The following is a 57,671-nucleotide window of genomic DNA, read 5'->3' as shown; positions in this document are numbered from 1 at the left end:
CATCAAGCTCAACTACGCCTTTTTCGTTCAGTCGTTGAAGCGCCATTTCAACCGTGCCTACCGCACCATCAACAATTTGCTTTCTTGCCGCAACAATAGCCGACGCCTGTTGACGTTGTAACATTGCACTTGCAATTTCTTGGGCATAAGCAAGATGGCTGATACGCGACTCTAATATGGTGATCCCTGCTTTTGCCAGTCTTGCTTGAATCTCTTGTTGTAGACGTTCAGAAATTTCGATTGGATGGCTGCGAAGTGCAACTTCTGCTTGCTCGTCGTCTCGTGGGTCGTAGGGGAAACTGCTTGCCATATTGCGAATAGCTGATTCACTCTGAATCCTTACAAAGCTTTCGTAATCGTCTACATCAAAAACGGCTTCTGCGGTGTCTGTCACTTTCCAAACAACAATTGACGCTATTTCAATAGGGTTGCCCTGATTGTCGTTCACCTTAATTTTTGCACTCTCAAAATTTCTAATTCGTAGCGAAATATTAAGTCTTCTAAATAATGGAATTGTCCATCGTAGGCCCACGTCTGAAACGGTCCCAACATAGCTTCCAAAAAATGTCATAACTTTGGCTTGATTGGGCTGCACCATAAAATAGCCCAGCCACAAACTTGCTACTAGCAGGCTTAAAATTACTCCTAGCTCTGCATTGCCTGCTACAGCATAAAAGAACGTTGCAAGCTGCGCGACTAGCAATACACAAATCATCAAATATCCGTTAACTGAAAACCCTTTCTTTTCTTTCATATCACTCACCTTTGATATCATTTTGATATCTTTATAATTCAAACGTTAAAAGTTTGCAAATTTTGATGTGTTACTACTTATGTCTAAACGCATGCTAATTTTTTTAACCCTGAGCAACATTTTTTGGTAACTCTATGAAATAGATGCCAGAATGAAGGCAGGTCATCATTTACTATGGATGTACGTTAATGCCTAAGAACTCTAATAAAGACAACACATCTTCTGCGCTACGCCGCACCTTATTAAAAGGTGGCCTTGCTTTTGGACTCACCGCCGGTGTTACACCTTTTGCTATCGGAAAAGAAAAGCCCACTCTGCGAGTGTTGGGAACTCACGTAACACTACAAGAAGCTATTCGCCAGCGTGCTATTGAAGACTTAGGTATTAAAATAGAGTTTGAGCCAGGTGGCAGCGCTACTGTTTTACAAAAAGCCTCAATGAACCCATCTTCATTTGATTTGTACGAGCAGTGGTCTAACAGCATTAACGTATTATGGCGGGCGCACGCCATTCAGCCTATTGAGAAAAAACGTCTGCAGTACTGGGGCGAGATAAATAACCTCAGCAAAACAGGCAAACTTACCGACAGTGCGCGTATGGGCGCAGGTGACGCCCCCCACAAAATAATTAATGTTCAAAGCGACGGTACTTTAGGCTCGGCGCATACCGATTCCATCAGTTTTTTACCCTACGTTCACAACGTCGACTCTTTTGGCTATAACAGCACGTTTGTTCCCAAAGAGCTCCAAGGGCAAGAAGAAAGCTGGGGGTGGTTACTAGATAGTCGTTACACAGGCAAGGTAGGCATTGTAAACGACCCTACCATTGGCCTATTCGACTTGGCACTTGCAGCGCAAGCCAAGGGCTTCATTCAGTTTCAAGATATTGGTGCCATGACTGAATATGAGCTAGATGACCTGTTTAACCTGCTAATTGAACTAACGCAATTAAATCATTTCAACGGCTTTTGGACTTCAGTCCCGGAATCCGTTGAATTTATGAAAAGCGGTCGAGTTGCCATTCAAAGCATGTTTTCACCCGCAGTTTCAGCCTTAAACGGACAAAATGTTCCCGTAACATTTGCTGCCCCGAAAGAAGGATACCGAGGCTGGCATGGTGTTATGTGCTTATCCTCTGCTACAAATGGCAGGATAAAAGATGTGGCTTACGAGTATATGAACTGGTGGCTATCGGGGTGGCCTGGCGCATTTATAGCGAGGCAGGGTTATTATATTTCCAACCCCCAACGTTCCGCTGAATACCTTTCTGAAACCGAGTGGAACTACTGGTATAAAGGCCAAGTGGCTTCTGAACCACTAAAAGGGACTGATGGAAAAATCAGCGTTAAAAAAGGTGCACAACGCACAGGCGGAAGCTATGAAGAAAGGTTCAGTAACGTTGCCGTTTGGAATACGGTTATGCCAACCTATGAATACAGCTTACAAAAATGGTACGAATTCATCACTGCATGATATTGCGTTATCTATAAAGACATCACGTAAATGAAATAGGACGTTCTAGGCTCAAATGTTATCGTCAATTCGAATACAGCTTATCACAGTGCTTCTCGCTTTTATTGCACTTATATTGGCGCAGGGTTTCATTGCACGGCAAAACCAAGCCGTTTTAAACAAAGGCGTTTCCTCTGCCGCTCGAGCCGTCGTTGATGTTGGCCTAGTGAAGGAACTTGAACGCGACGTAGTAGATTTACAGCGTAACGTACTTATATTCAAAGAGAATGCGAGTAAGTCGGCAATAACACGCTTCAGCCGACTAATGATAACCATTAACGCTAAAATCGATAAGTTAGCACTTGTCGACGAGGGTGAGGTTCAACAAAAAGACAACTATGTTCTTGTAAGAATGAAAGAACATTTAGATGCTTATCAAGAGAACTTTACGCAAGTAGTAGATGCACGCTCAGAACGCGATAACTTAATCGCACAAGGTACCCTTTCCGATATCATCGTGCTGGAAAACATGCTCAGCGAAGCGCAAGTTAATAACGAAATCTCGAAAGACACAGTAGAAAAAGCCAAGACCCTTCTTATCACTGCAGAAAACGCCATGCTCAAATACTTGATGAAACCAGATATGAGCTTTATTCAAGCGTTTAACGAAGCAGCTGATTCTTTGAGCGCGTTAACACTAACAAAAAACGCCCCGCTACAGGAAAAAATTGCGCGGTTAGCAGGAAAGATTAAAAGCGATTTCGTTAAGCTAACGCAAATAACACAAGGCAACTTGTTTCTTGTCAATGTTGTGATGGCGGGTTCTGCTAATGAATTCCTGTATTTAAGTGGCGAACTTGCCAAAAAAGTGACGACTGACTCCGAAGTTATCACACAGCGCACTTACACACTGGCAGAAAGCACCCAGCGAAGGGGCGAGTTATTTTCGTTAATTGCCATACTTCTCGCACTTTCCGCGGCTTTGTTCGCCATGTTTCGTATTCTAGGTCCAATCCGTTCTATCACTGAGGTATTCAATAAGCTGTCGCGAGGAGTGCAGATCTCGAACATTCCGGGAAGTAATCGAAAAGATGAAATTGGCAAGCTTGCAAAAGCCGCGCTGGTCTTTAGCGATAAGAACCGACAGACAGAAAAGCTGCTAGATGAATCTAGAACCATGAATACGCAGCTGGAAAGCTTGAATAAGGCTATCACTGAAGCCAAGATAAAGGCAGAGCAAGCTACTGCATCTAAGAGCATGTTCTTGGCAAATATGAGCCATGAAATTCGCACACCAATGAATGGAATAATTGGCCTCATTGAACTGGCTCAGCAGCAAGAGCTGTCTTCGACAGTTAGAGGGTATCTTGATAAAGCAGCGTATTCAGGACAAATTCTATTAAGCGTTATTAACGACATCTTAGACTTTTCGAAGATTGAAGCTGGGAAGCTGAAGATAGAAGAAGTGAGCTTTTCCCTACACTCGCTGTTTGATAATTTGATTGCGGTTATTGCGTTACGTGCGAAAGAGAAAAATTTATCTGTTCACTTTACAGTTAACCCGGCTTTACCTCCGCAAGTCATAGGCGACCCTTTGCGAATTGCGCAAATCATTATGAATATTGGCAACAACGCCGTGAAATTCACGGAACAAGGGCGCATAGAGATAGAATTTGATGGTACTGTGAGCGACAAAGGAAATGTGCTCAATCTCACTATGCGGATAACGGATTCGGGTATAGGCATGAGTGCTACTCAGCTTGATAAGATATTTAAGCCGTTCACCCAAGCCGACGGCTCTACTAATAGAAAATACGGGGGTACAGGATTGGGGCTTGCTATTGTTAGTCAGCTAACAGAACTGATGAATGGGCGTTTAGATGCAACATCAACCATGGGCAAAGGGAGCACGTTTGAAGTTGAACTACCGCTTAAAGCATTCAAAAATCAGTCAGGTGTGCTAGAACAAATACACCAACTTCCTAAAGATAGCATGTATGTGACTGAAAATGCGTTATTACCCAAGGCTTATTGTAATCAAGTACAGCTGTCGACAGAGAACTGCATGTCTATTGAAACCGCAAAGAATACACCGATTTTGCCTGAGTATATCATCGTAGATATTCATGAATTTAGTGAATTTAGGCAGCGTATAAGTTGGTTAAACTCTTTACTAGAAAGTGGAAAGTCGGTGGGATTAGTTATGGAAAGTGCAGGCAGTGCACTTCAGGCAAAATATGACGCATTGTGGAAAGGCCCACTTATTATGCACCCGTTTACGCCAGCTCAATTTCAACGGTTTATTCATCAAATTATTTCTAAAGATGAGCATGTCGACGGTATTGATTCCAATGATGGAGCAGAAGCCACATCGCTTGAAGGCCATATTCTGTTGGTGGAAGACAACAATATCAACCAACTCGTCACGGGCGAAATGCTTACCAATTTAGGGCTGACCTTTGATATAGCTGAAGATGGAAAGCAAGCGGTAAGTAAAGTAGAGAACTCTCCTCAATACGAGCTTATTTTAATGGATGTTCAAATGCCGGTTATGGATGGCTACGAAGCCACCTCGCTGCTTCGCGAAAAAGGGTTTACTGACATTCCTATTATTGGGCTTTCAGCTAACGCCATGAAAGAGGACAAAGAAAGTGCGATGAATGCGGGAATGAATAATTACCTGACCAAACCCATAAAGCAAAAATCGCTGATTGCAATGTTGAAACGATATTTGAACAATAGATAAATTCAGCTGTTAAAGATTCGCCAGTTGAAAAAAAGGGTTACCTATCGGTAACCCTTTTAATTGGTGTGAGTACATCTAGAAATGCGTTGAGATAGAGAAACTTTCTTTACCTCTACATCAACCGATTAACGGCCGCGTACACAAAACGATGCCACTCGATGTTATAGCGCCTTAATGGTCTCGAACTGTTCCTTAAGTTTGGCTAGGGCTTTTTCACCCTCTTCCAACTTAGCGCGTTCTTTCTCAATAACCGCTTCAGGTGCATTGCTTACAAACTTCTCGTTACCCAACTTGCCACGAGTACGAGAAACATCTTTCTCGATTTTCTCCATAGCTTTGGTTATACGAGCAAGCTCTGCGTCTTTGTCGATAAGCCCTGCCATTGGGATAAGAATTTCCATCTCACCCACAAGCGCTGTGGCGCTGGCTGGTGCTTCTTCACCGTCTTTCAAGATCGTAACGGTTTCAAGCTTAGATAGCTTATCAAGGAACGCTTTAGCTGCATCAAGACGACGAGCGTCTTCGTCGCTCACGTTCTTAAGTAACGCATTAAGTGGCTTATTTGGCGAGATATCCATTTCACCACGAATATTACGAATACCCACGATAAACTTCTTCACCCACTCGATATCAGCAAGCACTTTGTCGTCTTGTTTCGCTTCATCAACTTCAGGGAATGCCTGAACCATAATGCTTGCACCTTCTTCCACCTTAAGCGCACTTAATGGCACAACGCGCTGCCAGATAGTGTCGGTGATAAATGGCATTAGCGGGTGCAACAAGCGAAGCAGGCTTTCAAGCACGTTGATAAGCGTATGACGCGTACCACGCTTTTCAGCTTCGGTGCTGGCGTCATTATTAAGCACAGGCTTAGTTAGCTCTAGATACCAGTCACAGAACTGGTTCCAGGTAAACTCGTAAACGGTTTGTGCAGCAATATCGAAACGGTAGTCTTCAAGCGCTTTTTCAAACTCAACTAGCGTTTGTTGGAACTTCGCCCAAATCCAGCGATCGGCCATGCTAAGTATTATTTCGCCACCGTCACGACCTGTATCGTGCTCTTCCGTGTTCATCAATACGAAACGCGATGCGTTCCAAATTTTGTTACAGAAGTTGCGGTAGCCTTCAACACGGGCCATATCAAAGTTGATATCGCGGCTGGTTGACGCCATAGCTGCAAACGTAAAGCGCAGTGCATCTGTACCGTAGGCCTGAATACCATCAGGGAACTGTTTACGGGTACGCTTGGCAATCTTCTCAGCAAGCTGAGGCTGCATCATGCCAGCAGTGCGTTTAGTAACTAGCGACTCAATATCAATACCGTCAATCAAATCGATTGGGTCAAGCACGTTGCCCTTCGACTTTGACATTTTATCGCCGTTCTCATCGCGGATAAGACCAGTAATGTAGATGTCTTTAAACGGAATTTTGCCCGTGAACTTCTTGGTCATCATGATCATTCTGGCAACCCAGAAGAAAATGATGTCAAAGCCGGTTACTAGCACTGAAGAAGGCACGAAGGTTTCTAGATCAGGCGTTTCTTCTGGCCAGCCCATGGTGGCGAACGGCCATAGTGCACTTGAGAACCAGGTATCTAGTACATCGTCGTCTTGTGAAAGCGTTACGTCACTGCCAAGGTCGTGCTTTTCACGCACTTCTTCTTCGGTGCGGCCAACAAAAACGTTGCCGTTTTCGTCGTACCACGCTGGAATGCGGTGTCCCCACCACAGCTGACGCGAAATACACCAGTCTTGAATGTTGTGCATCCACTGGTAGTAAGTCTTGTTCCAGTTCTCTGGCACAAAGCGAATTTCGCCGCTTTCAACCGCTTCAATCGCAGGTTTAGCAAGAGACTCAACGGCTACATACCACTGGTCAGTTAGGTACGGTTCAATTACCGCACCCGTTCTGTCGCCACGTGGCACTTTAAGCTTGTGCGGCTCAATTTTAACCAATGAACCTTGCGCTTCTAAGTCGGCTACAATTTGCTTACGGGCGTCGAAGCGATCTAAACCGCGATATGCCTCTGGCGCATCATCGTTAATTTTCGCATCGTCGGTGAGAATATTGATCATAGGTAGGTTGTGACGCTTACCCATGTCGTAGTCGTTAAAGTCGTGTGCAGGCGTAATTTTAACGCAGCCTGTACCAAACTCTTGATCGACATAGTCATCGGCAATAACTGGAATTAAACGACCAGTAATAGGCAGCTTAATTTCTTTGCCTATAAAGCCTTGATAGCGCTCGTCATCTGGGTGAACCGCAACCGCTGTATCACCTAGCATGGTTTCAGGACGCGTTGTCGCAACCACTAGCTCACCGCTTCCATCTGCAAGTGGGTAGCGCATGTGCCACATGTGGCCGTCTTCTTCTTCGTTTAGTACTTCTAGGTCAGATACTGCAGTGTGAAGCACTGGATCCCAGTTAACCAAACGCTTACCACGGTAAATAAGGCCTTCTTCGTGAAGTTTAACAAACACTTCAGTTACGGCCTTAGACAGGTCTTCGTCCATGGTGAACACTTCACGAGACCAGTCAGGAGACGTACCTAAACGGCGCATTTGGCCCGTAATGGTGCCGCCGCTGTGCTCTTTCCATTCCCACACTTTTTTGATGAAGTCTTCGCGACCTAAATCGTGGCGCGTCTTGCCTTCAGCGTTAAGCTGGCGTTCTACCACCATTTGGGTAGCAATACCGGCGTGGTCAGTACCCACTTGCCATAGCGTATTGTCGCCTTTCATGCGGTGATAACGGGTTAAGGCGTCCATAATGGTTTGCTGGAAACCATGGCCCATGTGAAGACTACCGGTCACGTTTGGTGGCGGAAGCAAAATACAATAAGGGTCGCCGCTACCTGAAGCTTTAAATAAACCCGCCTCTTCCCATGACTTGTAGCACTGCTGCTCGATGGACTGCGGTTCGAAGGTTTTATCCATTACACACTCTCAAATTGAAGCTAAACGCGAATGACTTATGCAGACTTAAACTGCATGTTGCATCCAGCTTGCTGATAGTTTTTGTATCTTACCCGCGCGGCCTGTTTGGCGTTCTCGTCCACGGGTACAAAATCGATGATTTGACGATGCTGATTGGGTGAAGGCACCATGCCGGAGCCCACGTTCACCACCATTTGTCGTCTGGCTACCTGCTCTGGCCGCCAACAAATTTCCACCGGCGTTCCCGACTGCGGTCCTTCACCATAAAGGTTATGGGGCACGAAGCGGTTAGCCGGTAGCTGCCACAACAATTCATCAACGTCTTCAGCTTGCGCCTGTGTATCGCACAGCACGCTAATTTTTTGCTTGTTAGCAAACGCTGAGGCAATGACCTCACTGGCGCGGCCTGCTACGCCATTGTCACTGCTGGTAAGTTGATAAAATATCACTTGTGGCATAAATGATTAGTCCTCTAACTTGATATCAGCGCGGTTCATTAGGAACTGAGACAGCATAGGCACTGGACGGCCTGTTGCGCCTTTGTTCTTACCACTGCGCCATGCCGTACCGGCAATATCAAGGTGAGCCCAGTTGTACTTCTTCGTGAAGCGTGACAAGAAACAACCTGCTGTGATTGACCCTGCTGGGCGACCACCAAGGTTTGTCATGTCGGCAAACGGGCTTTCAAGCTGCTCTTGATAGTCGTCCCAAAGCGGTAAACGCCATGCGCGATCTGAGCTTTGCTCTGACGCATTAAGCAGCTCGTGCGCTAGCGGATTGTGCGTACTCATTACCGCAGTGGCGTGGTGACCTAATGCAATAATTGCAGCACCAGTTAGCGTAGCAACGTCGATAACCAATTCTGGCTCGTAACGTTCAACGTAAGTTAGCGCGTCACATAGAACTAAGCGACCTTCTGCATCGGTATTAAGAACTTCAACAGTTTGACCCGACATGGTCGTTAAAATATCGCCCGGACGGTATGAGTTACCATCTGGCATGTTTTCACAGCCTGCTAGTACACCAATAACGTTGATTGGAAGGTTAAGTGCCGCAATTGTGTGCATAGTACCAAGTACACCTGCTGCGCCACCCATGTCGTATTTCATTTCATCCATGGCTTCGCCAGGCTTAAGTGAAATACCGCCTGAATCGAAGGTAAGGCCTTTCCCTACAAGCACAATTGGCGCTTGGTCGGCAGGACCACCGCGGTGATGCATGATACTCATCATGCTTTCATTGTCTGAACCACGGCCAACGGCAAGGTAAGACTGCATACCAAGCTCTGCCATTTGTGTTTCATCAACTACTTCAGCTGTTACGCTGTCATACTGGCTTGCAAGTTCTTGTGCTTGCTGCCACAAATACGCAGGGTTACAGATGTTCGGGGGCATGTTTGCCACGTCTTTGGTTACTTTTGAACCGCGAGCTACCGCTAAGCCATGCTCAACTGCGCGCTCACCCACGGTAAGCTCACGACGTGTAGGTACGTTGAATACAATTTTGCGAAGTGGTCGACGCGGCTCACCTTTTTTGGTTTTAAGCTGCATGAAGGTGTAAAGCGTGTCTTCCGTTGCTTCTACCGCCTGGCGCACTTTCCAATAAGTATCGCGGCCTTTAACGTGAAGCTCGGTTAAGAAGCACACGGCTTCCATTGAACCGGTTTCATTCAACGTTTGAATAGTTTTAGCAATAATGTTTTTGTACTGGCGCTCGTCAAGCTCGCGCTCTTTACCACAACCGACTAAAAGCACGCGTTCGCTCAGTACGTTTGGCACGTTGTGTAGCAACAACATTTGGCCCGCTTTGCCTTCAAGGTCGCCACGGCGCAACAAGTTGCTGATATAACCCTCACTGATTTCGTCTAGTTGTTCAGCCACTGCCGTTAGGCGGCGCGGCTCGAAGACACCCACAACAATACATGCACTGCGTTGTTTTTCAGGACTGCCACTTTTTACACTAAACTCCACGATATCACCTCGCTTTTCGTCGTTTATGGTTTGCACGATGACTAAAATCACGTAACGTTTCGCGCTGCTTTATGTTTTAATACGCAGCATAACTTTTTAGTTCGCTGCAATTCACGCTGACACACCTATTGAATATAGGTTAAATTTGCGTCAAAACACCATGCAAACGGTTTATGATTGCAGGCAAAACTTGTAAAAACGGTAAGTTTAAACAAAATTGTGCTTTCTTTCACTAAAATTCCTAATTTTCCGGAAGGGCTGAGATGCTGATATTCCGCTATTTACTTAAGGAAACGCTGAAATCTCAGTTAGCGATTTTCTTTATCCTAATGGCAATTTTTGTCACCCTTAGGTTTGTGCGCGTTTTGGGCGACGCATCTGACGGTGATATCCCCGCTGGGCTAGTGCTTGGCTTCTTAGGTTTATATGCCCCTATTCTCTCATCATTGGTGCTTCCCATTAGCGCTTATTTAGGCATTATGCTGGCGCACGGCCGGTTATATGTAGACAGTGAAATGACCGTAATGCGGGCCTGCGGCATAAGTGAATGGTACGTAACCCGGGTCATGCTGTTTTTATCCGTTCTTATCATGCTAGTTACCGGGGCCATAACACTTTACTTCGCGCCACTGGCCGCCGAAAACGAATACCAGCTGCGGGAAAAAGCTCGTAACGAAGCTGGAATTTCTGCGCTCATGCCTGGTCGATTCCAGCAAACGGGTAACGAAAAAGCAGTTATTTTCGTACATGACGTAGACAGCAACGACAAGCTTGAGCGAGTATTTTTATCACAAAATCAAACAGGTGATAGCGAAGGCGACGTGCGCGTGGTTTACGCACAAACTGGCGAAGTTGCGAATAACCCAGACGGCACCCGTAACCTTGTTTTGAAACAAGGCGTTCAGTACGAGGGGCAACAAGCTGAGAAGGCCTACCGCAAGGTAGAGTTTGATGAATACCAAATACAAATTGCCGATAAACCCGCAGATGAAACTCGTCGCAAGGTAAGCGTATTGCCTACCAGCGAATTGTGGGAAGACGACAGCATCGAAGCCAGAGCCGAACTTCAGTGGCGTATAGCTATACCACTTTCCATCCCGTTTTTAGTACTGATTGCAGTGCCGCTTAGCGCTGTCGATCCTCGTCAGGGGCGCTTTGGTAAAATGTTTCCTGCCATATTGCTTTACTTGGGTTACTTCTTACTGTTATTGGCGAGTAGACGCGTGCTAGAAGACGGGAAAATGCCGCCCCAACTAGGCCTTTGGTGGGTACACACCATTATGCTGATCATTGGTATAATGCTTATTGTTCGGGATAGGAAAACCGGCACAGAGTTTCGTGCTTGGTTATTGAGGAAGAAATAAATGTTTAGGATCCTCGATTTATATATTGCACGAACCTTACTCGGCACCATTACCGTAACTCTTAGTGTGCTCATTGGCTTAAGCGCGCTAATAAAATTCGTTGAACAACTGCGTAAAATTGGTGAAGGCGACTATGACATGCTCGTCGCTTTTATCTACGTATTGCTAAGCTTGCCTCGCGACCTAGAGCAGTTCTTTCCTATGGCTACTCTGCTTGGAGGGCTTATTGGCATGGGTGTGCTGGCAAGCAATAGTGAGCTTGTAGTAATGCAAGCAGCAGGCATGAGCCGTTGGAATATAATCAACTCTGCCATGAAGTCTACCCTTGTCATGATTTTATTGGTAATGGCCGTTGGCGAGTGGGTAACCCCATACAGTGAAACCAAGGCTAAACAAATAAGAACTGAGGCAATTTCAGGCGGCAGTTTATTTTCTTCAGATAAGCTGGTGTGGGCAAAAGATGGCGATCGCTTCGTCAGCATTGGCCAAGTGCTTAGCCAAGATTCACTTAAAGACGTGAGCATTTTCAACTTCAATCCTGACCTTTCTTTAAACAGTATTACTTATGCTCAAAACGGTGCCTACGACGGAGATGGTTGGTGGCTAAGCGGTGTTGAGATTACCCAATTTACTGAAACGCAAGTGACGGTAGATGAAAACAGCCGCATGCGTTGGAACTCAACACTGACACCAGATAAGTTGGGCATTGTTGCGGTTAAGCCAGAAGCGTTATCCATTACTGGGCTACTGGATTACGTGAACTACCTCGACAACAATGATCAAGACCCTTCACGCTATCAGCTAGCCTTGTGGCGTAAGATCTTTCAGCCTATATCAGTGGGCGTTATGCTGCTAATGGCACTGTCTTTTATTTTCGGCCCACTGCGAAGCGTTACCATGGGTGCTAGGGTTATTATGGGCGTACTCACAGGTTTTGGTTTCTTTATATTAAACGAAGTGTTTGGTCCAGTGAGCTTGGTGTACCAGCTGCCGCCATTCCTAGGCGCTTTGCTGCCAAGCCTGCTGTTTGCGGCAATTGCAGGGATAATGCTTCGGCGCTGATGGCATTGGCGGCATTGATGGAAAGATTACCACAAGCCGAGCGGTTAACTTTTCAGTCATAGCTTTTATTGTGTTTAACAAGGGCATGAGTCTTAAAACTCATGCCCTCAAAACCCAAAGCGCTACCAACTTTTATGATCGTTCGCTTCTTTGGTTAATTTCAATACTTCTGTTTTAGCTAAACGGTCTTGTAGTGACTGTTTATTCTTAATATCAAATAGTACAAGCAACGTACCCAAGCCCCCTAGCGATGCTACCAAGCGAATGAACAAACGCGGCCAAGTCATAGGCTCTTCAACAGTGCTATAAATACGCAAGCGCCAAGCGCGCATGCCCAACGTTTGCCCGCCTCTTCTCCAAAACCACAAAAAGAATCCCGCTATCCAAACGCCTACCCAACTTTGAATAAGTAGCTTATAACCAGCAGAGGCCTGAATAAGGTCGGCTGGTTCTGCATAACCTTGCAAATCCAGCACGCCGTTTTTCAACAGAACCACCAGCGTCACTATCATCACCATTGCCGCACACATGCCAACTGCAGTCGCCACCAAGGTGTCGTAAATCATGGCCAGTAAACGTCGTACGAATCCGGCTCGTTGATTTGAATCACTTTCACTTTTATTTTTTACTATCCCTTGTTCGGCTGTCGCTTTTTGGGACTGCGAAGAATTGGCTCTTCGTTTCGCTTTATTGTCGTGCTTTGCCACACTTTTCTCTTTGATATTCTACTTAGTTACAAACAGCGTATAGTTTGACACAAGCGCGCTACTGCATAAACAAACTAAGCAATACTTAATGCCACTTAACGACTGGCCAGGCCTAACATCGTTCAATTGCACGCTCATCGCATGCTACCTAAGGTTTTTAATTATTCTTATAATCAGAGGATTGAACAATGGATGCATCAAAGCAAAGCAAAGCAAAGCAAAGCAAAGCAAAGCATCTTTGTGCAATCTTTCGGCACTTAGCAACAAAAAGCATAAAAAGTTGTTGTATAGACTCGCGGCATCGCTATAATGCCAAGCATCGACATCGCGTTGATAACCATACACAATGCCAGTGTGATGGAATTGGTAGACATGACGGATTCAAAATCCGTTGCTAGCGATAGCGTGGCGGTTCAAGTCCGCCCACTGGTACCACTCTTACTCTGTAATTCTTAAAGTTTCGGGCTCTACCCCATAAACGGGGGATCAGCATTCACCTTACACGATTGATAACACCATCCCATCCACAATGGGTCATCACTCTTATTCGATAGTTTTCAAAGTTTCTAAAACCATACGCTCTTCTCGATATCATTTCCATTTTGTTGTGGAAGCCTTCTTTAATGCCATTGCTGTGTGTAAAGCGCCGCTTGGTCAATATCGGCTACAGCCAGCTATCATTAATATTGGCTTCTCAATCAATTTCTTAATGATGCTCTTTAAATAAATAAGTACAGCATTCAAAATAATGTGACCCTAAAGTCAGCGTTTTGATTTGCCAGTTCTTTTGCTCTTTTTCTTAACTGAGATTCTTTTAATGCATTCCCCAATTATGCGTAGGCATCAGCTAAGCTATCAAACGGGTTTGCTGAATTAGGGTATAGGTGGCATCAGTATTCAAACATCTCGATTGCTTCTGCATTTCTTTCCTGCTTAAGAAGTACGTAGCCCATTCTCATTAATCTATTGCGATTGTAATATCGCTCGCCTTTTGGCACAGCTCCAAATCCATACCTTTCACTAAGTTCCAGATAATAGCCTTTTATATTTTGGATAGTTTGTCCGGGCTTTTCACTCATAAAGTCCCGATAATTGGGGTCCCAAAGTTCTGGAGGGAATATAAAGTGAAGTGCCGAAGTAACGGCTGGTAGTACCGCCGCATAACCATTATTTTCTGTTAACTCGTGCTTGTATTTAAAACTGCTACCGTCGAGAGATTTCAGTGCCAATCCAAACTTTTCGTATCCCTCCAAAATCTGAAGGTTTTGTCCCCCTCCTGATTTTGGTATTGAAATATATAGGTGCCCCGTGAGTTGCTTATTACTTTCTACGATCGCGGCGATTTTCTCAAGTACACTACTTTTTTCGTATCCAACCGCGTTGAAATCAGCGGTGTTTATCGCCATATGAACGTTAAATAATCCGGGCCTATTCCAGATACTGTGCAATGCAAATTGACCTGTTGGTGACAGTCCAACAAGAACTCTGTAGTCAGCGACGTGAAACCTCTCTTCAATGAAGGGAATAATATCATTCTGAATAAACTGAAGGTATTGCTCTTGTTTTCCTCCAAACCATAAAGGCTCGCCATTGCGATTTAAAGGAGTCGGCGTCATATCTCGCCTTTCACCCGATAAATTAGGGATGCCTACCACAAGTGAATATAAGAATCCTTGTAATAATACTTTTCAACGTATGCTCTCCTAATTCGAAAAATTGTTTTGAATAATTATTACGCTAACAGAAGTCGCTGTGTTTAACATGTGAAAATGATTCAGAGAATCAGGTATGGAAGTCTATCAACTGGGTAGCGCTATTTTTTGTTTCATTCAAAAAGAGTGGTAACACTGCTAATACAAAGCCTGAATATTGACTGTCATAGTTAACTGAAAGCAAAGAGCAAGCAATGTAAAGATTTTACAAAGCATATTTATATTTATTGAGCTTATTTATGATAATAGCAAAAAGCAGACGTAAAATTTTCAAAATTCGTCGCCTGTAAGGGTGTGCTAGTTCAAGTCCAGCCTCTGGTACCATTTTCATACTAAAACTAAGAGGTATCTGGCATAGTCGGACAATAAACCTCAAACGTATTACGGCCGTTTTTTTTTGCCTTATACATGGCTTCATCGGCATGTTTATACATGGATGTGTTACATGTTGCATCTAGGGGGCAAACACTAATGCCAATACTCAGACCAATAACATAGGCTTTTTGTCCTATTTGGTGAGGTAACTCAAAGGCACTGAGAATCTTCTTGGCTACCCGTTCACAATCGCCAAAGTCGACGATGTCAGCAAGCAAAATGGCAAATTCATCCCCTCCAACTCGACTAACAGTGTCACTGGCACGGATGCAACCTATCAGGCGCTTTGACACTGATTTTAAAAGTTGATCACCAGCGTCATGTCCCAATGAGTCATTAACGAGTTTAAAGTTGTCCAAGTCTACAAACATCAGCGCTACTTGATAGTGATGCCTCATTGCTAATTTAATGGCTCGGCTCAAACGCTCACCAAGCAAAGCGCGATTAGGCAAGTCGGTAAGCCAGTCATAGTTTGCCTGATGATACAAATCTGAATATTGATTGTCGGATTTGCGAGTAATAATAACCGCGCTATCAACCTTACCGTTGTCATCAAAAAGCAAATTAATGGAGTTAAACACGCGCTTTTTTTTACCTTTCTGACAATGAAGCGTTGAATCTAAATGAACGACATTTACAAGCCCGTCATGCGATAAAAGTTCTAAACTAAGTTCCGGCTCTTTATCATCACCGTCAAAGCTAAAAGTCATAACAGACGTCAATGACATACCCAGAGCTTTTTCCATATCTAATCCAATTAGATCTTCAGCTGCGCGATTGATATAGGTGACATTGAGATATTTATCGCAATTAAATACCGCTTCTTTCATTGATGCCAAGGCCTTTTTCTGCTGAATCATAACTTCTTTTGTATTGCGCGTTTCTTTTTCAAAAAAGGTGCTGCATAGCACTTGAAACCATTTCATTAGAATTTCATTCGGAGGTGCTTTTTCCAAGAAAGCGCTAGGAATGATTTGGACCAGAGTTTCCGGTGACGCTGCCGTCAACATATGTACACCCGAATCGGCGTCAAGGTGACACAATGGCCCGAGAACAAATAATCGTACACTAGACGTTTTTACTATTTTTAGCGCGTGGTTAAAATTTAACGCTCTCTCTAGTTTTACCGTTGGTGCGAATTGATGGAATGACTGATTAATATTAATGGCAAGGCGGTCATCTTCAATGACGATTAACACATCGATACTGCGCTTCATATTCACGTTAACCTTTTGGCAAATTAATAAATAAAAACCGATTAAATTGTGGTCGTAACATCCTTATTTTTTCATAAGCGTATTCTGGATCTTGATTCGAAAATTCAGCCAATTGAAGCAAGTTTTGATGTTCTGCAATACATTGGAATATCTGAACTAACGACCATGAAAAGTGTGAAAGTATTGAGGTGTTTTTTCTGTTCGCTAGCGCACAGTAATAAGCCCAGCTTACACTTATCTTTCTGAGACATTAAATATCAACAAAAAACCGTCGAATACATGGAAGAACCTTTCCAGTTGAGCTTGAAAAATAGCATGTTCAACAGCTTAAAGATGTCAAGATAGTTTGCTTTTACCAAACTCTATTTGCTCTTGCGCTCAGTAGTTGAGTATGTGTTTGGTTTGGAAAGATCAACATGGTAATAGTTGAATATTTCGGTCGCCCAAGTTGGATCTTCCATGTTCGGCCAACTTTTCGCATCAAAGTATGGGGCCTGCTCCAATCTCTCCTCTGGCATCGGTAAAACAAAACATTTTTTCTCGCGCTCCAGAGTTAATGCCTGCCATGGCACGGCCAATAACTTCTCGCCAATACCACAAAATCCTCCCTTTGCGATGATTACAAAGGATACCTCGCCATTTGGGAGCTTAAGCATCAGACTATGTAGCTTTCCGAGCTTTTGTTCTTTGTGGTTGTAAATGTCATTGTTAGCTAGGGTATTAGCACTTAAATAGCACGGCTTTCCCTCTGCCATATTTTGTTGGTTAGGAACTCGTTCTACTTCATGGGCGAGTACGTTCATTTTTTACTCCTATCATGAGAATTGCCGTGATAACGAATAGTAGCCAGCATCGAAATACGCTAAAAAATTCATTATCAGGCCTAATGAAATAAACCTGACAAATTATTGTGCCATCGAACAAACCTATGTTCTGTTCGCTAGCACACTGATGCGTGTCGATATAATTATTATTGGTTGAGTGTGTGCTAGCGAACGGAAAGGTGCGACCAAAGCTATTAAGCTCTATTTCAACTGATAGCAATCTAGCTCTCGGTGAAAAAAATAGAGGCAATTATGCAAAACCCTAAAAAAGACGTAAAAACCGACCAAGAAAAGAAACTTGCACCAGGGAATGAGCCACAAAAGCAACAGTCCCAGCAAGAAAGAAAGCAAGATCAAAAGCGAGAAGAAAAGAAGTAACCTATAGGTTATTGCTCTTGTGATATTAAGCGCATTGGCGGATTAATTCATATCTATATTAAATTCCATAGCGTACTTACTTCACATCTACTTCACCCCAGGAGCCCCTGGGGTTTTCTGTAGGATGAAACAGATTCAATTCTGCTGCACCTTAGGGCTACCTGAGTTTTTTTATCGTATGGAAAAGATTCATAAAGAAACAGATGAATGACTCTCGGTTGAACTAACCAATGTTGAGTATTTTCGGTCTTAGAATGCATCGATAATTTGTGTGCAGTCTATTGGTTGCTATTTGGGGCCCCTCTAGTACTTATATCATCTCCAAAAGCTGACTAACAAATTGTAAATTGCCTGTCGAATATCCAACTAGATAGCTTAGTTGAGTAATCACGTCGATAAGTCAAGTCACTGTTGATGAGTGCTCGAAAAATGTTCTTGGTTAGCAGTTGAAACAAGGGTGTTATAAAACTCCTAATTTCAACTCGCTTATGTTTGCTAGCGAACATACTACAGATAATAGATTGGCTAGACTGAGTTTGTCGCGTAGGCAGATATGAATTGCTCCAAAGTCATAAAGACACAAGGCGTGTGATGAACCAACAGAAAATAGACTACTTGAGGCGTTGCCAGAAATTGGCAATACAGTAAAAAGAAAAACCGATAAATGAAACGCGTCGTGACTACAATACGATTATCCCGCTGAACGAAGGTGAAAAGGATCAGCGCACTCTTGAGGCTGATGGATATCGTTTGACGTTAAAAAATAAGGCCAAGGGAGATATGGCTAGATTTAGTGCAACATTTGCCGAATATCTGAGTCACCCTTAATCACACGTTGGCGTAATTACCTGAAAACCTTGCAAGAGACCATGCCGTCGATAGGAGCAATTATTGTGATTGTAGGAAACGCCAAAAGTTTTTGGCCGTTGCAGGAAGACATGCGTTATGAAACCGGAAAAAGCCTTGGACCCGTCAATTTTTTTGCCTTTACGCGAACCTTGGCAACCTCCCCCTCAGTCGCCAGTGAAAAGACGATGTTGGTAATATCAGTAGAAAGCAACCTGTTCAGATTCATTAACGGGCCGGTTATCGCTGAGAGTGTCGATGAGTTTTAATTATGAGAAGCTACGCTTGCATTTGCTGCTTTCTTACGAAAGAGGTAAAGCAGAACAGTTACCCGAATCTCCGATAGACTGGATAACGCATCCGTTGGGTCGTTTCTTTAAAATCGAAGCGGCGGCCGGGATTATGCTATTGGTTTTTACGCTGTTGGCACTTTTTTTAGCTAATTCTTCGTTTAGCGCACAGTATTTTTCACTATGGGAAACACCGATTGGTGTGACGGTTGGTTCAGTCGTCCTCGAGCGTGATGTGCATGCTTGGATAAACGATGGGTTGATGACACTCTTTTTCTTTTTAATCGCATTGGAATTAAAACGCGAGCTAGTGTTGGGTGAGTTACGCAAGCCAAAGCTTGCAATACTGTCTGTTTCTGGTGCTATTGGCGGGATGCTAGTCCCTGCTTTTGTTTATCTCCTTTTTCAATTTGGTGAAGTGGGCCAAGACGGTTGGGGAACGGTTATGGCTACAGATACGGCGTTTGTAGTTGGTTGCCTTGCGTTGATGGGGCGACGTGTTCCTAAAAGCCTAAGAGTGTTTATGTTGTCTCTTGCTATTGTCGACGACCTTGGCGCCATTATTGTGGTTGCCGTAGGATATGGTTCCGATATCAACTTTTGGTATCTAAGTTGTGCACTCGTCGGTTTCATTGTGGTGAAATGTATGACCATGTTGGGTGTTCGCAGTATTGTATTGTTTGTTATTGCTGGTATTGTTCTTTGGCTACTAGTAGATGCTTCAGGTGTCCATCCTACTGTTGTCGGCGTGCTACTTGGATTGATGACCCCAACAACAAAATGGGTAAGCGATAGCCGCCTGCACGATATTGTTAATACATTATCGAGACCTTCTGAAAGTAGCAACAGTAAAGAACGTATGGCTCATACCAAATTGTTAAGGACAGCCGAGGCCGCGGCACGAGAAGCAATGTCACCGGTTGAACGGTTAGAGTTTGTTCTTCACCCATGGGTTGGTTTTGTTGTTATGCCATTATTTGCCTTTGCCAATGCTGGCGTTTCATTCTCAGCTCAGGGGATGTCCGCTGCTATTGCTGTTTCAGTTTTTTTCGGGTTTGTTATTGGCAAGCCTGCCGGTATATGCCTGTTTAGTTGGGTGGCGGTGCGAGCGAAACTTGCAGAGCGACCATCCGATCTATCTTGGGGAGAAATCTTCGCAGGCGGAATTCTCGCCGGTATTGGATTTACCATGGCGATATTTATCGCCAATCTAGCTTTCACACCTGAACACGTTGATGCTGCAAAACTGGGCATTCTCACAGCATCGTTATTTTCCTCTTTATTGGGAACGACTGTGTTGTTTTTTATCACTCGTAAAAACAGCGAACCCGTCACTCAATCGGCGTTAAGATAGGTGTAAAGAGTGGCAAACGCGGATAACATTACACATGAAAAGGTTTAGCGTCACCCACCAAACGGTATATGAGTACCCAGAAACCGTCCAACTTCAGCCTCACACATTGAGGCTGCGCCCTCGCGAAGGTCACGATCAGCATATTGAGTCGTCTCAGCTTACGATAAACCCAAACGCAAGTTTAAGATGGGTTCGAGATGTAGAAAGCAATTCTATCGTTATCGCCACGTTCTCTGAATCCACCAATCGCTTATTGATTGAGAGTAAGACGATCGTGCAAAAATACGATATATCGCCACATGATTTTTTAATAGCGGACTACGCCGTCTCCTATCCTTTTTCATACCCGATTGATGACGCTAAAACATTGGCACCCTATTTACACGACCGGAATAACGCAGACGATATGGCGCTAAAAAACTGGATAAGTACGGAATGGATTGAAAACCAACCCGCTCAAACCTTTGAGCTACTGCTCTTACTTAACCAGCAAATCTACCAATCCATTGCTTACAAAAAGCGGGATGAAGAAGGCGTTCAAAGCTCGCAAACGACCCTATCAAGTCGCGAGGGTTCCTGCAGGGATTTGGCTACCCTATTCATTGATGTAGTACGATATCTCGGTTTTGCCGCAAGATTTGTAAGTGGTTACATACATGAACAATCTGATAGTACGATCAGCGGCACGACCCATGCGTGGGCAGAAGTGTTTATTCCGGGCGCGGGATGGAAAGGGTTCGACCCAACTCACGGAAGTTTAACTGGTGCGAATCATATCGCTGTGGCTGTAAGCAGGCTCCCCGAACTTGTTCCTGCTGTATCCGGAGCATTTTGGGGGCTTCCTGGTTCTAGTTTAGAGGTAAATGTATGGGTCACAGAAATCTGGTAGTGTGAATCCACAACTTTATCGAGACTTGGGCGTTTACACTTGATAGCAAACAAACTCCCCCAAAACAGTGCGCTGTCTTGATTTACGGTAAATAAGTGTTAGCACGTTAAAATATTGAGACACTGAAGATAACAGCTATGATATGGCCCAACTCCATAATTGCCGGATAGTCAAAAGAAAACCTACTACTAAAATAGTTAATGAAACTTTTACTTTCTTTTACCAAATACCGCCCAGTTCGTTCTAAAAAAAATTAGACCACTAATGCGTCAGGTCAACACAAAATCCTCTCAACCATCTATACTTAATTAGAATCAATTCGTTCTTTGTTCGATATTGCACAGAAGCGAAAAACAACGTTTACATTGCAATAATAAACGTATGTTCTGGATAAGCACGCAGATCTAATAAAGAAAACAGAAAGTCAACAAAGGAACGTTTACTTATGTTCAAATGCAATAACACTCTCTTATCTGCCCTACTCACTGTATTACCTGAACAATACGAAAAAAAACTAGAATTGGTCCCGCTCAAGCTAGCTCAGGTGCTTTATGAGTCAGGAGAGGAATTACAATATGTTTACTTTCCCGTTGATGCCATCGTTTCTTTGCTATTTGAAATGTCTGACGGGGCGTCAGCTGAGATCTCAGTAGTTGGGAATGAAGGTATTGTAGGAGTTGCTGTGTTTTTGGGCGGTGGCAGCACGCCTAGCCGAGCTATTGTGCAAAGCGAAGGAAAAGCATATCGCATCCCTGCTAAGTCAATTCAGCAAGCATTTAATCAAGACTCCGCTGTTCGTATCCTTCTGTTGCGCTACACCCTTTCTCTTATTACACAAATGTCACAGACTGCAGTATGTAATCGACATCACACTATCGTGCAGCAGCTCTGTCGATGGATTTTGCTATCACTAGACCGTTTACCCGACAACAATTTAGCAATGACGCAAGAACTCATAGCAAACATGTTAGGCGTTCGTAGAGAGGGTGTAACGGAAGCGGCGGGTAAACTCCAAAAAGCTGGTGTTATTGTTTACAAAAGAGGACACATCAAAGTTGTAGACCGTCCAAAATTAGAGAGAATGTGCTGTGAATGCTATCAAGTAGTGAAGGAGGAATCTGACAGACTAGAGGCTTTTCATAATCAATGTTAATAGCAAAAAATTAAGTAAGAAGGTTTTTTAATGTATGTGCTTAAACGCACAGATAAATGCATCATCTAAAGGCTAAATAGTTAGGCAATACAGCATGTGCCTAATGCATTTAACGCAGCAGAGACCAGAGTGACAATGCGTTTTTTAGGTATTTCATGAAATTACCTAAAAAGGACGTTTTGCTATGCCCTACACTTTGCTTTCTACTTCTAAGTCGAATACCGCTTGGGAACATATTCCTGTTCGCAAAGATATTTACAGTACCGAGCGTTTGGGAAAGCACGCAGAGGTAATAGCTAAACATCACAAGACTACAACAAAATTGCTGCGTGTTCCCTCACTTCATAAACGATTTGAAGATAACGCACAGACTCTTGAAAAAATAGTGTCGAAAAGCACTTCACATAAACGCAATAGCAAAGACGCGCCTAAAGGGCTCGATTGGTTACTCGACAATTATCACGTAGTCGATTCACAAATTTGGCAAACCACGTTAGACCTACCAGAACGTACGTATCGTCAACTACCTCGCCTAGCCGTTGGTAAGTTTATAGGTTATGCCAGAATATTAGCCATAGCGTGGTACTACGTGGAACATACAGACTGCCACTTTACTACGCAAAGTTTTTGCCACTTTATTTCGTGTTATCAGCGCATTGAAATATTGAGCATATTGGAGTTGTGGTCGCTTCCTTGCGTTTTAAAAGTTGTTCTTATTGAAAATCTGCGTCGCTTATCTCAAGCACAAGTGGATAGACACGTTGCACATAATCAAGCTAATAGTGCGGCAGATAAGGTACTGGCAAAAACGGATAGCTCAACGACGTCGCAGCAATTTACGCCGCCCGACTTAAGCGATTATTCACCAAGCGCGCATGTTGCTTTTCTAGCACAACTGGCAAGGCGCTTACGAGGCAGAGACCCAGATAAATACCCGTTACTTCGTTGGCTTAGCCAACAACTGTCCCAAGAAAGTCTGTCTGTCGACGCCATAATTCAACAAGTATCGCTTGAACACAGTGTAGTAAGCGAAACCATAAGCAATATTATCAATAGTTTAAGACTGCTGGGAGAAATTGATTGGAAAGTTCCTTTTGAACAGTTGAGCCACGTTGATAAGCGGCTGCGTACCTATCCAGCTTATACAGACATGGACTTTAGCACACGCAATCTATATCGCAGCAATATACAAAGGCTAGCCTTTGGTTCTGGATTAACCGAGTGTGAAATTGTTGACGCCGCCTTAGCGCGCGCTAAAACCTTGAGCATTGATGAAACCATCGAATCTGAAAAACGCCGCATTAGCGACCCTGGCTACCACCTATTCGGCGATGCTCATCGTCAGTTTGAGAAAGAGGTTGGCTACAAACCATCCATAAAAGAGCGAATACGCTATGCCTTAGGAGAGTGTGGCACCAAGGTTTATGTGGGGCTTATCATTTCAGTTAGCGCCCTTTTACTCATTATTTTTGTTCTCGCACTATTTGCTTTTAATTTCTCGCTATTGCTGCAAATTGTATTGACTCTGCTTGCTCTTATCCCCATCGGCGAGGTGTCAGTGCTTTTAGTAAACCAAATTATTTTGCGTGTTGTACATACACACCCTTTACCCGGTCTTTCGCTAAAGACCGGCGTGCCGAACGCCAGCAGAACTTTCGTAGTCATACCGTCTTTATTATCCAATAAAGTAGGCGCTAACAAACTTATTCACCAGCTTGAGATGCACTATTTAACCTGTATCGATGATAACGTGAGTTTTGGGCTTTTATTAGATGGGGTTGATGCCACCAGCCAAGCGTTATCTAGCGACAAAATTCATTTACAGCAAATTAATGAAAACATTGCCGCACTGAATAGGAAATACCCAGGGTGTAGAAACCGCAAACGATTTTACCTGTTGTATCGCAAACGCATGTTTAATCGTCACGAGAAGACGTGGATGGCGTGGGAACGAAAAAGAGGAAAGTTACACGAACTCAATCGACTTTTGAGGGGAGCGACAGATACCACTTTTACGCAAGTTAGTTCTGATAGCATAGACATTCCAGAGTATATTAAATATGTGGTGACCTTAGATCAAGACACTCAGCTAACACGCGGTGTGATTAAAAAATTAATAGGTAAAATGGCTCACCCACTCAACACACCGCTACTCGACAGAATAAAGCGCCGTATTGTTAAAGGGCACGGTGTTTTACAACCTAAAGTTACTCCTTTAATGCCAAGTAATGGCAACGGTTCGTGGTATCAATTCATATTCTCAAGCCCAGGCGGAATTGATCCGTATGTTTCCAGTAGCTCAGATGTGTATCAAGATTTATACGACGAAGGGTCTTATACTGGAAAAGGTATTTACGATATTGATGCATTTGAGAGTGCGCTGAAATCTCGTGTACCTACCAACACACTGTTAAGTCATGACTTATTTGAAGGGATATTCGCACGGGCGGGCTTTGCTTGTGATATTGAAGTATTGGAAAGATACCCCCGAAGTTATCATGCCGATATTAACCGTCTTCACCGATGGACAAGAGGTGATTGGCAACTGCTTCCGTGGCTGCTGGGCATAGTAAACGGTACAGGTAAAATCCCCACGCTTGGACAATGGAAAATTATTGATAATTTACGTAGGTCACTGGTACAGCCTTGCCTTTTTGCCACACTGATTTTGTCTTTTTCCTTTCCGTTATATCAAGCTCTATTTGTCTGGACAACGTTATTAAGCATACTGGCAGCTCCTTTTATTATTCACCTGTTGCTGCTTTTTATTTCATATCGTCGAAGCCAAGGCAGAATAGTCACGCATTTAAAAATGTGGTTATCAGACGGACTACTGTCTTTTCTCAATTGTTTATTTATTCTTGCGTTCCTCCCTGATAAAAGCGTGAAAATTTTAGATGCTTTAGGAAGAGCACTTTTGAGAATGGCGTTTACACAAAACCACCTTTTACAGTGGGTATCGTCAGATGAGATAGAACGCACACATAAACCCTCGCTGGTGAACTACTACAAGCTTATGAGCACAAGTGTTGGCTTGGTGTTGTTTGTTGCAATAGCAACGCTCTTGTATTCAGTTACCTATTTTTTCACAACATTACCTTTTGTACTGTTATGGCTTTTCGCCCCTGCGATAGCGTGGTTGTTGAGCCAGCCAAATGTACGCCCTTACCTACACCTTAGCGAAAATAGGCAAACTACCCTTCGCCTTATAGCGCGCAGAACCTGGCGTTTTTTCGATGAGTTTGTAACACCAGATGAGAACATGCTGCCACCGGACAACTTTCAGCAACTACCCGAAGCGAAAACAGCGCACCGCACATCACCGACTAATATCGGATTATATTTACTGTCGATAGCAAGCGCTAAGGATTTTGGCTGGTTAGGGCTTGTTGAAGCAACCGAAAAGCTTGAAGAAACGTTGGAAACACTCAGCAAGCTTGAAAAGTATGAAGGGCACTTACTGAATTGGTATCACACGCAAACACGTCAACCATTACACCCTAAATATGTTTCATCTGTTGATAGTGGTAACTTAGCAGGACACCTTATTGCACTAGCCAACACACTGGAGGCGTGGCGAGAAGACGTTGAAGAGCGTGTTGAGCCGAATATTAAACAAGCGCTTCACGATAATTTACTGCTGCTAGACGCAGCTATTATGAACGTTGAGCCACCACAAAAGCACTATTCTCACTGTCGAATTGAAATACTGAATTTACTGAATTTATTGGAAGATCAAGACAGCGATGCAGCGTATGACTTGGTAACCGTAGAGAAAACCCTTCATAAATTATTGTCACTACTGACTAGCAAAGAAACGTCAATCGACGAGAATATCAACTACTGGTTACAAAATACAATTAAACGTACAGAAGCTGCAGAACAAGACAAACAGATTCTATCTGTTGCGCAGAGCGACCTAAAAGCACGGTTTGAGCGCCTTGCTTCTTGCGCTCGCTCACTTGCGATGGACATGAACTTCCACTTTTTATTTAACCAAGAGAAGGTCTTACTCAGTATAGGGTACTCTGTTGATAACGATGAGTTAGATACGGGTTGCTATGACTTATTGGGTTCTGAAGCGCGTTTGGCTAGTCTGTTTGCCATTGCCAAAAATGACATCCCTTCAAAGCACTGGTTTCACTTGGGTCGCACAGCATCGCCCGTTGGATTCAGCGCGGCGCTGCTATCGTGGTCAGGTTCGATGTTTGAATATCTCATGCCATCCTTAGTTATGCGGGCGCCTTTCGGCAGTCTGATTGCCAGTACAAACAACATGGCCGTAATTCAACAACGGCATTATGGAAGGCATCTTAATGTTCCATGGGGAATTTCTGAGTCGGCATACAATGCACGAGACTTAGAATTTAACTATCAATATTCAAATTTTGGTGTGCCTAGTTTAGGGCTTAAACGTGGCCTTGCCGACAGTATTGTGGTGTCCCCCTATTCAAGCGGGCTTGCCGCTATGGTAGACCCTAATAGTGCTGTAAAAAACTTTAAAGAACTGCAGTCAATAGGTTGTTTGGGGCCATATGGTTTCTACGAAGCTGTCGATTTCACACCCTCAAGACAGCCCAAAAACACTAAATATACGGTTATTGAAAGTTATATGGCGCATCATCAGGGCATGACCATTGTTGCTATCAACAATGCGCTCAACAATGGCGTTATGCGCAATCGGTTCCACAACGAGCCAATGATTGGCGCCTGTGAATCGCTACTTCAAGAGCGTATTCCCCGTAATGTCTCACTAAAACGTCCTTTTGCTCAGGGGGATAGCATTGCGCAAAACCTTTCACCATCTAAATCCACATCTCGAATTTTTAGCCCGCATCAAAGCGGGCCAAGACAAACAAATATGCTGTCAAACGGCAGGTACACGGCAATGGTCACCTCAGCAGGTAGTGGCTATAGCGTTTGGAAGAACATCGCGATCACACGCTGGAATGGCGATACCACCACCGACGATGACGGTATGTATTTCTTTGTTCACGACGTAAAATCGAAACAAACCTATTCGCCGTCAATACAACCGTTACACGCTGAAAACAGCGAAAATTGCGGCAGGTACTCGGCTGAGTTTGCCGAAGACTACACTCGTTATGAAGCAATACACGATAAAATTAAAAGCAGTGTAGACGTTGTGGTTACCAGTGAAAGCGATGGCGAGGCTCGTCAGCTTAAAGTGAGTAATACATCGCTTATTAGTAAACGTGTTGTTGTCACCTCTTTCAATTCATTGGCACTGGCGCCTAGGGAAGCTGATAGCGCCCACCCTGCTTTCTCTAAACTGTTTGTTAAAACAAGTGTGCTTAAAGAGCGCAACGCACTTATCGCAACAAGGCGAAAACGTGCGCCTGAAGAACGTGAAATATGGGTCGCGAACTTTGCTGTAGTGAGCGACCAAGAAGTTAATAAATTCGAGTTTGACACGAGTAGGCTGACCTTTATAGGTAGAGGTAAGGCTATTCACAACGCAAAAGGAAACGAAGTAAAACACGATGGTCTTAACCGGCTTAGCAGTTCAATCGGCGCAGTTATCGACCCAGTATTCGTATTACGACATCACATTGATATTCCCGCAGGAAAACAAGTAACGATAACCTACTGGCTATTAGTCGCACCTTCTCGTAAAAGCCTACTGTCGCTTATCGATCAACACGCTGATACCTATTCGTTTGAGCGCGCGAAAACCATGGCATGGACGCAAGCACAACTCTTACTAAGGCACCTAGGTATAAACAATGATGAAACCGCAACCTTCCAAAAAATCGCAACACCACTACTTTACTTAGATACCAGGTACACGCAGCAAAAGACATTACCTTTACCGGTAAAAAGCATAAAGCATGTGTTATGGCAAGAAGGCATATCTGGCGACCTCCCAGTTGTGGTAATGCGAATAGGTGAAAGTGCTGATATTAAACATGTAGAGCAACTGTTGCGTGCACACGAGTATTGGAAACTAAAAATGTTGTATGTGGATATCGTAATCATCAACGACCAACGTTCAACCTATTTTCACAGTTTACAAGAGGCTATTGAAACCGCGGTTCGCTGCAGTCAATCGCCTGTTTATCACTCGGATGAACACACCCGTCCTGCACACTGCTATGTACATGTGTTGCGTTATGATCAAATTTCTACAGACTTACGCGATACCATCATGCATGCTGCTAGACTGGTGATTGACGCTCGCGATGGAGATTTAGAAACGCAATGTCATCGCCTTCTTGAATCGGATTTTACAGATAAATCATACGCTAACGAAAACGTACAAAAACAAGCGCGGTATATGACGCCGTCGCTGTTAGATAAGAAAGATACTTTCACTCTTTCTTTTTTCAACGGAACAGGCGGGTTCGATACTAAGAACAATGAGTATGTTATTCAATTAAACAACGGTCTCACTCCTCCTGCCCCTTGGATAAATATCATCGCCAATGACGATTTCGGTTTTCAAATTGGTGAGGATGGAAACGGCTACACATGGGCCAAAAATAGCCGCGATAACCAGTTAACCCCTTGGTACAACGACCCAGTGTGTAACCCGTGCGTGGACAACTGGTATATGAGAGATGAGAATTCACTTGCGTTAAGCAGCGCAGCTAACCAACCCATTCAAGATGACGGTGAATACCAGGTGCGCCACGGCTGGGGCTACAGTGTATTTTCACACCATGCCGACCATATTTATATGGAATCCACCCACACCGTTGTGCAAAACGCCCCCGTAAAAATGGTGCGCCTTTGTATTAAAAATACGGAAGAACGCGAACGTAAATTATCAATTACCAGCTATATTGAGTGGGTTCTGGGTAACGACAAGTATGAAAGCGGACCTTTCATAAGCACCTCCTTCGAGCACGACTTTCAAGCCATTATTCTGTCCAATCCGTTTTCCACTGAATTTTATGAAAGTGAAGCATTCGTGATGCTTCAAAATGAGCTGGCTGAATGGACCACCGATCGTACAGAATTCTTAGGGCAATATGGTAGTCCAACTAACCCAAACGCTTTAGCCGTAGATACGCAGATGAAAAAACGTGTTGGGCATGGGTTTGATACCTGTTCGGTCCTGCAAACAAAGTTCACCCTTCAGCCGAACGCCTCCCACGATGTAGTACTGGTTTTTGGTTACGCAAGCAGCCATACCCACGCCCTTACTTTAATGAAACGCTATAAGTACAAGAGTTTCGACGCTGTGCTACAGAAGACGAGAGCCTATTGGCTACATCTGCTCACGCATGTTCAGGTAGATACCCCTGACAAAGCAACTAACCTAATGCTAAACGGCTGGTTGAACTATCAAACGATGAGTAGCCGAATTCTAGCGCGATGCGGCTTTTACCAGGCCAGTGGCGCCTTTGGGTTTCGCGACCAATTGCAAGATGGAATGTCAATGCTATGGCACAGTCCCGAGCGAGTGCGCGAACATGTATTGTGCGCAGCGTCTAGACAGTTTAAAGAGGGTGACGTTCAACACTGGTGGCTTCCACTTACAGGCCGAGGGGTAAGAACCCATATTTCTGATGACAGAATATGGTTGGTGGTCGCGGCAACGCACTATGCCAAAAACACCCAAGACCAAAACATTTGGCAAGTGCAAATACCTTTTTTAGAAGGACCACTTCTAGACCTAGAATCCCATGACGCTTTTTTCATGCCGAACAGAAGCGATGATACCGCGAGCCTTTTAGATCATTGTATCTTGTCGATAAACACAGCGCTTGCCACTAGAGGGGAACATGGCTTACCGCTAATTGGCACGGGGGATTGGAACGACGGCATGAACGGTATAGGCAAACTGGGCAAGGGGGAAAGCGTGTGGCTAGGCTGGTTTGTTTTATTTGCCATTGACCAACTAATTGCACTTCCGTCACCTTATTGTCAGCAGAAACTAATGCCTCACAAAGCACAGTGGCAACAGGCCTCGCGAGAACTCACTAACGCAATAGAGCAACATGCCTGGGATGGTGAATGGTACCGACGAGCCGTTTTCGATAACGGTATCTGGCTAGGCTCTCAGCTTAATGATGAATGCAAAATTGACGCTATTTGTCAGTCGTGGGCAGTGCTTTCAAATCACGCACTCCCCAACAGAGCCAACAAAGCCATGAAAATGGCGTCTCAGTATCTGATAAGAAAAGAGCTAGGCTTGGCGCTGTTATTTACCCCTCCTTTCGAAAAAACTATATTGGAGCCGGGCTACATAAAAGGTTATCCCGCAGGTTTTCGAGAAAACGGGGGGCAATATACCCACGCGGCAGTCTGGTCAGTCATGGCGCTGTGTAAGCAAGCAAAAATAGATCAGGCATTCGAGCTCTTTTCCATGCTAAACCCCATCAACCATGCGCTTAATGAAGCGCATTGTGCTCAATACAAAGTTGAGCCTTACGCTATGGCGGCAGACATCTATTCTGTGCCGCCCCATTGCGGTAGAGGTGGCTGGACCTGGTACACAGGGGCCGCAGGTTTAATGTACCAAGCGGGGATCTCTTTCCTACTAGGCATAGAGAAGCGAGGGAACGCATTAGAAATAACACCGCGGTTACCGTCACAGTGGGATCGATTTAGCGTAACAATAGATATGGATAAAGCACACTACGTAATAAAGGTAATAAGACACACGCAAGGAGCAAAGACCGTGAATACAGATGAAGCATCTTGCACGTGTAGCAAGCGCAAAACGGCATCTTATGATAATGAAAAGTGCGACGTTTATATCGACGATGAGAAATATAGCTTCACCACAAATATCGCGTTCCCACTTTTAGCAGGCAAGCATCATGTCAGAATCTTGATAAAAGACTAGGTAATGTGGTTCAGCGCACAGAGGCGCTAAATACAGCGAGTATATTGGTGAAAGAACCTATTCTAAGGGGTACACCTAATGACGCGATTTCACGTATTTTTCACTGTTATTGTTTTGGCGACACCGCTAACAGGATGCAACAAACAAGCAAGTGATAGCGACACAGTGCCAAGTTCTACACCCATTGACGCGCCTTTAAAACAAAAGACTCCCTTTGCGTATCAGCTAGAAGATTTGACACAGGAAGTTCGCGCAACACTTAGCACATTGGGCATGGATGTTACCAATGACATCACCGTAAATGCTGTCAATAACGACATTACTCTGTCTGGCAGAGTTACGTCTGAAAAGCAAAAACAAATGGTATTAAATGCTGTCCGAAAAATTGAGGGCATCAATGTCATTACCGACGAAATTATGGTGGTTCCGATAGATTAGTCCTTCGCTTCGAAACCACCACGATTGAAAGGAGTACCAAGATGCCGAACCAAATGAACAGCCCACCAAACAACCCTTGGGGAAGCGGTCAAACTGGAAAACCGCCACCTGATTTGGACAAAGATGTTAAGCAGTTGCTCGAAAAACTGAAACGCTTCTTACCCGGTGGAAGTCCAAAAGCTTTTATAATGTTCGTGTTGCTTTTGTTCACTATTTTTGTCATGTGGAATGTTTTTTATACCGTGCCTAGCGACTCTGTTGCCGTGGTTCAACGGTTTGGCAAACTGCATGCTCAAAAAGAACCTGGCTTACATTTGAAAATTCCCTTTGGGGTTGACGCAATACATATTGTGCCTACGAAGCGTCAGTTAAAACAGGAGTTCGGATTTGCTACTGCATCCGCGACAAATCCAGGACAAGGCTCAAGAGGTGACTATGCGCTAAAAGAAACCCAAATGGTAACAGGCGACTTAAATGCAGCGCTTGTAGAATGGGTTGTTCAATACCGCATTGCCAACCCCGTTAATTACCTGTTCGAAGTACGCGACCCCAGTGAAACACTACGCTACATTTCTGAATCTGTCATGCGAGAAGTGGTGGGAGACAGAACGGTAGACGAAGTAATAACAATAGGTAGGCAAGACATCGAATTTCAATCCTTGGAACGTCTAAGAGAAATAGCCAGAACCTATGCAATGGGTATCGCTATCGACCAAGTACAACTAAAAAACATCAATCCACCCTCGCCGGTTCAAGCATCATTTAATGAAGTGAATCAAGCACAACAGGAAAAAGAACGACTCATCAATGAAGCTAGAAGGGAGTATAACAGAGTCATTCCGCTTGCCGAAGGCGAAAAAGATCAAAGAATACGCGAAGCCGATGGTTACCGTTTACAGCGTACAAATGAGGCTGAGGGAGATGTAAGCCGTTTCAATGCGCTTATGGTGGAATACCAAATTGCACCGAAAGTAACCCAACGTAGGATATATATAGAGCACCTTGAACGCCTGCTTCCTCGTTTAAAGCACACCTATTTAATCGACGGTGACAAGGGTTCGGTTTTGCCCATTATGAATTTAAGTGCCGATAATTCGGTATTGCTGGGGGAAGAACAAAATGACTAAAAAACGAACGCCTATTTTGCCTTTTTTTATTCTATTAGCCTTTGCGGGCTGGATCATTAGTCATACACTTTTTACGGTAAGCGAGACCGAGCAAGTCATTATTACGCAGTTCGGTAAGCCAATGGGAAAGCCCATCACAGAGGCGGGTCTTAACGCAAAAATTCCCTTTATCCAAACCCTAAACACTATTGATAAACGCATACTGGAATGGGATGGCCCGCCTTCCGATATGCCTACCAAAGATAAGCTTTACATATCCGTTGACTTGTTCGCCCGTTGGCGCATTGTCGAGCCTTTGCAATATTTTTTGCGCTTGAAAGATGAAAGAAGTGCGCAGTCTCGACTCGACGACATATTGGGAAGTGAAACCCGTAATGCCGTTGCCAAGCACAAGCTAATAGAGATTATACGTACTACAAAACTGAGGGTGCCTGAAAAAGACGCGCTACTCAATGACGTTGAGAAAAGGCTAAATATGGGTAATTTAGTGCCCATAGTAAAAGGGCGAAAAGTCATTGAGAAAGAAATCTTTGAAGCCGCAGCAGAAAAAATAAAGGTTTTTGGCATAGAGCTACTCGACATTCAGTTTAAACGCATTAATTACAACACAAGTGTACGCCCCAAGATATATGACCGGATGATTAGCGAACGACGCCAAATTGCTGAGCGTTTTCTTTCCGAAGGCAATGGCGAGTCTGCAAGAATAAGAGGCAATAGAGAACGCGAGCTTAAACGTATTCGCTCGGAGGCCTATCGACAAGTTGAAGATATAAGAGGGAAAGCGGATGCACAAGCTGCCAATATTTACGCTGCGGCCTATAACCAAAGTCCAGCATCACGTGACTTCTATGCGTTTACGCGAACACTGTCTGCGTATGAAAAACTATTAAATAAAAACACCACGCTGCTTCTTTCCACAGACAGTGAACTATACCAACTATTAAAAGCAGCACCGCTTGCAGAAAAAGACCAACCTAACTTTGCTAAGGATATCAATGGTGAAGACGATCTTTAGCGTTTTTTAAGCGAAGCACCATGTATGGATATGGGGCGCCTGCATCACATTTGTATGTGTAATTACTGTAGTGAACAATCAGCTTCTCACCTCAGTATCGTTGGAGCCCCTTCTTTTACTACCCGTAGTGATTGCAAGCTGGTATGGCAACCTGTTTACAGGGTTGTCTGTATCTTTTATCACGGCTCTTGCTATCCTTGTTTCTTACGACCACGCGTTACTTGCTTTACCCGCCACTGACGCGGTATACACCGCGCTCGTTTACTTGTCGGCATTGAGTATTCTCAGCATTTTAATCCATAACTTTAGTGAAGTTTTCAAGGTTGAAGAGGCGGCGGCCGAACACGACCACCTAACAGGTTTGCTGAACACTCGTGGATTTACTTCGTTGCTAGAAGAAGAAATCGCTCGCACCAAACGCTACAGACATCCCTTCACGATTGCCCATATCGATATTGATGACTTTAAAGTAATTAACGACTCAAAAGGGCACAGTGCAGGCCACGCCATACTATGCAAACTTGCAAAAATCATAACTACATCATTTAGAGAAAGTGATTACATTGGCCGTATTGGCGGTGATGAATTCGTGTGTTTGTTGCCAGAAACAAAACAACCAGATGCTAAAGTTGTATTTGAAAAGCTACAAAAAAATCTAGACATAGCGTTCTGTAACGAAAACATGATGGTTACCTTTAGTATAGGCGTAGTTACTTTTGAATCTGCGCCACCAAGTACGCAAAAAGCCCTGGCATTGGTCGATAAAGTCATGTACCGGGTTAAGAAACTAAACAAAAACGACGCAGAGTATCAGGTGTATTCTTCAACCCATTAATGGGATTTTCCTTATTAATAATGTGGCCGGTTACAAAACCGTATAGCTTGCTAAAGTTTTTGTGGCCTCGGCCTGAAGCAGGCACGCGATTATGCAAAGAATTTGCAAAGGTTCTTTTTACCTCTTTAAACATTTGAATTTTATAGATTAAAACATACGCTATCTTTTCAAAATCCGCTGCTAGCGATAGCGTGGCGGTTCAAGTCCGCCCACTGGTACCATTTACTTCTTTTTGAAGTAGATACTGAAACCGACGAAAGTCGGTTTTTTTATGCCTGAAGTTCAGCAAGTCGCCACGTAAGCGTGCCGGCCGAGTGTCGGTCAATCGCGTGGCGACCAACCAAAGCCCCCCACTGGGGCCACCTAATCTTTTAGTAGCAGATACCAAAACCGACTTTTAAATCTTTTTTGTTTATCTGGCTTTTTACTATCAGTAGGTATTCCCTATGCTTGCCTCATCTTATAGATGGCTGAAAACCGCATTGATACTTTAAGTACACGAGAGCTGTTCTTTGTGTTACTAGCATTATCAAAACAACTTTCCCCACCTACAAAATTGACTTTGCTGCAATTCCCCTCTCCTTCTAACAACCGCTCAACGGTAAGATGTAATAACCATATTGCCGTATCGAAGCCTGCACTTTCGCACTGGCGACTTCACTATGACAAAATAAACAAGAGGCAGAAGTCAGCGTTGAGGCTTTGATCCCTTTTGCATCTAAATAACGAGCGACAAATTCTTCTATCCTAGGTTTATTATCCTCATTCACTAACACATCAAAATGAAGGTATCGCCCATCAAGGGTTTTAACATGGGTATCGTAAACATGAATTTGCATGATTCAAATCTTCTAGTTCCAAATTTATTCGCTAATGCCATGGCTTGAGATTTTGCTGCCATTGCAAGGCTTGCATGAATGAGCACGTCAGCATTTTTCCAATATTTGACACTCTAAAACGCTGCAGTAACGAAAGTATTATGCTGTATTAATGTAATGGTTTTTCTCGCCAGCAACGTGGCGTGTTCACCGCCATTTACAAATATTTTTGTGAAAAGAATCGGAACAACTTCATTACATTCAGACATAACATGCTTTCCAATTCTTCCCTATTGTTAGGTCCATTATTAAAAATCGGTGAGGTGCTTTTCTGTAACCGTATATGGAAGACTCAAATCACCCGACTGCACATCAATCACGCCATTAACCCTCAATACTGGCCCTTCTCCTGTTGCATCAACGTTCATCGTTGCCGTTACACCGTCAAAGTTAAATGTGGTGATATTGTCAACGCGTTGTGTAGGCACAATCACACTAAGCTTGTTGCCTGATGCGTATGCATGGAAATTGGGTGAGTCGAGATACATAGGCATTGGGGCAGTTGGTGGTAAGTTCGTTTCGTCAAGCACGTAAGGTACCGATAAACCCGCACCCGACGCTTCATCAGGTACCAATGCAACCCAATGAGTGTGGTAAACAACCCCATCATCTAAATAGTCACCATTTGCATTTTCATCCCACAATGGTGTGTCGTCGAAGTCAGGATGAGTGGTAACGGCAAGTGCCAAAATACCCCCATCTATGTTTTTAAAACCAACAGCAGCGGGAGACAAGCTTGTTGGAAAAACGTAGCCTAGCACTGGCGCGCCATTTACTTCACCTATAGGTTCTACCGTTTTTATTGCTGCAGGTGCTTGTGTTTCCATCGAGAATACCAGTGAGTCAATTTCTTCTAAGTAGTCGATAGTGGTGTTAATTAGGTTAAACGTATCATCATCGTGAGCAGTCGAAACTTCCGGCCAGTTTGAAACAGGAACACGATCGCTATTTTGCACAATAATTGGTGCACCCGGTTTGCTGTAAAAACGTTCAACCTTCAATAATGGAGATTCGTCCACTATGCCAACTTCCAGATAAGCAGTAAGTGCTCTTGATGTAAATGTCGTGTTTCTCTTAACCGCATTGGTAGGCACAATCACACTAATTTCACGCCCTTTCTCTAGAACAGTAAAGCCAGGCGAGTCGAGGTACATAGGCATTGGAGATGTTGGTGTTAGCGAGTCACCAGGCTCAGCTTGCACTACAGCAAGTCCTTCGCCCGCAAGTTCATTATTTTCAAGTACAACCCAGTGAGAATGATAAACAATGCCGTCATCATCATAGGCTTCGTTGTTATCCTCATCCCATAACGGCGTATCATCGAAGTCTGGGTGACTTGTAATTCCAAGTGCAACCGTTCCTTCTACGTCACGATAGCCTATATCTGTCGGACTTAAGTCAGTGACAAATACGTAACCTAATACAGGTGCGCCGTCAACTTGACCTATGGGTACTGGTGCTAACGAACCTGCATCACCGTTAGTCTCGATAGTAAACACAAAGGCGTCTATTACAGGCTCGTATTTCACTTGTGCATTATTTATTTCAAATACCTCTGAATCGTAAACATCTCCGGAACGCGGATGTACAGGAGGGTCTGATGGTTTGATAACAGATAACGCACTGCTATCAGAGCTGCATCCTGACAATGCCGATGCCACCAATAAGGAAGGAATAAATAACTTATTTAAAATGTTCATATAAAGCACCTATGATTATAGTTTTGAGTCGAAACTATAATTTATTAAAAAAATTAAGTTGTCAACAATGTTTTTAGTCGATACTATTTTCAACATGAATATTTATGAAACGTATAGACTGGTCGAGAGATTGGGCGAAATTACGCGAGCACACTTGAGAAAAGTGGCCGTTAAATGTGGACTGCAACCAGTACAGGTGGAAGTTCTTCACTACCTTGTATCGTGTAACCAGTTCTCTAATACTGTCATGTCAGTCGTTGATTATCTTGGGCAAACGAAAGGCACCGTTTCGCAAACAATAAAATCTTTAGAAGCAAAAGGATTTGTAGAAAAAATTCCAGATGCCATTGACAAACGCACAGTCCGATTAAGAGTTACACCTAAAGGAAGCGAGTTGATAGACAGAGAATTACCAGGAGATGCGTTCAGCGCAGCATTAGGTAGTTTGGATCAAGAAAGTCACTCATCATTAAAATCATCACTGAGTTTGTTAAATCGCGCGCTACTTAGAACTAACAACATGGACACCTTTGGTGTATGCAAGACATGCGTTCATAACGAAAAGAATGCCGAAGGTTACTTCTGTCGCTTACTGCATATTAAGCTGAAAGAAGGAGAGGTAGACAAGATTTGTAAAGAACATACACCTAGAGCGTTGTAGAGCTTGAAACTTCGTTATTTACAGCGCAGGTTTATCTAAAAAATACAAACTAATTGGCAGGTGGTTCTCAGATGCGGGTTCACTATTTTCAGCACGTTAGGTTTGAAGGTTTAGCAAACGTAGAAGAATGGGTTATTCATAGCGGTTACAGCCTGACCTGTACAAAGTTCTATGAACAAAGTTACACGCTTCCATCTGTTGAAGACTACGACTTTTTAATTGTTCTAGGCGGCCCCATGAGTGCAAATGATGATCATCTTTACCCATGGTTAAATGATGAAAGGCGCTGAATTGAAGAGGCTATTACTGCGGGGAAATATGTATTTGGTATTTGTTTAGGCGCTCAACAAATTGCAAAAACGCTTGGAGCAGTTGTTGACCGATGCCAATATAAAGAAATTGGTTGGTACCCGATTGTCTTCAGTGACGAAATTGCTGGGCATCCACTAATAAATGGTCTGAATCAGGCTATAACAGTATTTCATTGGCACGGTGAAACGTTTGAGATTCCCAAAAATGCCATTCGTTTAGCTAGTAGTAGGCTTTGCAAGAATCAAGGGTTCTTATATCAATCACATGTCCTTGCGTTGCAGTTTCATATAGAAATGGATGAACTTGCCGTTAAAGAAATTATAGAAGCTTGTGCAGACGAGCTAGACCAAACGACAGGAATTCAAGATAAGAAAAAAATTCTTCACTCCTCTAGAAAGCATCATCTTAAATTACCTCTTTTTAACCTCCTTAATAACTGGCTGAAACTATAAGTATTTGTGGTGTAACTAAACGCTATCAATCGGCCTAGTCTCAATGAACCTCAAAACAGCAAAAACCACTAACTTCCATAAAATCAATTAGACGTAGGCCCGTAATCAGTCTTTAAGTGATTAATTGGCTAGCCAATATTTGAACCAATATAACTTCGGCACGTAAGCAGTCTATTAACTATACTTTAAAAACAAATTTCTCTATTGCGAGCGTTTAGCTTCATCTCGATTAGCAGCAGTTCCCTAATCACCCACTTTCAATCAGTTGTCGCAGTCTGACAAAAAAGCCCGGAGATATTATGAAAATTTCGATGCGCGTAAACGGTGACGAGCGCGAACTTGAAGTAGACGGACAAACGCCGCTGCTGTGGGTGCTGCGTGATGAACTCAACATGACAGGTACAAAATATGGTTGTGGCAAAGCACAGTGTGGTGCTTGTACCGTCCACCTAAATGGCAACTCAGTACGTTCATGCGTAACGCCAATAAGTGCAGTCAACAATGCATCTGTTACCACTATTGAAGGTATGGACAATAAAACCGCCGCTGCAGTGATGAAAGCATGGGAAGAACTAGACGTACCTCAATGCGGATTCTGCCAATCAGGCCAGGTGATGAGTGCTGTAGACCTGCTGACCAAAAAGCCCAAACCCACCGACGCCGATATCGATGCAGGAATGGCAGGAAACCTGTGTAGATGTGCCACGTATGTACGCATCCGTCAGGCAATTAAAAACGCCGCGGCTGAATTGGAGGCTTGACAATGAATATGCTCAAAGAAAAGACCTCTTTTAATCGCCGCCAGTTTCTAAAGGCCAGCGTTGGTATCGCCACAGGTATGATTGTGGGCTTATACCTGCCTCTTCGCAATCGTGCTGCCGCTAGCCAAGATACTCCCTTGCAACCGAATGCATACGTCCACCTTAAACCAGACAATTCAATTACCGTGTTAGTTAAACACATTGAAATTGGTCAGGGTGCGTTTACCGGCATGGCGACGTTAGTGGCTGATGAAATGGATGCAGACTGGTCACAAATGCAAGCTGAACACGCGCCTGCAAATGCTGAGCTTTATAAGAATTTTGCGTTTGGAATACAAGGTGTCGGCGGTTCTACAGGGCTTGCGAACAGCTACATGCAGATGCGTAAAGCTGGCGCGATGATGCGCGGAAATCTAGTTCAAGCCGCGGCAAACAAGTGGAATGTTAGCCCTGGCAGTATCCACGTTGAAAAAGGCGTTCTACACCACAAAGCTTCTGGTCGACAGGCTACATTTGGTGAATTGGCTGAAGCCGCGTCTGCCATTACGCCAAATCAAAACCCTACGCTTAAATCTCCTGAGGCGTTCATCTATATTGGGAAAACCGTGCCCAGAATTGATACCACGGTTAAAACCAACGGCAATGCAATATTCACTCAAGACATTTCACTTCCAAGTATGCGCTATGCGATGGTAGCGCACCCAAGTCACTTTGGCGCTACGATTAAGCAAGTTGATGATTCAAAGGCCAAACAAGTGGCAGGTGTTGTTGGTGTTTACAACATCAGCAGCGGCGTTGCCGTGGTGGCTAATTCAACCTATGCAGCTATGAAAGGTAGAGATGCGCTTGAGGTAACTTGGAATACCGCTAAGGCAGAAACACGCTCAAGCGATGCAATAACCGAGGAGTACGTTAGCAAAACAGCCGACGTTGGCGTAAGCGCGGCAAGTCATGGTGACACCACTTCAGCACTCTCTAGCGCGCAGGGAACGTTCGAAGCCGTTTATACCTTCCCCTATTTAGCTCATACGCCCATGGAAACATTGGATGCGGTGGTAAGGGCGAACAAAGATGGTTCAGTAGACGTGTGGATGGGGAGTCAACTGCAAACCGTTGACCAAGGTACAGTAGCGTCTGTATTTGGCGTAAAGCCAGAGCGCGTATCAATAAATACCCAACTAGGAGGCGGAACATTCGGTCGTCGCGCCCAGCCATCCAGCGGTTTTGCGAAAGAAGCTGCGGAAGTGGCAAAAACCCAACCTAAAGATATACCTGTAAAACTGATGTGGACCCGTGAGGATGACGTTCAAGGAGGCCGATATAGACCGCTTACTGTGCATCGCGTAACGACGGGAACCGACAGCAAGGGAGATATCAGCGCTTGGCAACATGTTATTGCCACACAATCTATTGTTGCTGGGTCACCCTTTGAACAAATGATCAAAAACGGCATTGATCCTACATCTGTTGAAGGTGCTAGCGACTTCCCCTACGCTATCGCCAATCGCGATATCTCTTTGCATACCATGAGTAACCCCATTCCTGTGCTCTGGTGGCGCTCAGTTGGGCACACGCATACGGCGTATGTTGTCGAAACTGCCATTGATCACGCGCTATCTCGAACAGAAACCGATCCTATTGAAGGGCGCAGGGCACTACTTAAAGACTCGCCTCGTGATTTAGGTGTGCTAGATGCCGTAGTTAAACTTGCAGATAGTTCTGGAAAACCGCCTGCAGGTCATGCTCGTGGTATTGCTGTTCACAAGTCGTTCGGTACTTACGTTGCTCAAATAGCTGAGGTAACAAAAAGCGATGAGGGCTTACCGAAAGTCACCCGTGTTTGGTGTGCTGTAGATTGTGGTCTTGCCGTTAACCCAGACATTGTAAGAGCACAAATGGAAGGGGGCATAGGTTTTGGCTTAGGCGCCATTCTTGAAGAAGAAATTACATTAGGTAAAGGCGGGGCTGTTCAACAAAGCAACTATGATACCTATCATCCACTACGTATTGCGTCGATGCCAGAAGTGGACGTTGCTATTGTGCCGTCAGGCGAGTCTCCAACCGGTGTAGGTGAGCCTGGTGTGCCCCCAATAGGTCCGGCAGTCGCTAACGCATGGCGAGCGCTTACTGGTCAACTCATTACTAACCTGCCAATGAACAAAGCGATTCGTCGTTCTCAGGAGGCATCATGAGACCTATCAACGTAACGCTAATGTTCGTAATAATCACGCTACTAGGTGCCGCCTTACTTGAACGTGTGCATGCACATAATCATGGCAGTAAAGGCAATAGCACTTTGAAAGCACCTAAAGACTTTAAACACCTATCATCTGAAGAGGCATATTCTAAAGCCGTATTCATGGAGCTAGGAAGGGTAATTCAGCATCCACGGTGTATTAATTGTCATGTTGAAGACGTGTTGCTTCAAGGTGATGATCAAAAACCGCATATGCCCCCGGTTCAGCGTGGTGCGGCGGATATTGGCGTGCCAGGAATGATGTGCAGTACGTGTCACTCGGCTGAAAACGTTATGGTGAAAGAAGATTGGTCGATGCCTGGCCACTCACCGTGGAAAGCGGCGCCAATTGAGCAAAAATGGCTGGGCAAATCGCTTGGCGAGATTTGCGAACAATTGAAAGATCCAGAGCGTACGGGCGGAAAGTCGTTAGACGAGGTGGTTAAGCATATTTCCGAAGACGGCTTAGTTGGATGGGGCTTTCACCCTGGCAAAGGCAGAGAAAAAGCACCAGGAACGCAGGAAGAGGCTGGTGAACTTGCCAAAGCGTGGGTCAAATCTGGCGCACATTGCCCCGGCCAAAGTATGTAGTTTCAACGCGTATTTTTTGTATCTGTTAAAAGCCCAGTGCTTTTTCCAACAAAAACTTAAACCGGCTTTTAAGCCGGTTTTTTGCGTTTCGTTCGCGCTTCCCATTCGAGATTACTGAAAACACTTTGAGACGTTTGCACTTTCACCGCTAAAATTTTAAGCCAGCTAATTGACCTGCTATTTCTAGGAATTGCTAGGCAGAGTTAGTTCAAAAGCATCTATTACTTTGACCAAGACAAACTTTATTTGATTTTTATAGAGTAAACATTATATTAACGCCCGTCGTTAAATCGACATTCAAAATCAGAAAGGGATATATAATGAAAAAAATAATTGGACTAGCTGCTGCAAGCCTTATTCTTACCTCAGGTTGTGCGACCATTCTTACCGAAGAAACACACAAAATAAACGTTACAACAACTAGCGGTGAAACCACTACAGTTACTGTTGACGGCATGTCTCAAACAGTTCCTGGTGTTGTTACAGTTAAGAAAGAAAACAAAGATAAAGTGCTAGTTGCTGACGATGCAAAATGTACTGATGTTAGCCTTAACAAAGAAGTTGAGTCAGCATTTTTCATCAACATTTTAAGCGGTGGTGTTTTCGGTTCTTCTACCGACTACGGCTCAGACAAAATGTGGAAATACCAAGATTCAGTAAGCATTCCTTGTAAATAAATCATGCTTACTCGAATTCTAAAAGGAAGCATTCTTGCTTCCTTTTTTTTGATTTTCACTACAAATTCAACAGCCAGCGAAGCCATACATTTAAGTTTCTCAGATGCTGACATTCAAACACTACAGCAAGTGGCCAACGAACCAATGTGGCACTTGTTGCTTCAACTTAAAAATGGTCACCCAATAACAAACGATACCTCAGTATATTTAGGTGATTCGTTCGTAAGTCCTCTGGAAGAAGCTAAAAACACTATTCGACTGTTTCGCAACGATATCGTTAACGTTTGTAACTACCCTGCCCGATTGCGGCTACTCAAACGCTACTTACCCGAATTTGAACCTATCTTACCTAGCACACTTTGCACAGAATACCGTAGGTTTATTGAGAACGTCCCTGTCGATAGTATTACATTGATTTATGCATCAGAAAATGTAACGTCAGCTAGCTCTATGATGGGGCATATAATGTTGCGACTTGACGGAACTAACGAGAACGGAATTCCAGTAAGGCATGGCATCACTTTTTTTACTGAGCTTAACTCTCTCAACGTTCCCAATATCATGTATGAGACGTTAATTACTGGAAAAGAAGGCGTTTTTAAAGTTGCGCCGTTTGATGAGTTCGAACAATTCTATTTATACGAAGAACAAAGAAATATTTGGCGCTACACACTTAACTTCGACGAAAATCAGCGCAGCTTCTTAAGAGATTATATATGGGAACTTGGGCAGCAAAGCCCAGCTTATTTTTTCCATATCTTTAACTGTGCCACTGTCACACAACTGCTAGTTAATATCGCTCGCCCTAAAGAATTGAACGAAGTTGCAAGTTGGCTGACGCCCCTCGATGTTGTTAAATTTGCTCAATCACACTCACTCGTGGCGTCTACAGAATTTGTCCCTTCTAATAAATGGGAAATCACCACGCTAGAAAAGAGCATTGAAGATAAACGTACGTCCACCATATCTTCGCATTTAGCCCAAGCTCAACTGAATTCATTATCGCTCTCGTTTATTGAAACTAAATACGCACAGGCGCTTAATCAGTATTTTAGGTCGACACAAACTATTCCTGAAGAACACTATCAAAAGAATTCGTCTGAAATAGCAGAGTTTAATACGCAATACAGTCACCTTTCATTAGACGTGTCTGAATTACCTGTTCCTTCTACACGCCAACAAGAAGGCTATATTGGCGTTGGTATCAAGCACCTAGATAGTCGTGCTTTCATGGCGTTTCGCGCCTTCCCTGTTGCAAGAAGATTGGCCGACGATAACAGAAGCATGATTGGTGAAACCGAGCTTATCTTAGCGGATTTTGAGTTTAGAGTAGGTGTAGAGCAAGACAATTTGGGGGATATCTATGTAGATAAAGCCATGCTGTATCAAATGGTATCGCGAGTGCCAGTGACGCAAGATATCAGCAACTGGTCCTCATCATTTAATATCGGAATAAATCGGGTACTCTCCGGCGATAAACAACGCAAACTTATTGTCCAGTCGGAGTTTGGCTTAGGCTTTACACGCGAAGATATGCAAGGTTTAGGGATCTATAGCGATATAATTATCGGCGCTGGCGCTAACAATAGTGACGCTTTCGTTTACGCAAAGCCCGTCGTTGGATTATATGCATACACTAAGCTAAATAATAAGTTAGCCGTTAATTTTAGTAGGACTTACAACCAATATGGAAGTGGTGAGCATATCGATGCTGCATCTTTCAGCTTGCATCAGTACGGCCTGAAAAACATAGCGTTAGACTTTGAGGTGAACGTACAAAAGGTTGCTAGTGAATATGAATCGACCGCTTCTTTTATGTTGGGATATCGCTTTTGACCATCTGGGAAGGTTTGTGAGAAATTGCGCTTGAGTTTACAGGCAAAAGCTAACTTTTGAAGACAGACTGGGAATATACAATTGGGTGCACCTGTATATTTTCAGTCTCTATCAAGGTGACTTAGCTTTGCCTTTCAATGCCGCTAAAAGCGATCATATTTTTCTTTACCACCGTAAACTGAATAAAACACTGCCACCTAATACAGCGGTAGTTTCTTTACGGAATGAAAGAGAGATCACATGTCATTGCTTCCTACTCTACGAGCTAAAGCCGCACTCAAAAACGCATTTATTGGTGACGCACTGGCAATGCCAGTTCATTGGTTTTACAACCCTTCTGATATATATCGCGCTTTTCCCAATGGTATTGAGCAATTTGAAGATGCGCCCTCGTTTCACCCTTCGTCCATCATGTCGCTTCATTCTACACAACAAGGTGGAAGAGCCAATAAAGCCCGTAATTCACAAAAAGAAATTGTGGGAGAAGTCATTCTTAAAGGAAAAAGGAAATACTGGGGTAGCGCCAATCGCCATTACCATCACAACATGAAAGCGGGTGAAAATACGCTTAATGCGCATTGCGCCAACATTGTTTTGAAGTCTGCGCTTGAAGGCTACAGCACCGATAAGTTTTTAGCTCAATACATTAACTTTATGTGTGCAGAAACGCCCCAACACCCTGACACTTATGCCGAGTCTTATCACAGAGGCTTTTTCGCTAACCTAGAGCAAGGCACTCCCCCTGAAAAGTGCGGTGCTATCACCCATGATACTGCATCAATTGGTGGCTTAGTGTCGGTCACGCCCCTTGCCATTGTGCAAGCTTCAATGGGCGAATCCATAGAAGATATTCAAACACTAGCACGACGCCATTTGTACCTCACCCATCCAGATGAAGCACTGGCTAAAATTTGCGATGCTTACGTTGAGCTTATCTATAGGCTGTTGCACCGAAAGCGTGACAACCCTTTAACTATTCTTGAAGACATAGCCATGGATTCAATAAAATTGAACCTGCCTTTATTAACGTCGAAGAAAAGAAGCGACATGGAAATTGTTGGGCGTAAGTTTTCACCAGCATGCTACATCACAGACGCTTGGCCCAGCGTATTATATTTTGCCTATCGTTACGGCAACGACCCAAAGCAGGCACTTATTGCAAATACCAATGTTGGTGGCGATAACGTGCATCGCGGTTTTGTTTTGGGTGCCATTATGGGACTAATAGAGGGCGCTGAAATTACTCCGTGGTTCGACAAGCTCGCCAATGCGCAGACACTCACCTCTACTATCGACAAGCTTGGCTAAAACAGGTTTAACAACGCTAATCATGCTCTAACGAGAGAAGTGAATTACTGGCTCGCACGTATCTATAACGGTAACAACACAAAGCACTTTTTAAATCGTTACCGTTTTACCCGTTTTGGCTGCATCAAATATGGCGTTAACGATTTTTATATCGGCAAGCCCTTCACTGCCCGTTACCAAGGGTTCACGGTTTAGTAATATAGCCAGCGCATCGTTGTCCATCTGAAGGGTTTGCTGCATGCCTTTTATCGGAGCCAGTACTTTTCCGTCTGATGTTGTGCCAGTCACACCACTGTAGCTCTGCATGGGCTTGAGCTGATACCAGCCGTTTTCACAGTCTGCTTTGAAGTGATTGAAACCCTGAACAACACTTGTGCCGCAATCTGCTATTAAACCATTGCCAAAATCCATGGTGAATAAGGTTGTTTCGTCAACTTCAGTAAATTTGCTTGGAAAGCGCTGTGGTGGGTGATGACTGGTTACAGACAGCGGTTCTTTCCCCGTTAAAAACCTAGCGCCATTAATGGCATAAACACCCATATCATAAAGTGCGCCACCTCCCATATGTTTCTGCATTCGCCAATTATCAGGCGACCTTCCCTGACCAGAGTAACCCGCAAAACTCGATACCGCTTTCAGTTTTCCATAAGGTTTAGTTTCAAGATATTGATGAAAAGTACGAGTGTTAGGTTCGTGCTGCATGCGATAGCCAATAGACAATTGCACGCCATTTTTGTTGCAGGTATCAATGATGGCTTGGCATTCGTCACTGTCCATAGCCATAGGCTTTTCACACCACACATGTTTACCTGTATTCGCCGCCTTTAACGCAAAATCTTTGTGTGTACCGGTTGGCGTGACAATATAAATTACGTCAATGTCTTCATTGTTAGCAATGTCGTCCATTGTACTGTAAGTGTAAACGTTACTGTCTTTTATACCGTGCTTTCGCTGCCATTGAGGTATTTTGCTAGGTGTGCCAGTAATAATGCCGCGAAGCTCGCAGTGCTCTGTATGCTGAAGTGCAGGTGCGAGTAAGTTGGTGCTGTAATTCCCAAGCCCCAATAAAGCGATACCCAGCTTTTTTCGTGGTTGCTTACCATCGAACGCAAGTAAATAAGGGCTTTTAGCAAGTAATAAACTTGCCCCAGCCAAGCGAATAAAGTGGCGACGCGATACATGTGACATGGAAAATTCCTATTGAGCCGTGCAATATGCTTTATTACTGTTAGTAGAATTTATGCCAAGATAGATCACTAAACGTTATCGCTTAAAAGGCTGACGGAGTAATGCAAATCAAATTGCGCAAAACTGGCACCCTATTACGTTTTATTCGACGGCAAAAACAAGAGAGTAAATGGAGCGCTTTGAAGATATACTAGCTTCATAGTAAACACGCTGTTTTGCTTACTACTATCTACTTAATTGTACTCACCCAAGGCTTAAACATGGAAAACGCGGGCGCGTCTCACCACAATCAAAGCAAAAAGTCTGCAAGTACGTTTTCGAAAATTGCCAAACAAACAAGGCTTCTCAATACACTTGTTGTTTTTGCCGTTATTTACACATTGTACTTGGCAAAATCATTACTTATTCCCCTATTCTTTTCTGCGTTTGTAGCTTTATTACTTAGCCCGCTCGTTGCAATGGCAAGAAAGCTATATGTTCCACGTACAATTTCTGCTGGCGTGCTCATTGCGTTTCTTGTAACTCCGTTCACACTTTTAGGCTTAGAGCTTGCAGAGCCAGCCGAACGTTGGATGCAGTCACTACCTAAAATTGCAGCTGAAGTCTCTGAGGAAATCGAAGAGATCACCAGTAATATTGACGCATATAGCACCCCTGCACCAGCAGAGCCTGTCGAAAAAGAGCGCTCGTTTTTTGATTGGTTCGGTGAGGACGAAGAGCCTGAGGCTCCTCCTCCAGATAAGTCTAATTCAGTGACTGAAAAAATTAAGCAAAGTAGCATAGACATAGGCTTGACGCTGTTTAGCAACGCACCTTTGCTTTTGGCTCAGGTTCTCGCCTGCATTGTTTTAATCTTCTTTTTATTGGTTTTCGGGCCTAGTTTATTTCATGTATTTATCAGAGATTTTCCTGTAGTAACTAACAAACGACGGGCATTGGTGTTAGTTGATCAAATCCAGCGGGAGCTTTCCTCCTATATCGTCACCATTAGCATTATCAACTTTTGTTTAGGCCTTGCTACTGCCGGCGTATTCACATACATAGGCATTGACGACGCGCTGCTATGGGGAGCGCTGGTAGCCTTGCTGAACTTTGTGCCCTATCTGGGCGGCCTAGCCAGCTGTATTGTGTTGCTAGTGGTTGGCCTTGTTCAATTTGGGCTTACCAGCGGCGCATTTCTACCCGCCGGTTTATTTTTAGGTTTGAATATTATTGAGTCACAGCTCATTACCCCGGCTGTTTTGGGGCGAAGCATGCAGCTAAACCCGCTGATCATTATTGTTTGGATATCAATAACGGGCTGGCTGTGGGGTGTTGTGGGCGTATTGCTGGCGGTTCCCATTCTTATGTGCATTAAGATTATTCTTGAAAATCTTGGAGTATTTAGCCACTGGATTAACCTGTTAGAGTCAAAATAGAAAACGCCTCACTTTACGCGCTTAAGTTAAAAGAAAAGAAGGAATAGGAAAGCGAGAAACGGGTCATTAACAAGCTTATGCACTTCTGTAAGACTACCTGCTAACCTTGGGCAGATAGCCTTCGTGAAAGACGTATTAACCCATCAAACTCTAGGACGAACAAGGTGCAACTCAAAATCCGTCGTGCCTTTTTGGAGCTTTTTAAGTGACGCTTCAAACTCAGTCGATGCAAACACGGTTTCAACCTCGTTGATATCATCCCATTCTAAAATCACGATTTGCTGCGGCGCTAGAGCATTGGGATTGTGATCGCTCAACGTAATATTGTTAGTTTTAGATACTAACTTTCCACCAACGTCAGCTACTTTTTGCTCAAGATTATCAATAAAATCATAGTACTCGTTGGGCGACTTCGGGTTCACCCATGCCAATGAAATTGAATATGTTTTATCGTTAGAAAAAGTAAGCGTTGTTGGCTTCTTCACTTCATGGTCAAACAATTTCAATGCTTTCCATGCCTCCTTTCTAAGTGACTTCACATCAGTAAAAAGAGGTAATTCCTGGAACGACCTTTGTGCTTTAAGCGATGCCCATTGACTTAAAACAAAAACATTAGGGCTAAAATCGCCCATCAACGTTTTTTCTACAACAAGTACTCCATTTTGCGTATAACCGTGCTCACGCGCGGTTTGCGCATTTTTCTTAAAATACAAATCTCGCAGGGCCCTTTTTTCTGCCTCAGTAATAGGTGCGATTAACTGCATGACAGCGCCCGGATTAAAATGCACCGAAAAATGGTCAGTGTTCTCGTTAGCGTAAGCCGGCGAAGCTGCGCTCAGCGCTAAGCAACCGCTTAGCAAAATACCCACCAACCTACTGATTGAAAATATATTTTTTACCATAACAGTGTTCCTACCAAATATTGTTAACGTAATACTGTTGTTAGATTAGCAATTGAAATATTCTTAAACACGGTTTGTTTTTTGTTCTTAATGGTGCATATTTGTTCCATGAAAGACTGGAATGATTATTCACTGATACTTGCACTGCATCGAGCAGGCACGCTGAGAGGGGCGGCAATCATGCTTGGCACTACCCATACTACGGTAGCCAGGCGCTTGTCGTTGATGCACAAACAGTTTAACGCCACCATTTTCGAACGGATACCTGGCGGTTATCGCGCAACGCCGTTAGGAGAGCAGATAGTAACCACAGCCAAGCAAATTGAGAGTCTTATCAGTGAATCTGAACGAGGTTACTGCGCCAGTGACAATCAACTCACTGGGCCCATTACTCTCTCTTTGGGCGAACCTATGTCGCAGTTTTTATTGACCAAGGAGCTAGGTGAATTCACAAAGCTGTACCCGTCTATTCAACTTAAAGTAAAAAGCTCTACTGCCTTCGCCAATTTAGACAAAGGAGAAGCAGATGTTGTTATTCGCGGCGCTTACCAACTGCCCGAACACTTAATAGGGCGACGCCTATACAAGCTAGGCCTTTGCTTCTATGCCCACAAAGACTATTGCGAAAAAACACCCCGCAGCGATTGGCAATGGGTGGCACCTCTAGAAAACCAGATATGGCCGCAGTGGCTGGCAGAGTCGCCGTATCCCGATGTTCCAATAGGCATCACCATTGACGATATTGTCTCGCGTTATCATGCCATCATAAACGGTGTGGGTATGGGTCGAACCGCATGTTTTATGGGTGATGTTAACCCCGATTTGGTGCGATTGCCGGGAAGTGACCCCATTCTTAAATATGATATCTGGATTCTTACTCACCCAGATCTTTATGAGCAATCCAAAGTGAAACTACTAATGCAGTTTTTAACAGATACCATAATGTCTAAGAGAGACTTAGTCGAAGGCCGAATATAAAAAGTTTTAGCTTAAGTGGTAACATGGCAAGAAACTTGTAACGAACACGTCAATATTTAGGCAACAACGAGATTTTGACGCTATGCGCTTACCCACTAAACAACTTATCAACAAAATCGAGAACTTATCTAACGGGCTATCACCAGAGCAACTGGCAAGCTTCCTTGATATTATTGATGCCATGACGGCGCTAGTCGAAGAGGCGGGAGACTTTAAGGAAGGTAGTAAAGATGACAAAAAAGCCAAACCTTCGCCTACACCCGCAGTGTCTTCTGCTATCCACTAAGCTTGCTTAACTAGCTTTAAGGTTAACCATAGGTTGATTAAAACGGCGCATTGCAATATTTTAGCGCGCGGACTATTTCAAAGAAGAGAACCGCGTGCTTTACCTTGTTGCAGTTACTGTCCTGTGGGCATTTTCATTTTCACTTATTGGTGAGTTCTTAGCAGGCGCTGTAGACAGTTATTTCGCCGTGCTAACCCGTGTACTGCTTGCAGCACTGGTTTTTCTTCCTTTCTTAAAGTTGTCATTACTTAGCACTAAGCAAAAGGCCTTGCTGGCTTTATTAGGCGTAGTGCAGCTTGGCTTGATGTACATCTTCTTTTATCACTCGTTCTTATATTTATCTGTTCCAGAAGTACTGCTTTTTACAATTTTTACTCCGCTGTATGTCGCCATGTTAAGCGACGCACTGTTTAAGCGATTTACGCCATTTTATCTTTTGTGTGCGCTTATCGCTACCGCAGGTGCTGCCGTAATACGCTTCAAAGGAGTAAGTGATAACTTTTGGCTTGGTTTTGCCATTGTACAAGGCGCTAATCTTTGCTTTGCACTTGGTCAGGTTGGTTACAAAAAGCTTGCGGCTTCTTTTGAAACCAATGTGCCTTATCACAATGTATTCGCATGGTTTTATTTAGGCGCATTAGCTATTGCCCTGCCCGCTTTCTTTGTATTTGGAAACACCAGCCAATTACCGCAAACCACTGTGCAGTGGAGCGTACTCATGTGGCTGGGTATTGTCGCGTCTGGGCTTGGTTACTACTTTTGGAATCAGGGCGCATTAAAAGTATCTAGCGGTTCATTAGCGATAATGAACAACGCCCTCATTCCCGCTGGTCTTGTGGTTAACTTGCTGCTTTGGCAGAAAGATACAGACTATTTCCGCCTGTGTGTTGGCGGCGCAATTATTGCGATTGCGCTATGGATGTCTCATCAATACAACAGAAAGCACGGTCACGCGTTACACTAAATTGGCTTTGACTATGCTGGCGTAAATTCGCTGTGCATTATGTAGTCTTTACGGGGCCCGATCACCTCCCATGTCGAGCGCCATACCGGCCACTTATCGAAGTTATAGCGAACAACGTAGTTATCTTCACCACATAAGTGTTCTGCGTTTGGGTGAAGTGCGCTGAACGTATGAAAGTAGCGGCTATCGTCAAATAAGACGTCAAATACACCAGGCTGTGGCTGAAGCCAAAAGTAGCGACGTTCTGCCAACATTACGTTACCTGTCGGCGCTATTACTTCCCCTTGCTCAATATATGCTAACACGTTGTTGCTATTGCTTTTTTCCGCATTTTCTTTCGCTTCAAAATCAACAGGGCCTTTACCCACTTTATGCACATTAGAACGCCAGCTAAACTCGGCTTCACCATTGAAAGTAAACACGTCGCCACTTCGCTGAATAATTTTGCGGGTTAATTTCCAACGTCCAGCGAAGTCATCTAGTGATTGAGGGATACCTGAAGTCACTATATATGCCTTACCAAAAATAGGTTACGGTTGCAGAGTACTGGTCACCACGCCCTGGTGTACCAGGTATCTCTTCAAATCGTTCGTCCCATAGGTTGTCTACTGCCAATACAAAGTTAAGCCCTTTAATTTGCGTTGGCGCATAGGTCAAGGTTGCATGAGAGAAGAATGCGGAGTCTGGACCATTTCGCAGTGCATTCGCTTCTTGTTTTCGCCATTCATTGTCAACGCGTATTTCTACGGTATCAGAAACAAACCAAATAACGCCAAGCGTTGCGCGATGTGGAGGGTAGTTAAGCGCGTAAAAACTCGCATCTACCTCTTCGCTTCTATAGTCTTCAGACTTATCAAGATAGGCATAACTGGCTACCACATCTGCGCTATCAAAGCGTTTTAACGCAATTAGCTCCACGCCCAAAGTTTCAATATCAACCGGGTTTGCGCTGCGCGCCGACGTAGAATCAAAGCTGTACGTCCAGTCGGTTAGTTCATTATCCCAGCGATAAAAAAGTGCGGTATCGACTTTCCACGACAACTGATCAAACGACGCACCTAGCTCAAGATTCTTGCTAACTTCTCGTTGAAGCGCATCGTTACTTCTAAACAAACCGCTTGTGGTGCTGCCACCTATAGCGGTGTAGCCTGCGACCTGTGTAGCCTCTGCGTACGACAGGTAGATAGTACGAGAGGTATTGATGTTTGTTTGTTTAAGCCAGCTTATATCGCCAACAAAAGAAAATCGGTCGTCGTCGCGGTTTGTATCGTCAAACGCGCCACCTAGTCGAAAGGCAACCGACTCATTTTCATTTAATTGGGTGCGATATTCAGGCACAACACTTACTTTGTAGTAGTCGCGAGAGGTAAAGTTATTTTCTAACGTTGTTGACTCAATGTCATCACGGGTTAGTTGGGCGGCATAATGAATGCTAATACGTTGCGATGCATTATGTGAGCCCGATAGCGCAAGTGACTTCACCTGTGTCTCGTGAAACGCCTCAAAAGCGGCTGGGTTTTCTCGAGAAAATACATAGTGATCATTATGCTTTCGGTAGTAGGCAGACACCTCTACATGGCTGGCTGTATCGCCTTCACCATAGCGCTGTAAATGATTTAGCATTATTAAGCGCGTTTCTAAATCTTCGGTCTCATTTACATTGAAAGGGGTATATAAATTGGGCCAGCCAAAAAACTTTTGCTGATAGCCATAGAATAGATCGGTTTGCGACAGCTCGCTTGTAAGCTGAACGCGGCCAGAGGCTCGCTCAAAGTTATGGTCGCCGTTTTCAATGGTGCCATCGCTTTCAGAGCGCGAGTACTCGCCTTCAACACCCACGTGCCACGCTGGTTTTCCGTCTATGGGCAATTTCACCGCGCCATGTACACGCTGCAAATTAAAGTTGTTGTTACCCACCCCGACCGACACACTGCCTGCCGTCTGAACAGGACGCCAACCGTAAGACACAGTACCAACAGAGCTATTTACGCCGTAAAGCGCATTATCAACACCAGTGAAGATACTTGGATTGCTAAGCATTTCTGGCGCAATAGGAATTTCAGCAAAATAATGCCCTGTTTGAGGGTCAATAAGGGTAGCGCTTCCTACACGAAAGCCTGTGTTTTCAAAAATACCGCCACGAATAGTAACATCAGCTTGCGCCTCAGCCATATTTCGAGATTGTAAATCAACCCTTGGGTCATATTCCAAATTCGAGATAGGCGAATTAAATGTTCCAACTGGCTTGTCGTTCGCGGTCGCGGCGCCTTCAATGGTAATTTTTTCTACCGCTCGTTCTGCCCGACTAGAAGCATTTACATCAAAGCTTGAAGTCGACATATCGGCTAAAGCCGCTTGTGCATCGTTTGATGAATGTGCGCTAAATGAGGTTGCTGATAAACCAGTTAAAAGATTTAATGCCGTAACGCTAGCTAAAATTTTCATTTTGTTTTGCTTTTGATAGGTAGTTAATTTAACGGGCGAGGATTGTAAACAAATATCCAGAAAATGCAGTAATACTCTGTGTGTTTAGACCAGTAGGAGCCCTGCTGATGCAGGGCCCGACTTTTATTTAGAGCTAGCGTTGAACGTTAAAGGCTTTCTAAATCAAACACGCCCTGCTTAGATAGCTTTTCATTCAAAGGCTTTACTTCTTCGCCAAACAAAGTTTCTAACTGTACTTTGTACTGCTTCCACCTTGTCTCTAGATCTTCCAAACGCTTAAGTGCCCCGGCTTGAGCAGGTGCACCGGTTCTATCAAAGTTATCCATCAAGAAGCGAACTTGTCTGTCTAGCATGTTAGGCCAGTTAATATCGTCCTCGAAAGTTTGGTGTTTGGGCTGAATAACCAGTGCTTCCCAATCATCAATAGCGCTAACGATTCGCTCGATTGAGGCAGACACATCACTGGCAAGCATGACGTTGTTCTCTGCCACGCTGTTTAGCTTTGAGCGAACGTTTCGGGCTGTTTGTAAATACGCGAACAGGTCATTAAGTAGTGTTTCTGTCGCCTGAATGCTTTTTTCAACCACGTGAAGCTGAGCGAAGTCTGCTTCTTCTCTTGGATCTGGAAGCACTTCAAAGGCGCGAGTTTGTGATTGCTCGCCAACGGTAATTTTCGCCTTGTATTTGCCGGGCATAACACGCGCGCCATTCCAACCGCCAAATAGCTTTACGTTTTCGATACAGTTAAGTGGCTGGCGACGAAGATCCCATATAAATTCGTTATACCCTGCTTTTGTTTCAGGGTGTTTGAATTTAATCGGGCTACGTACGTCTTCATTACCTTTAGCGCATTTTTCAAAAGCACTAGGTGAAGATGACAACGAGCGAACCAGCTCATTATCTTCACTAAATATGTCGATAGAAAGGGTTTGCTCTTCTTCCAGTTCTTCTTTTAAGTAATAGCGGAACGTGGCACCGCGCGCTGGATTTTTCGCTTGTGGCTGATTAGTCATACCGCTGCCCGCTAAAAGGCGCACGCCATCGACAGGCTCAAATTGGAAAAATGCTTCATCGTCCAGCGATTTATTTACTTCACGCAGCGGGCTGATGTCGTCTAAAACCCAAAAGCCTCTTCCTTGCGTTGCTATCACTAAATCATCGCCCTTTACCTGCATGTCAGTAATGGCGACAGGTGGAAGGTTCAAATCTAATTTTTGCCAATGTTTACCGTCATCGAAGCTGATAAACATACCGCTTTCTGTACCAGCAAATAGCATGCCTTCGCGCTGCGTATCTTCTCTTACCACGCGAACGAAAGCGTCTTCTGGTAGCCCATCGTCAATCCGCTTCCAACGCTTGCCGTAGTTGTCGGTTTTGTAAATATAAGGCGTGTAGTCATTTAATTTATAGCCTGCTACCGCAACGTAAGCGCTGCCTTCTGAATGAGGGCTTAGCTCAATGGCGTTTACCTGTGCTTCTTTTTTGTGTGGGGTAATGTCTTTCCAGTTTCTACCTTCATCACGAGTAAAGTGAAGCTTGCCGTCGTCGGCACCCACCCAAAGCTCGCCTTTATTTGTTGCAGACTCGGCTATGTAGAAAACCGTATTGTAGTATTCAGCGCCTGCTTGCTCGTTGGTTATTGGCCCGCCGTTTAGGCCTTGTTTTTCCGGCTCATTGCGGGTCAAATCAGGGCTAATTTCTTGCCAGTTAACGCCACGGTCCGTGGTTTTCAAAATCATCTGAGTACCGTAGTAAACGGTGTTAGGGTCGTGCTTCGACACTAACACTGGGGCATTCCAGTTAGTGCGATATTTTTGGTCTCGTGCGTTTCTGCCAAACACATATTCAGGGTAAGGCATGATGGGGCGTGTAAGCCCAGTATCACGGTTGTATTCGGTTAATGTACCATTGATTGTAGTAGAGTAAATAAGCGTTGGATCATCAGCATTAAACGCAATATGCGCGCTTTCCCCGCCGCCCACGGCAAACTGATCTTCAATGCCTATACCGTCGCCCCACGTTTCAGAAGGCGTTGCCATGGTCGAGTTATCTTGCTGCCCACCGTAAACATAGTATGGCTCTAAGTTATCGGTGATCACGCGATAAAACTGTGCGGTTGGCTGATTGTAAATGCTAGACCACGACTGGCCGCCATCAAAAGTAACCGTTGCACCACCATCATTAGCATTAATCATGTTTTGGCTGTTTTCTGGGTTAATCCACATATCGTGAGTATCGCCATGCGGTAACGATATAGTTTCAAAGGTTTTGCCCCCGTCTATGGATTTATGTAGCTGAACGTTCATCACATAAAGCGTGTTTTCGTCATTGGGGTCTACTTTAATGTGGTTGTAATACCACGCGCGGGCTTTAAGAATGTTGTCGCCGTTCATAAGTGACCACGACTTTCCGACATCGTCACTGCGATACACGCCACCTTCTTCGGCTTCAATGATGGCGTAAACACGCTTTGGGTTAGATGCTGAAATATCTACGCCCACTTTGCCGATAAGCGTTGGCAGGCCTTTTTCTAGTTTGTCCCAGCTTTCGCCACCATCTGATGATTTATAAATGCCACCGCCTTCACCGCCTGATTTAATAAACCATGGTTTTCTTCCGTGATGCCACATGCTGGCATAAAGAATTCTTGGGTTAGTAGGGTCAATAGCTAGGTCTGCAGCGCCCGTATCGGCGTTTACTTTTAAAACATGCTGCCACGTTTTACCGCCATCAGTGGTCTTAAAAATACCGCGATCTTCATTTGCTGCCCATATATTGCCTTGCACTGCCGCCCATGCAATATCGGGGTTTGTAGGATGTATACGAATTTTCGGAATTTGGCCTCGTTTATCTAAACCCACCAGCTTCCATGTTTCACCGCCATCAGTAGATTTATAAACACCTTTTCCGTGGCTTGTGGTTACGCCGCGAATAGGCCCTTCACCTGTACCAACATAAATCACGTTAGGGTCTGACGGTGCAACGGCAATAGAGCCTATGCTTCCTACAGCAAAATCTTTATCTGAGATAGCTTTCCAGGATAAGCCTGCATTTTCGGTTTTCCAGACGCCGCCACCTGCGGTTCCCATAAAATAAAGATTAGAATTGCCTTCAACGCCAGTTACCGCCACAGAGCGACCACCGCGATATGGCCCAATAAAACGGTATTCCATTTTGTTGAAAAGCTCAGGGTTAATGGTGTCTTCTAACGCATAAACAGGGTGAGAAAAAACAAAAAGCGAGCTAATGCACATAGCAATAGCCGCACCTATCCTCCGTGAATTCATAGTTGGGTGCCTTAATGTGTATTTTAGTTTTAAAAATGAAGCTCTTATACTGCGCTGTCACGCGCAAATTGGCAAAGGTTTTACCTGTATGAATTTACGTCACCATGGTTCTATTATTTGAGGCCTCGCGTTTTCAAAGTGACGCTGAATGACGCTTTAGTCCACAAGAAATCTTGACAATATCCAATACTTAAACTTCTTTTATAAGGCAGTAACACTGCAAAACACATCACTCAACTACATCATTTCATCACAAATGATGTCTAAGGAAACACACATGAAAAAAGTTGCGGTATACATGATGGCTGCAGCTGTGCAGATGAGTTTACCTGCACTCGCGCAAGCCAATGATGATTTTCATATATCAGGTTTTGGATCACTTGTAGGTGGTACGGTTGTAGATGGAGATGGGTATTGGGCAAGGTTGCCCGAGGCTGCGGGTCAATATGACACTGGGTTAGAATTTCAAACAGAGTCCAGACTAGGGTTGCAAGCTCGTTATGAAGCAGGCGAAAAACTCTCTGTCACTG

At 44.1% G+C, this 57,671-nt stretch carries 43 protein-coding genes, 1 tRNA gene and 2 pseudogenes (2 of these 46 cut by a window edge); 30 read left to right on the top strand and 16 right to left on the bottom strand.

Annotated elements, in window-relative coordinates; all coding sequences use genetic code 11:
• A protein-coding gene (locus ACHUFN_RS17360; RefSeq protein ID WP_394223884.1) for an SPFH domain-containing protein crosses the window boundary here: on the bottom strand, window positions 1-754 show its 5' portion. The gene continues 95 nt to the left of window position 1, outside the view; only the first 754 of its 849 coding nucleotides appear in the window; its start codon is at window positions 752-754; its stop codon lies beyond the left edge, outside the window.
• A gap of 188 nt (window positions 755-942) precedes the next feature.
• Between ACHUFN_RS17360 and ACHUFN_RS17355 the strand changes: the two genes are divergently transcribed.
• On the top strand, window positions 943-2,226 hold the full coding sequence (locus ACHUFN_RS17355; RefSeq protein WP_394223883.1) for an ABC transporter substrate-binding protein: 1,284 nt from the start codon (window positions 943-945) through the stop codon (window positions 2,224-2,226).
• Between the two features lie 55 nt (window positions 2,227-2,281).
• Window positions 2,282-4,951, top strand: a complete 2,670-nt coding sequence (locus tag ACHUFN_RS17350; protein WP_394223881.1) for a hybrid sensor histidine kinase/response regulator — start codon at window positions 2,282-2,284, stop codon at window positions 4,949-4,951.
• Window positions 4,952-5,112: 161 nt separating this feature from the next.
• Here the strand turns inward: ACHUFN_RS17350 and ACHUFN_RS17345 are convergent, their stop codons facing one another.
• The 3 genes from ACHUFN_RS17345 to pepA are packed head-to-tail and all read right to left on the bottom strand — an operon-like array spanning window position 5,113 to window position 9,857.
• Entirely contained in the window at window positions 5,113-7,887 is a 2,775-nt protein-coding gene (locus ACHUFN_RS17345) for a valine--tRNA ligase (protein WP_394223879.1), read from the bottom strand.
• A gap of 35 nt (window positions 7,888-7,922) precedes the next feature.
• Window positions 7,923-8,345: a DNA polymerase III subunit chi gene (locus ACHUFN_RS17340; RefSeq protein ID WP_394223877.1), complete on the bottom strand. Its 423-nt coding sequence runs from the start codon at window positions 8,343-8,345 to the stop codon at window positions 7,923-7,925.
• Between the two features lie 6 nt (window positions 8,346-8,351).
• Window positions 8,352-9,857, bottom strand: coding sequence for a leucyl aminopeptidase (pepA, locus tag ACHUFN_RS17335; protein ID WP_394223875.1), 1,506 nt, complete (start codon window positions 9,855-9,857; stop codon window positions 8,352-8,354).
• 263 nt (window positions 9,858-10,120) lie between these two features.
• On the opposite strand from pepA, the gene lptF reads away from it, so the two are divergent.
• Window positions 10,121-11,221, top strand: a complete 1,101-nt coding sequence (gene lptF / locus ACHUFN_RS17330; RefSeq protein ID WP_394223873.1) for an LPS export ABC transporter permease LptF — start codon at window positions 10,121-10,123, stop codon at window positions 11,219-11,221.
• Window positions 11,222-12,283 carry an LPS export ABC transporter permease LptG gene (gene lptG / locus ACHUFN_RS17325; protein ID WP_394223872.1) on the top strand — a complete coding sequence of 354 codons (1,062 nt, stop codon included), beginning with the start codon at window positions 11,222-11,224 and terminating at the stop codon, window positions 12,281-12,283.
• 122 nt (window positions 12,284-12,405) lie between these two features.
• On the opposite strand, the gene ACHUFN_RS17320 is transcribed toward lptG, so the two are convergent.
• Window positions 12,406-12,990, bottom strand: coding sequence for an RDD family protein (locus ACHUFN_RS17320; protein WP_394223870.1), 585 nt, complete (start codon window positions 12,988-12,990; stop codon window positions 12,406-12,408).
• Window positions 12,991-13,338: 348 nt separating this feature from the next.
• Here ACHUFN_RS17320 and ACHUFN_RS17315 point away from each other — a divergent pair.
• Window positions 13,339-13,425, top strand: a tRNA-Leu gene (locus tag ACHUFN_RS17315).
• A gap of 58 nt (window positions 13,426-13,483) precedes the next feature.
• Here ACHUFN_RS17315 and ACHUFN_RS17310 read toward each other — a convergent pair.
• From ACHUFN_RS17310 to ACHUFN_RS17295, 4 genes and pseudogenes are all read right to left on the bottom strand, one after another.
• Window positions 13,484-13,636: pseudogene (locus ACHUFN_RS17310) on the bottom strand (transposase); the annotation flags it as partial.
• A 244-nt stretch (window positions 13,637-13,880) separates the two neighbouring features.
• Window positions 13,881-14,606, bottom strand: a complete 726-nt coding sequence (locus ACHUFN_RS17305; RefSeq protein WP_394223868.1) for an alpha/beta hydrolase-fold protein — start codon at window positions 14,604-14,606, stop codon at window positions 13,881-13,883.
• Between the two features lie 434 nt (window positions 14,607-15,040).
• The gene (locus tag ACHUFN_RS17300) at window positions 15,041-16,294 is read right to left on the bottom strand and encodes a diguanylate cyclase domain-containing protein (RefSeq protein ID WP_394223866.1); all 1,254 of its coding nucleotides are present in this window, start codon (window positions 16,292-16,294) and stop codon (window positions 15,041-15,043) included.
• Window positions 16,295-16,656: 362 nt separating this feature from the next.
• On the bottom strand, window positions 16,657-17,097 hold the full coding sequence (locus ACHUFN_RS17295) for a PRC-barrel domain-containing protein (RefSeq protein WP_394223864.1): 441 nt from the start codon (window positions 17,095-17,097) through the stop codon (window positions 16,657-16,659).
• A 273-nt stretch (window positions 17,098-17,370) separates the two neighbouring features.
• On the opposite strand from ACHUFN_RS17295, the gene ACHUFN_RS17290 reads away from it, so the two are divergent.
• The 10 genes from ACHUFN_RS17290 to ACHUFN_RS17245 all read left to right on the top strand — a co-directional run bounded on the left by ACHUFN_RS17290 (window position 17,371) and on the right by ACHUFN_RS17245 (window position 34,261).
• On the top strand, window positions 17,371-17,496 hold the full coding sequence (locus ACHUFN_RS17290; protein WP_394223862.1) for a hypothetical protein: 126 nt from the start codon (window positions 17,371-17,373) through the stop codon (window positions 17,494-17,496).
• 893 nt (window positions 17,497-18,389) lie between these two features.
• Window positions 18,390-18,611: a hypothetical protein gene (locus ACHUFN_RS17285; RefSeq protein ID WP_394223861.1), complete on the top strand. Its 222-nt coding sequence runs from the start codon at window positions 18,390-18,392 to the stop codon at window positions 18,609-18,611.
• Window positions 18,601-19,986, top strand: coding sequence for a Na+/H+ antiporter NhaA (nhaA, locus tag ACHUFN_RS17280; protein ID WP_394223859.1), 1,386 nt, complete (start codon window positions 18,601-18,603; stop codon window positions 19,984-19,986). Before ACHUFN_RS17285 ends, nhaA begins: the two co-directional genes overlap by 11 nt.
• 34 nt (window positions 19,987-20,020) lie before the next feature.
• Window positions 20,021-20,875 carry a transglutaminase family protein gene (locus ACHUFN_RS17275; protein ID WP_394223858.1) on the top strand — a complete coding sequence of 285 codons (855 nt, stop codon included), beginning with the start codon at window positions 20,021-20,023 and terminating at the stop codon, window positions 20,873-20,875.
• A gap of 445 nt (window positions 20,876-21,320) precedes the next feature.
• On the top strand, window positions 21,321-22,028 hold the full coding sequence (locus ACHUFN_RS17270) for a Crp/Fnr family transcriptional regulator (RefSeq protein ID WP_394223856.1): 708 nt from the start codon (window positions 21,321-21,323) through the stop codon (window positions 22,026-22,028).
• Between the two features lie 184 nt (window positions 22,029-22,212).
• On the top strand, window positions 22,213-30,846 hold the full coding sequence (locus ACHUFN_RS17265) for a glycoside hydrolase family 94 protein (RefSeq protein WP_394223855.1): 8,634 nt from the start codon (window positions 22,213-22,215) through the stop codon (window positions 30,844-30,846).
• Between the two features lie 78 nt (window positions 30,847-30,924).
• Window positions 30,925-31,284 (top strand): BON domain-containing protein, encoded by a 360-nt coding sequence (locus tag ACHUFN_RS17260; RefSeq protein ID WP_394223853.1) that lies wholly within the window; start codon window positions 30,925-30,927, stop codon window positions 31,282-31,284.
• 41 nt (window positions 31,285-31,325) lie between these two features.
• On the top strand, window positions 31,326-32,411 hold the full coding sequence (gene hflK / locus ACHUFN_RS17255) for an FtsH protease activity modulator HflK (RefSeq protein ID WP_394223852.1): 1,086 nt from the start codon (window positions 31,326-31,328) through the stop codon (window positions 32,409-32,411).
• Window positions 32,404-33,426, top strand: a complete 1,023-nt coding sequence (gene hflC, locus ACHUFN_RS17250; RefSeq protein WP_394223850.1) for a protease modulator HflC — start codon at window positions 32,404-32,406, stop codon at window positions 33,424-33,426. Before hflK ends, hflC begins: the two co-directional genes overlap by 8 nt.
• Window positions 33,427-33,496: 70 nt before the next feature.
• Window positions 33,497-34,261, top strand: a complete 765-nt coding sequence (locus ACHUFN_RS17245) for a GGDEF domain-containing protein (RefSeq protein WP_394223848.1) — start codon at window positions 33,497-33,499, stop codon at window positions 34,259-34,261.
• Window positions 34,262-34,845: 584 nt separating this feature from the next.
• Here ACHUFN_RS17245 and ACHUFN_RS17240 read toward each other — a convergent pair.
• Window positions 34,846-35,100: a DUF2024 family protein gene (locus ACHUFN_RS17240; RefSeq protein ID WP_394223846.1), complete on the bottom strand. Its 255-nt coding sequence runs from the start codon at window positions 35,098-35,100 to the stop codon at window positions 34,846-34,848.
• A gap of 287 nt (window positions 35,101-35,387) precedes the next feature.
• Window positions 35,388-36,839 (bottom strand): hypothetical protein, encoded by a 1,452-nt coding sequence (locus tag ACHUFN_RS17235; protein ID WP_394223845.1) that lies wholly within the window; start codon window positions 36,837-36,839, stop codon window positions 35,388-35,390.
• A 67-nt stretch (window positions 36,840-36,906) separates the two neighbouring features.
• On the opposite strand from ACHUFN_RS17235, the gene ACHUFN_RS17230 reads away from it, so the two are divergent.
• From ACHUFN_RS17230 to ACHUFN_RS17185, 10 genes and pseudogenes are all read left to right on the top strand, one after another.
• Window positions 36,907-37,500 (top strand): MarR family winged helix-turn-helix transcriptional regulator, encoded by a 594-nt coding sequence (locus ACHUFN_RS17230; RefSeq protein ID WP_394223843.1) that lies wholly within the window; start codon window positions 36,907-36,909, stop codon window positions 37,498-37,500.
• Window positions 37,501-37,571: 71 nt separating this feature from the next.
• Complete coding sequence (locus ACHUFN_RS17225; RefSeq protein ID WP_394223842.1) at window positions 37,572-37,790, top strand: hypothetical protein; 219 nt, start codon at window positions 37,572-37,574, stop codon at window positions 37,788-37,790.
• Window positions 37,791-38,096 (top strand): annotated as a pseudogene (locus ACHUFN_RS17220) (type 1 glutamine amidotransferase); the annotation flags it as partial.
• 9 nt (window positions 38,097-38,105) lie between these two features.
• Window positions 38,106-38,264 carry a hypothetical protein gene (locus ACHUFN_RS17215; RefSeq protein WP_394223840.1) on the top strand — a complete coding sequence of 53 codons (159 nt, stop codon included), beginning with the start codon at window positions 38,106-38,108 and terminating at the stop codon, window positions 38,262-38,264.
• A 299-nt stretch (window positions 38,265-38,563) separates the two neighbouring features.
• The gene (locus ACHUFN_RS17210; RefSeq protein WP_394223838.1) at window positions 38,564-39,025 is read left to right on the top strand and encodes a (2Fe-2S)-binding protein; all 462 of its coding nucleotides are present in this window, start codon (window positions 38,564-38,566) and stop codon (window positions 39,023-39,025) included.
• Between the two features lie 2 nt (window positions 39,026-39,027).
• Window positions 39,028-41,217 carry a xanthine dehydrogenase family protein molybdopterin-binding subunit gene (locus tag ACHUFN_RS17205; protein WP_394223836.1) on the top strand — a complete coding sequence of 730 codons (2,190 nt, stop codon included), beginning with the start codon at window positions 39,028-39,030 and terminating at the stop codon, window positions 41,215-41,217.
• Window positions 41,214-41,852, top strand: coding sequence for a hypothetical protein (locus ACHUFN_RS17200; protein WP_394223834.1), 639 nt, complete (start codon window positions 41,214-41,216; stop codon window positions 41,850-41,852). The genes ACHUFN_RS17205 and ACHUFN_RS17200 overlap by 4 nt, the downstream gene beginning before the upstream one ends.
• 320 nt (window positions 41,853-42,172) lie before the next feature.
• Window positions 42,173-42,529, top strand: coding sequence for an adenosine deaminase (locus ACHUFN_RS17195; RefSeq protein WP_394223832.1), 357 nt, complete (start codon window positions 42,173-42,175; stop codon window positions 42,527-42,529).
• 3 nt (window positions 42,530-42,532) lie between these two features.
• Window positions 42,533-44,365 (top strand): lipoprotein N-acyltransferase Lnb domain-containing protein, encoded by a 1,833-nt coding sequence (locus ACHUFN_RS17190; RefSeq protein ID WP_394223830.1) that lies wholly within the window; start codon window positions 42,533-42,535, stop codon window positions 44,363-44,365.
• Window positions 44,366-44,605: 240 nt separating this feature from the next.
• The gene (locus ACHUFN_RS17185) at window positions 44,606-45,673 is read left to right on the top strand and encodes an ADP-ribosylglycohydrolase family protein (protein ID WP_394223829.1); all 1,068 of its coding nucleotides are present in this window, start codon (window positions 44,606-44,608) and stop codon (window positions 45,671-45,673) included.
• A gap of 90 nt (window positions 45,674-45,763) precedes the next feature.
• Here the strand turns inward: ACHUFN_RS17185 and ACHUFN_RS17180 are convergent, their stop codons facing one another.
• Window positions 45,764-46,861, bottom strand: coding sequence for a Gfo/Idh/MocA family protein (locus tag ACHUFN_RS17180; protein WP_394223827.1), 1,098 nt, complete (start codon window positions 46,859-46,861; stop codon window positions 45,764-45,766).
• Window positions 46,862-47,121: 260 nt separating this feature from the next.
• On the opposite strand from ACHUFN_RS17180, the gene ACHUFN_RS17175 reads away from it, so the two are divergent.
• Window positions 47,122-48,279, top strand: a complete 1,158-nt coding sequence (locus tag ACHUFN_RS17175; RefSeq protein WP_394223825.1) for an AI-2E family transporter — start codon at window positions 47,122-47,124, stop codon at window positions 48,277-48,279.
• Between the two features lie 143 nt (window positions 48,280-48,422).
• Here ACHUFN_RS17175 and ACHUFN_RS17170 read toward each other — a convergent pair whose 3' ends face one another.
• Window positions 48,423-49,181, bottom strand: a complete 759-nt coding sequence (locus ACHUFN_RS17170) for a hypothetical protein (RefSeq protein ID WP_394223824.1) — start codon at window positions 49,179-49,181, stop codon at window positions 48,423-48,425.
• A gap of 108 nt (window positions 49,182-49,289) precedes the next feature.
• On the opposite strand from ACHUFN_RS17170, the gene ACHUFN_RS17165 reads away from it, so the two are divergent.
• From ACHUFN_RS17165 to ACHUFN_RS17155, 3 genes are all read left to right on the top strand, one after another.
• A complete protein-coding gene (locus ACHUFN_RS17165; protein ID WP_394223822.1) occupies window positions 49,290-50,159 on the top strand; it encodes a LysR family transcriptional regulator in 870 nt (289 codons plus the stop codon).
• An 82-nt stretch (window positions 50,160-50,241) separates the two neighbouring features.
• Window positions 50,242-50,445 carry a hypothetical protein gene (locus ACHUFN_RS17160; protein ID WP_394223820.1) on the top strand — a complete coding sequence of 68 codons (204 nt, stop codon included), beginning with the start codon at window positions 50,242-50,244 and terminating at the stop codon, window positions 50,443-50,445.
• Between the two features lie 94 nt (window positions 50,446-50,539).
• Window positions 50,540-51,409: an EamA family transporter gene (locus ACHUFN_RS17155; RefSeq protein WP_394223818.1), complete on the top strand. Its 870-nt coding sequence runs from the start codon at window positions 50,540-50,542 to the stop codon at window positions 51,407-51,409.
• Between the two features lie 11 nt (window positions 51,410-51,420).
• Here the strand turns inward: ACHUFN_RS17155 and ACHUFN_RS17150 are convergent, their stop codons facing one another.
• The 3 genes from ACHUFN_RS17150 to ACHUFN_RS17140 all read right to left on the bottom strand — a co-directional run bounded on the left by ACHUFN_RS17150 (window position 51,421) and on the right by ACHUFN_RS17140 (window position 57,141).
• Complete coding sequence (locus tag ACHUFN_RS17150) at window positions 51,421-51,915, bottom strand: DUF6314 family protein (RefSeq protein ID WP_394223816.1); 495 nt, start codon at window positions 51,913-51,915, stop codon at window positions 51,421-51,423.
• A gap of 10 nt (window positions 51,916-51,925) precedes the next feature.
• A complete protein-coding gene (locus tag ACHUFN_RS17145; protein WP_394223915.1) occupies window positions 51,926-53,749 on the bottom strand; it encodes a TonB-dependent receptor plug domain-containing protein in 1,824 nt (607 codons plus the stop codon).
• 251 nt (window positions 53,750-54,000) lie between these two features.
• Window positions 54,001-57,141: a WD40/YVTN/BNR-like repeat-containing protein gene (locus ACHUFN_RS17140; RefSeq protein WP_394223814.1), complete on the bottom strand. Its 3,141-nt coding sequence runs from the start codon at window positions 57,139-57,141 to the stop codon at window positions 54,001-54,003.
• 277 nt (window positions 57,142-57,418) lie between these two features.
• Here ACHUFN_RS17140 and ACHUFN_RS17135 point away from each other — a divergent pair, with 277 nt between their 5' ends.
• Window positions 57,419-57,671 carry the 5' end (the start) of a porin gene (locus ACHUFN_RS17135; RefSeq protein WP_394223812.1) on the top strand. 944 nt of this gene lie beyond the right edge of the window, so only the first 253 of its 1,197 coding nucleotides appear in the window; it begins with the start codon at window positions 57,419-57,421; the stop codon falls past the right edge of the window.

The organism is Alteromonas gracilis, assembly GCF_043642145.1.
GTDB lineage: Bacteria > Pseudomonadota > Gammaproteobacteria > Enterobacterales > Alteromonadaceae > Alteromonas > Alteromonas gracilis_B.
The sequence above is the reverse complement of the archived record's forward strand: the minus strand, read 5'-3'. Positions and strand labels throughout refer to the sequence as shown.

Coding starts and splice junctions, on each gene's coding strand:
- ACHUFN_RS17200 (WP_394223834.1), top strand. CDS start 41,214: ATGAGACCTATCAACGTAACGCTAATGTTCGTAATAATCACGCTACTA.
- ACHUFN_RS17175 (WP_394223825.1), top strand. CDS start 47,122: ATGGAAAACGCGGGCGCGTCTCACCACAATCAAAGCAAAAAGTCTGCA.
- ACHUFN_RS17185 (WP_394223829.1), top strand. CDS start 44,606: ATGTCATTGCTTCCTACTCTACGAGCTAAAGCCGCACTCAAAAACGCA.
- ACHUFN_RS17160 (WP_394223820.1), top strand. CDS start 50,242: ATGCGCTTACCCACTAAACAACTTATCAACAAAATCGAGAACTTATCT.
- ACHUFN_RS17300 (WP_394223866.1), bottom strand. CDS start 16,294: ATGAAGCGCAGTATCGATGTGTTAATCGTCATTGAAGATGACCGCCTT.
- ACHUFN_RS17350 (WP_394223881.1), top strand. CDS start 2,282: ATGTTATCGTCAATTCGAATACAGCTTATCACAGTGCTTCTCGCTTTT.
- ACHUFN_RS17145 (WP_394223915.1), bottom strand. CDS start 53,749: ATGTCGACTTCAAGCTTTGATGTAAATGCTTCTAGTCGGGCAGAACGA.
- ACHUFN_RS17295 (WP_394223864.1), bottom strand. CDS start 17,097: ATGAACGTACTCGCCCATGAAGTAGAACGAGTTCCTAACCAACAAAAT.
- ACHUFN_RS17195 (WP_394223832.1), top strand. CDS start 42,173: ATGAAAAAAATAATTGGACTAGCTGCTGCAAGCCTTATTCTTACCTCA.
- ACHUFN_RS17270 (WP_394223856.1), top strand. CDS start 21,321: ATGTTCAAATGCAATAACACTCTCTTATCTGCCCTACTCACTGTATTA.
- ACHUFN_RS17205 (WP_394223836.1), top strand. CDS start 39,028: ATGAATATGCTCAAAGAAAAGACCTCTTTTAATCGCCGCCAGTTTCTA.
- ACHUFN_RS17355 (WP_394223883.1), top strand. CDS start 943: ATGCCTAAGAACTCTAATAAAGACAACACATCTTCTGCGCTACGCCGC.
- ACHUFN_RS17165 (WP_394223822.1), top strand. CDS start 49,290: ATGAAAGACTGGAATGATTATTCACTGATACTTGCACTGCATCGAGCA.
- ACHUFN_RS17225 (WP_394223842.1), top strand. CDS start 37,572: ATGCGGGTTCACTATTTTCAGCACGTTAGGTTTGAAGGTTTAGCAAAC.
- ACHUFN_RS17265 (WP_394223855.1), top strand. CDS start 22,213: ATGCCCTACACTTTGCTTTCTACTTCTAAGTCGAATACCGCTTGGGAA.
- ACHUFN_RS17290 (WP_394223862.1), top strand. CDS start 17,371: ATGCAAAACCCTAAAAAAGACGTAAAAACCGACCAAGAAAAGAAACTT.
- ACHUFN_RS17340 (WP_394223877.1), bottom strand. CDS start 8,345: ATGCCACAAGTGATATTTTATCAACTTACCAGCAGTGACAATGGCGTA.
- ACHUFN_RS17260 (WP_394223853.1), top strand. CDS start 30,925: ATGACGCGATTTCACGTATTTTTCACTGTTATTGTTTTGGCGACACCG.
- ACHUFN_RS17230 (WP_394223843.1), top strand. CDS start 36,907: ATGTTTTTAGTCGATACTATTTTCAACATGAATATTTATGAAACGTAT.
- ACHUFN_RS17305 (WP_394223868.1), bottom strand. CDS start 14,606: ATGACGCCGACTCCTTTAAATCGCAATGGCGAGCCTTTATGGTTTGGA.
- ACHUFN_RS17190 (WP_394223830.1), top strand. CDS start 42,533: ATGCTTACTCGAATTCTAAAAGGAAGCATTCTTGCTTCCTTTTTTTTG.
- lptF (WP_394223873.1), top strand. CDS start 10,121: ATGCTGATATTCCGCTATTTACTTAAGGAAACGCTGAAATCTCAGTTA.
- ACHUFN_RS17235 (WP_394223845.1), bottom strand. CDS start 36,839: ATGAACATTTTAAATAAGTTATTTATTCCTTCCTTATTGGTGGCATCG.
- hflC (WP_394223850.1), top strand. CDS start 32,404: ATGACTAAAAAACGAACGCCTATTTTGCCTTTTTTTATTCTATTAGCC.
- hflK (WP_394223852.1), top strand. CDS start 31,326: ATGCCGAACCAAATGAACAGCCCACCAAACAACCCTTGGGGAAGCGGT.
- lptG (WP_394223872.1), top strand. CDS start 11,222: ATGTTTAGGATCCTCGATTTATATATTGCACGAACCTTACTCGGCACC.
- ACHUFN_RS17140 (WP_394223814.1), bottom strand. CDS start 57,141: ATGAATTCACGGAGGATAGGTGCGGCTATTGCTATGTGCATTAGCTCG.
- ACHUFN_RS17345 (WP_394223879.1), bottom strand. CDS start 7,887: ATGGATAAAACCTTCGAACCGCAGTCCATCGAGCAGCAGTGCTACAAG.
- ACHUFN_RS17210 (WP_394223838.1), top strand. CDS start 38,564: ATGAAAATTTCGATGCGCGTAAACGGTGACGAGCGCGAACTTGAAGTA.
- ACHUFN_RS17180 (WP_394223827.1), bottom strand. CDS start 46,861: ATGTCACATGTATCGCGTCGCCACTTTATTCGCTTGGCTGGGGCAAGT.
- ACHUFN_RS17240 (WP_394223846.1), bottom strand. CDS start 35,100: ATGCAAATTCATGTTTACGATACCCATGTTAAAACCCTTGATGGGCGA.
- nhaA (WP_394223859.1), top strand. CDS start 18,601: ATGAGTTTTAATTATGAGAAGCTACGCTTGCATTTGCTGCTTTCTTAC.
- ACHUFN_RS17275 (WP_394223858.1), top strand. CDS start 20,021: ATGAAAAGGTTTAGCGTCACCCACCAAACGGTATATGAGTACCCAGAA.
- ACHUFN_RS17170 (WP_394223824.1), bottom strand. CDS start 49,181: ATGGTAAAAAATATATTTTCAATCAGTAGGTTGGTGGGTATTTTGCTA.
- ACHUFN_RS17215 (WP_394223840.1), top strand. CDS start 38,106: ATGGATGAACTTGCCGTTAAAGAAATTATAGAAGCTTGTGCAGACGAG.